The sequence below is a fragment of the Bacillus sp. FSL M8-0071 genome (genome assembly GCF_037975455.1).
Classification (GTDB): domain Bacteria; phylum Bacillota; class Bacilli; order Bacillales; family Bacillaceae; genus Bacillus; species Bacillus subtilis.
This window is the reverse complement of the sequence record NZ_CP150256.1, coordinates 3,635,806-3,691,956: the sequence shown is the minus strand read 5'-3', so window position 1 is coordinate 3,691,956 and position 56,151 is coordinate 3,635,806. Positions and strand designations below refer to the sequence as shown.

Here is a 56,151-nt window from a genome sequence, read left to right as displayed (position 1 = left end):
TGAATGAATATAAATTACTGAATAAAGAACGGACATCGTGAATGCTGATAACAGCACTGTATAATTGTATTTCATCTTAAACCTCCTAAAACACTATCGTACCATAAATAAGATTAACAGCTTGCTAGATTTTTTTCACCCTGCACGTTTATCCCAGGCTCTCCTTGTCCATAATAGGGCTAGAAACAAAGCACGGAGAGGAACGGTGGGGACCGATGAAAAAAACAGTAATCATTTGTATATATATCTTTCTTTTATTATCCGGAGTGCTCGTAGGGCTGGCAAAAGAAGAGACGGCACAAAAATCGGAAAATCAGCCGGTGGTCATACCTGATCAGGCGATTCGTTTGAGAATACTGGCAAACAGCGATAGTGATCAAGACCAGCAATTAAAACGTCATATAAGAGACGCGGTGAATAAAGAAATCACAACTTGGGTAAAGGATATTACTTCTATTGAAGAAGCGCGTCGCGTGATTCGTTCAAAGCTGCCTGAAATCAAAGCAATTGCAAAGGAAACAATGGAGAAAGAAGGAGCGAATCAGTCGATATCCGTTGATTTTGACAAAATCTCGTTTCCGACAAAGCTTTACGGCAACATGGTATATCCCGCTGGTGAGTATGAAGCGATTTTGATTACGCTTGGAAACGGAGACGGCGCCAACTGGTGGTGTGTGCTGTTCCCGCCCCTCTGCTTTCTTGATTTTTCTAACGGGGAAGCCGTCAAAGAACAAGAAGATAAAGAAGCCTCAAAAAAGCAGACTGAAAAAGTGCTTGAGGACGTAACCGCTAAAGCGGAAAAAGCCAAAAAAGAAGAGAACGAAGAAAAAGAAGACGGCACAGAAGTGAAATTCTTTTTAGTCGAATGGATTTCCGACCTTTTTTCCTAATCATCTGGTCTAAAAATAGATTTGCCTCATAGATTGGAAGAAAGAACGCAAAAACGGGGTGAACGGATGTTTTATCAACTGCGGGTGGCAAGGGAAAAAGACGGAGATGTGCTCGAGGCATTTTTAAAACAGGCGAAAACCAGCTATGAAGGCGTGAAAGAAGGCTTCACTCAATTTCTTATGCTGGAGGACAGTGAGAAAAACATTGCCGGATGCCTCGGTATTGAAAAAATAAGCTGTGACCAGGGGCTGCTGCGATCACTTGTCATATCGGACAAGCTTCACCAAGGCCATATCGTCACGCTTTTTCAAAGCATGGAGGTGCTGTGCGAAAAGCATCAGATCAAAACCGTGTACCTAGTAGCAAATCAGCATTCCTCTGCGGATTTTCTGACGGCCATGGGTTTTGAAAGAGCTGAGAGTGTACCGGAGGAGCTGTTTTCTTCTGATCACTTCTGTGAATCGCGGCAAACAGAAGGAGCCGTTTTGATGAAAAAAGCGTCTGGATAAGTGCAGTTTATACACATACTTATCCACTTCTTTATTAGCGTTGTCCACAATTTGTGGATAACGCTTGTTTTATTACAGGACATCTTTTATACTTTCAAAAGGATTACACGCGTAAAACAATCGTTTTATTGTTGTGAATAAGGAGTTTGGTCAGAAATGAAAACGAAAAGATGGTTTGTGGATGTAACTGACGAGTTATCCACAAATGATCCACAAATTGCACAAGCAGCCGCTTTGCTCCGAGAAAATGAGGTCGTTGCCTTTCCGACAGAAACAGTATATGGCCTAGGCGCAAACGCAAAAAATACGGATGCCGTCAAAAAAATATATGAGGCGAAAGGGCGGCCGAGCGATAATCCCCTGATTGTCCACATTGCGGATATCAGCCAGCTTGAGGATTTAACGGGCCCAGCGCCGGAAAAGGCGAAAACATTGATGAAACGGTTTTGGCCGGGAGCACTTACGCTCATTCTGCCTTGCAAACCTGATGCGCTTTCACCTCGTGTAACGGCAGGTCTTGAAACGGTTGCCATTAGAATGCCGGATCATCCGCTTGCCCTTGCATTGATTCGCGAATCGGGACTGCCGATTGCAGCACCGAGCGCCAATCTATCAGGCAAGCCAAGTCCCACAAAAGCGGAGCATGTGGCTCACGACTTGGATGGCCGCATAGCCGGTATTATGGATGGAGGCCCTACCGGAATCGGGGTCGAATCAACTGTGCTTTCATGTGCGGACGACATCCCTGTTCTCCTGCGTCCGGGCGGCATTACGAAGGAACAAATTGAGGCCGTGATCGGGCCGATCCATGTGGATAAAGGGCTCAGCGATCAAAACGAGAAGCCGATTTCTCCAGGGATGAAATATACACATTATGCGCCGACAGCGCCGCTTGCCATTTGCGAAGGCAGCCCAGAGCGCATTCAGCATCTCATTCAAGAATATCAACAGGGCGGAAGACGGGTCGGTGTCCTGACGACAGAAGAAAACGCGGGCGTTTATTCCGCTGATTATGTGAAGAGCTGCGGAAGACGGGCTCAGCTTGAGACTGTTGCGGCAGGGCTGTATGATGCTTTGCGCAGCTTTGATGAGAATAAGGTGGACTTTATTATTGCGGAATCCTTTCCGGACACAGGTGTCGGTCTCGCTATTATGAACAGGCTGATGAAAGCCGCCGGAGGAAGAGTGATTCGCTGAAAGCAGTCAGATGTTCTAACCCTTTTTGGACACGCATAGGCTAAAAAAGCGGGGCGTGTCCAAGGGGGTTATTTATGTATGTCGGATTTGTTTATAGGCGAACTGATTACATTAAGCATCATGGCGTTTGCTTTAGGGATGGATGCTTTTTCTGTCGGCCTTGGAATGGGCATGGTCAAACTTAGAAAGAAGCAGATATTCTATATTGGTTTCATCATCGGCCTCTTTCACGTCATCATGCCTCTCGCAGGGATGGCGGCCGGTAACATGCTGTCAGGGCTCCTCGGCGTGTTAGCGGTTTATATCGGTGGGGCGCTGCTTTTTGTTCTTGGGGTTCAAATGCTTATGGCCTCTTTTAAACAGTCAGAAGAACGATTCATGTCACCGGCAGGGCCGGGCTTATTGCTGTTTGCCATCGGCGTCAGCCTTGACAGCTTTTCCGTCGGCTTGAGCTTGGGGATATACGGCTCGCATCCGCTCCTCACAATTACCCTGTTCGGGCTGTTCAGCATGATGTTGACATGGCTGGGCCTGCTGGTCGGAAAACAAGTGCAGTCATGGCTTGGCACATACAGCGAAGCGCTCGGGGGCATCATATTAATCGTGTTTGGATTAAAGCTGCTTTTGCCAATTTAATATACCAATAAAAGAAACGAAGTCGCCGTTTCTTTTTTCTTCATATATAATAGAGAAAAATAAGGGGTGACTGACATGGATATTATTTTTGTCTGTACTGGAAATACGTGCCGCAGCCCAATGGCTGAGGCGCTTTTTAAATCAATTGCAGAAATGGAAGGGCTGAATGTCAATGTCCGCTCGGCAGGCGTGTTTGCTTCACCTAATGGGAAAGCGACGCCTCATGCAGTCGAAGCGCTGTTTGAAAAACACATTGCCCTTAATCATGTGTCTTCTCCATTAACTGAAGAACATATGGAGTCGGCTGATTTGGTTCTGGCTATGACCCATCAGCACAAACAGATCATTGCCAGCCAATTTGGACGTTATCGTGATAAAGTGTTTACGTTAAAAGAATATGTCACAGGCAGCCATGGTGATGTCATCGATCCGTTCGGCGGCTCAATTGACATCTATAAACAAACGCGAGATGAGCTTGAAGAGCTTCTTCGGCAGCTGGCAAAACAGCTGAAAAAAGACCGTAGATAAGTTGTCAGAAAATCTGCAAACAGGTCATTTGCAAATCCTGCGTGAAGGAGTAGAATATAGTGAAAAGCACATCATATGGTGTGAATCAAAGAGCGGACAGGCTGCGCGGTCAATAAAGCGGGCGGGCCGCATCACACACGCTGGGAGGAAAAGCAGATGAAAGTAGCCATTGCATCGGATCATGGCGGCGTTCACATTCGAAATGAAATCAAAGAGTTAATGGACGAATTGCAAATTGAATATATTGATATGGGCTGTGACTGCGGCAGCGGCTCTGTCGATTATCCGGATTATGCTTTTCCGGTGGCCGAAAAAGTGGTTAGCGGCGAAGTTGACAGAGGCATTTTAATTTGCGGGACAGGCATCGGCATGAGCATTTCCGCTAATAAAGTAAAAGGGATTCGCTGTGCGCTTGCGCACGATACCTTCAGCGCGAAGGCGACGAGGGAGCATAATGACACAAACATCCTTGCGATGGGTGAACGGGTGATCGGACCTGGTTTGGCTCGGGAAATCGCAAAAATCTGGCTGACTACTGAGTTTACCGGGGGAAGACACCAAACGCGTATTGGAAAAATCTCAGATTATGAAGAGAAAAACCTGTAGGGGTGCTGTTTAATGAATGAGTTGAAACAAACGTGGAAGACGATGCTGTCTGAGTTTCAGGACCAAGCGGAATTGAAACAAGATCAGCTCTTCGTCCTTGGATGCAGCACGAGCGAAGTGGCCGGCAGCCGGATCGGCACATCGGGCAGTGTAGATATCGCTGAAAGCATCTACAGCGGACTTGCCGAGCTTCGGGAAAAAACGGGAATCCATCTGGCGTTCCAATGCTGCGAGCATTTGAACAGAGCGCTTGTCGTCGAAGCAGAAACAGCCAAGCTGTTCAGGCTTCCAACCGTTTCTGCCGTGCCCGTTCCAAAAGCGGGCGGAGCGATGGCGTCTTATGCGTTTAAGCAGATGAAGTCTCCTGTTCTTGTTGAAACCATTCAGGCTGACGCCGGAATTGATATAGGCGATACGTTTATCGGCATGCATCTGAAGCCGGTGGCTGTCCCTGTGCGTGTCTCTCAAAACAGCCTCGGTTCAGCTCATGTGACATTGGCGCGTACACGGCCGAAACTAATCGGCGGAGTGCGGGCGGTTTATGAGTGCGAATGAAAGGACTGCATAGCCAGTCTTTTCTTTTATTTTAAGACAGTGAAATAAATTCCGAACTTTAAATTAAATTTAAGTTATTAATATTCGTTTTTACCAATAAAAATTTAGATTTTTTAAAAATAATCTTTTACATCGGCCTTAAAAACCATGTACAATAGTGATGGTAAAAACAAAGAACAGGATACGGATAGGAGAGGATCTCGCTGATGAAACATTTACCTGCGCAAGACGAACAAGTGTTTAACGCCATTAAAAATGAGCGTGAGCGCCAACAGACTAAGATCGAATTGATTGCTTCTGAGAACTTTGTAAGTGAAGCGGTTATGGAAGCACAAGGATCTGTTTTGACAAATAAGTACGCAGAAGGATATCCGGGCAAACGCTACTACGGCGGATGCGAGCACGTCGATGTCGTTGAAGATATCGCCCGTGACCGCGCGAAGGAAATCTTTGGAGCGGAGCATGTAAACGTTCAGCCTCATTCAGGCGCACAAGCAAACATGGCAGTGTACTTCACGATTTTGGAGCAAGGCGATACTGTACTTGGGATGAACCTCTCCCACGGCGGCCATTTAACACACGGAAGCCCAGTCAACTTCAGCGGTGTTCAATATAACTTTGTTGAGTACGGCGTAGATAAAGAAACTCAATATATTGATTACGATGACGTGCGTGAAAAAGCCCTCGCTCATAAACCGAAGCTTATCGTAGCAGGAGCAAGTGCGTATCCTCGTACAATCGACTTTAAGAAATTCCGTGAAATTGCTGATGAAGTCGGCGCTTACTTCATGGTGGATATGGCACATATCGCAGGACTTGTTGCGGCAGGCCTTCATCCAAACCCGGTTCCTTACGCTGATTTCGTTACAACAACAACACATAAAACACTTCGCGGTCCTCGAGGCGGTATGATCCTTTGCCGTGAAGAGTTTGGCAAGAAAATTGATAAATCGATCTTCCCTGGAATTCAAGGCGGCCCGCTGATGCACGTTATTGCCGCAAAAGCTGTTTCATTCGGTGAAGTATTGCAGGACGATTTCAAAACATATGCACAAAACGTCATTTCAAATGCGAAACGTCTGGCTGAAGCCTTAACGAAAGAGGGCATCCAGCTCGTTTCAGGCGGAACAGACAACCACCTTATCCTTGTTGATCTTCGTTCGCTCGGACTGACTGGTAAGGTTGCGGAGCATGTACTTGATGAAATCGGTATTACGTCTAACAAAAACGCGATTCCATATGATCCTGAAAAACCTTTCGTAACAAGCGGCATCCGTCTTGGGACAGCTGCTGTAACCAGCCGTGGTTTTGACGGAGACGCATTAGAAGAAGTCGGTGCTATCATTGCGCTTGCATTGAAAAACCACGAAGACGAAGGAAAACTTGAAGAAGCAAGACAGCGTGTAGCTGCTCTGACTGATAAATTTCCTTTATATAAAGAATTAGATTATTAAGATCCTAAAACCCGCTTGGGCTTATGCCCGGCGGGTTTTTTGACGATGTTCTTGAAACTCAATGTCTTTTTTTGTAGAATCAATAGAAGTGTGTAATTGTTGATGGGACAATAAAAAAGGAGCTGAAACACAGTATGGGAAAGGTTTATGTATTTGATCATCCTTTAATTCAGCACAAGCTGACATATATACGGAATGAAAATACAGGTACGAAGGATTTTAGAGAGTTAGTAGATGAAGTGGCTACACTCATGGCATTTGAAATTACCCGCGATCTTCCTCTGGAAGAAGTGGATATCAATACACCGGTTCAGGCTGCGAAATCGAAAGTCATCTCAGGGAAAAAACTCGGAGTGGTTCCTATCCTCAGAGCAGGATTGGGAATGGTTGACGGCATTTTAAAGCTGATTCCTGCGGCAAAAGTGGGACATGTCGGCCTTTACCGTGATCCAGAAACCTTAAAACCCGTGGAATACTATGTCAAGCTTCCTTCTGATGTGGAAGAGCGTGAATTCATCGTGGTTGACCCGATGCTCGCTACAGGCGGTTCCGCAGTTGAAGCCATTCACAGCCTTAAAAAACGCGGTGCGAAAAATATCCGTTTCATGTGTCTTGTAGCAGCGCCGGAGGGTGTGGAAGAATTACAGAAGCATCATTCGGACGTTGATATTTACATTGCGGCGCTAGATGAAAAATTAAATGAAAAAGGATATATTGTTCCAGGTCTCGGAGATGCGGGTGACCGCATGTTTGGAACAAAATAAAAAATGAAATCCCCAAAAGGGGGTTTCATTTTTTTATCCAGTTTTTTGCTATTCGGTGAATCTGTATACAATTATAGGTGAAAATGTGAACATTCTGTGGAGACGTAAAGTATAAAAAGTTTTTTAACTTTAAACAGATTGACACATGTTAGGGGCTATTGTATGCTAAACGAGGGTATTATGAGAAGGTTTTCATAGCTTTCATTATAGTCCTCATCCTCAATGTAAATCCTCTCAGCAAACCCGTATTATGAGGATTTATTTAAGCGAATGAAACAGCATCCCTGCAAGGCTTGCGGATGAATGATTTTTTCGAACAGGCCCGTTTTGCCGGTCAAAAAAGGTCTTCTACTAAGGGTTAACCGCTGATTTTTGCCGTATCCAAGCTATACATTATTTTTTCATCAGGAGACAGATAATTGATGGACGATCCCAAGCTTACATTTAGCAGACAACGCAAATATTTATTGTTCATTTTGGCAGTGTATGTACTGGGTTATGGTTTAACAGCGTATAAAACCGTTTTTTTAGGCCTTATTCTGGGAACTGTTTTCAGTTTGTTTAATTTTTTACTGCTCGTCAGAAGAATGAATGCTTTTGACAGAGCTGTTGAGAAAGGAAAGTCCATACGATCTCTCGGGAGCGCAGCGCGGTGGTGCAATGCGATTCTTGCTGTGGCTGTTGCCTATAAAAATCCCGAATACTTTCATATGGCAAGTACAGTTATTGGATTAATGACAATATACCCTGTCATTATGATAGATTCCTTTATCCAGCTTAAACGTTCATCAATGGAAGAGAGGTGAAAACCCTTTGAATCATGGTTACAGAACTATAGAATTTCTAGGTCTTACTTTTAATCTGACAAACATTCTGATGATTACTGTGGCGAGTGTGATTGTTTTATTGATTGCTATATTGACGACAAGAACGCTTTCGATCCGTCCCGGAAAAGCCCAGAACTTTATGGAATGGATTGTTGATTTCGTCCGCAATATTATTGGCAGTACAATGGATTTAAAAACAGGGGCTAACTTCTTGGCACTTGGTGTCACATTGCTGATGTACATATTTGTGTCGAATATGCTGGGGCTGCCGTTCTCTATTACAATCGGACATGAGCTCTGGTGGAAGTCTCCGACAGCCGATCCTGCCATTACATTAACGCTAGCCGTGATGGTTGTTGCTTTAACCCACTACTATGGTGTGAAGATGAAAGGGCTCAAGGAATATTCCAAAGACTATTTAAGACCTGTTCCATTCATGCTCCCGATGAAAATCATCGAAGAGTTTGCGAATACGCTGACTCTAGGTTTGCGGCTGTATGGTAACATCTTCGCCGGTGAGATTCTTCTCGGCCTGCTTGCGGGATTAGCAACAAGCCATTATTCGCAAAGCGTGGCTCTCGGTCTTGTCGGTACAATCGGTGCCATTCTGCCGATGCTGGCATGGCAAGCATTCAGTTTATTTATTGGTGCTATCCAGGCATTTATCTTTACAATGCTGACGATGGTGTACATGTCTCATAAAATCAGTCATGATCATTAAAACATTATATCCAAACGGATAACATTTTAAAGGAGGAACTTTTTCATGAATTTAATAGCAGCTGCGATTGCAATTGGTTTAGGCGCACTTGGTGCAGGTATTGGTAACGGTTTGATTGTTTCACGTACGGTAGAGGGGATTGCCCGTCAGCCGGAAGCAGGTAAAGAACTGAGAACTCTTATGTTCATGGGTATCGCATTAGTTGAAGCCCTTCCTATTATCGCTGTCGTTATCGCATTCTTAGCGTTCTTTGGCTAAGCATAAAAGCCTTATATGAACTAAAAATGGCGAAGATCATTCCAAGAGAACCTTCGCCATTGCTTTATGTCTGATAAGCATCCCGCCTTGCCGGCTGAAAAGAGACAAGTGCGGCTGCTGGATCAGCAAAGAAAAACCTGCAGAAGGGAGTTGCCGTAGTAGATGTCTCAATTACCACTTGAACTAGGATTGTCGTTTAACGGCGGAGATATCCTGTTCCAACTGTTAGCTATGTTAATCTTATTAGCGCTTCTGAAGAAATACGCTTTAGGGCCGCTATTAAACATAATGAAACAGCGTGAAGACCACATCGCTGGAGAAATTACGTCTGCTGAAGAAAAAAATAAAGAAGCGCAGCAGCTGATTGAAGAGCAGCGCGTTCTTTTAAAAGAAGCAAGACAAGAATCCCAAACTCTTATCGAAAACGCAAAGAAACTGGGAGAGAAGCAAAAAGAAGAGATTATTCAGGCTGCACGTGCAGAATCTGAACGTCTGAAAGAAGCAGCAAGAACTGAAATCGTGAAGGAAAAAGAACAGGCGGTTTCTGCTCTCCGTGAGCAAGTAGCGTCTCTTTCTGTCATGATTGCGTCGAAAGTGATCGAAAAAGAACTGGATGAACAAGCGCAAGAGAAATTGATCCAGGACTATCTTAAAGAGGTAGGAGAAAGCCGATGAGTGGATCAGCTGTCTCTAAACGATATGCATCAGCTCTTTTTGATATAGCCAATGAGTCCGCTCAGCTGAATCAAGTAGAAGAAGAGCTAATTGTTGTAAAACAAGTATTTCAAAATGAAAAAGCGCTTAATGATGTGTTGAACCATCCGAAGGTGCCGGCTGCGAAGAAAAAAGAGCTGATTCAAAATGCATTTGGCTCTTTGTCACAGTCCGTACTCAATACGATTTTTCTTTTGATTGACCGCCATCGTGCCGCGATTGTCCCTGAGCTCACAGATGAGTTTATCAAACTCGCAAATGTGGCCCGTCAAACAGAAGACGCAATCGTATATTCAGTGAAACCGCTGACGGATGCAGAAATGTTACCATTATCACAAGTGTTTGCAAAAAAAGCCGGAGTCGCTTCACTGAGAATCAGAAATGAAGTGCAGACGGATTTAATAGGCGGCATTAAAGTCCGCATTGGAAACCGGATTTATGACGGCAGCGTAAGCGGGAAGCTTCAGCGCATCGAACGTCAATTAGCCGGGGAAAATCGATAGAAGGGGTGAAACCTAAGTGAGCATCAAAGCTGAAGAGATTAGCACGCTGATAAAACAGCAAATACAAAATTATCAATCTGATATTGAAGTTCAAGACGTAGGTACAGTCATCCAAGTCGGTGACGGTATTGCACGTGTGCACGGCCTTGACAACTGTATGGCCGGTGAACTTGTCGAATTTTCAAACGGTGTTTTGGGTATGGCTCAAAACCTTGAAGAATCAAACGTAGGTATCGTCATCTTAGGACCTTTCAGTGAGATCCGTGAGGGAGACGAAGTAAAAAGAACAGGTCGCATCATGGAGGTTCCTGTTGGTGAAGAGTTAATCGGCCGTATTGTAAACCCGCTAGGCCAGCCGGTAGACGGACTTGGCCCGATCCTTACAAGCAAAACTCGTCCGATTGAAAGCCCTGCACCAGGCGTTATGGACCGTAAATCCGTTCATGAACCGCTTCAAACCGGTATCAAAGCGATCGATGCACTGATTCCAATCGGCCGCGGCCAGCGTGAGCTGATCATCGGTGACCGTCAAACAGGTAAAACATCTGTTGCGATCGATGCGATCCTGAACCAAAAAGACCAAGACATGATCTGCGTATATGTTGCGATCGGCCAAAAAGAATCAACAGTCCGCGGCGTAGTAGAAACATTGCGTAAACACGGCGCGCTTGATTATACAATTGTTGTAACGGCGTCTGCCTCACAGCCGGCACCGCTTCTGTACCTGGCACCGTATGCTGGGGTTACAATGGCAGAAGAATTTATGTACAGCGGCAAGCACGTTCTTGTTGTATACGATGATCTTTCTAAACAAGCGGCCGCTTACCGTGAGCTGTCCTTGCTTCTTCGCCGTCCGCCAGGCCGTGAAGCGTTCCCTGGGGATGTATTCTATCTTCATTCCCGTCTGCTTGAGCGTGCAGCAAAGCTTAGCGACGCGAAAGGCGCAGGATCAATTACAGCTCTGCCGTTCGTAGAAACACAAGCCGGAGATATCTCTGCTTATATTCCGACGAACGTCATTTCCATCACCGACGGACAGATCTTCCTGCAATCTGATTTGTTCTTCTCAGGCGTACGTCCAGCGATCAATGCCGGATTGTCTGTATCCCGCGTCGGCGGCTCAGCGCAAATCAAAGCGATGAAAAAAGTATCAGGTACTTTGCGTCTTGACCTTGCGTCATACCGTGAGCTGGAAGCATTCGCTCAATTCGGTTCTGACCTCGACCAAGCGACTCAGGCAAAACTGAACCGCGGTGCGCGTACAGTTGAAGTGCTGAAGCAGGATCTGAACAAGCCGCTTCCGGTTGAAAAGCAAGTAGCCATTCTTTATGCGCTGACAAAAGGATATCTCGATGATATTCCTGTGGCGGATATCAGACGTTTTGAAGAAGAGTACTACATGTACCTTGACCAAAACCATAAAGACCTGCTTGACGGAATTGCGAAAACAGGAAACCTTCCTGCTGATGAAGACTTCAATGCTGCAATCGAAGGCTTCAAACGCACATTTGCACCAAGCAACTAACTCGAATGCTGATGAGAGAAAAAGGTTCTCTTTTTCTCTCTTTTTACGCAGATGAAGAGAAAAGGTGGTGAAATCTTTGGCCTCATTACGCGATATTAAGTCAAGGATCACGTCAACGAAAAAAACAAGTCAGATTACAAAAGCCATGCAGATGGTATCTGCGGCTAAGCTGAATCGTGCTGAAAACAATGCAAAATCATTTGTGCCATATATGGATAAAATCCAAGAGGTTGTGTCAAACGTCGGAAGAGTTTCCGGCAACGTAAAGCATCCGATGCTTCTCAGCAGAGAAGTGAAAAAAACGGCATACCTTGTCATTACGTCTGACCGCGGTCTTGCCGGCGCTTTTAACAGTTCGGTTTTACGGAGTGCTTATCAGGCCATGCAAGAACGTCATCAGTCTAAGGATGAGTATGCGGTGATTGCCATCGGAAGAGTGGGCCGTGATTTCTTTAAGAAACGGGAGATTCCGATCATTTCCGAGTTAACAGGACTTGGGGATGAAGTAACGTTTACAGAAATTAAAGATCTTGCCCGTCAAACGATCCAAATGTTTATAGACGGTGCGTTTGATGAATTGCACCTTGTTTATAACCATTTTGTCAGCGCCATTACTCAAGAAGTAACGGAGAAAAAACTTCTGCCGTTATCTGATTTGGGCAGCGGCGGCGGAAAAAGAACGGCGTCTTATGAATTTGAACCATCTGAAGAGGAGGTTCTGGAGGTTTTGCTTCCTCAATATGCAGAAAGCTTAATCTTCGGTGCGCTTCTTGACAGTAAAGCAAGTGAGCACGCTGCAAGAATGACGGCGATGAAAAATGCGACAGACAACGCGAAGGAACTTATCGATTCACTTTCGCTTTCTTACAACCGCGCTCGCCAAGCAGCGATCACACAAGAAATTACGGAAATTGTCGGCGGAGCAGCCGCTTTAGAATAGAAAGATTTTGTCAGGAGGGATAGCGATGAAGAAAGGACGCGTTAGCCAGGTATTAGGACCGGTCGTCGACGTGCGTTTTGAAGACGGTCACTTGCCTGAAATTTATAATGCGATTAAAATTTCACAGCCAGCTGCAAGTGAAAACGAAGTAGGTATTGATTTAACGCTTGAGGTCGCTCTTCATTTAGGTGATGATACAGTCCGTACAATCGCAATGGCATCTACAGATGGTGTTCAGCGCGGTATGGAAGCTGTAGATACAGGAGCGCCAATCTCAGTACCGGTTGGTGATGTAACACTTGGACGTGTATTTAACGTTCTCGGAGAAAATATTGATTTGAATGAGCCGGTTCCTGCGGATGCGAAAAAGGATCCGATTCACAGACAGGCGCCTTCATTCGATCAGCTTTCAACAGAAGTTGAAATTCTTGAAACAGGTATTAAGGTTGTTGATTTGCTTGCTCCTTACATTAAGGGCGGTAAAATTGGATTGTTCGGTGGTGCCGGTGTAGGTAAAACCGTATTAATCCAGGAATTAATCAACAACATCGCGCAAGAGCACGGCGGTATCTCTGTATTCGCCGGCGTAGGAGAGCGTACTCGTGAAGGAAACGACCTTTTCTACGAAATGAGTGACTCTGGCGTTATCAACAAAACAGCCATGGTATTCGGACAAATGAACGAGCCGCCGGGCGCACGTATGCGTGTTGCTTTGACAGGCCTTACAATGGCTGAGCACTTCCGTGATGTACAAGGACAGGACGTACTGTTCTTCATCGATAACATTTTCCGTTTCACACAAGCGGGATCAGAGGTTTCAGCCCTTCTTGGCCGTATGCCTTCAGCGGTTGGTTATCAGCCGACGCTTGCAACTGAGATGGGTCAGCTCCAAGAGCGTATCACGTCTACGAACGTTGGATCAGTTACATCTATCCAGGCGATCTACGTGCCTGCCGATGACTACACTGACCCGGCGCCGGCGACAACGTTCGCTCACTTGGATGCGACAACAAACCTTGAGCGTAAATTAACTGAAATGGGTATTTACCCTGCGGTTGATCCGTTGGCATCTACATCACGCGCCCTTGCTCCTGAAATTGTTGGAGAAGAGCATTATGCGGTTGCGCGTGAAGTACAGTCAACGCTTCAGCGTTACAAAGAGCTTCAGGATATCATTGCGATCCTCGGTATGGATGAATTAGGCGAGGAAGACAAACTTGTCGTTCACCGCGCACGTCGTATCCAGTTCTTCCTTTCTCAGAACTTCCACGTGGCTGAACAGTTCACTGGACAAAAAGGTTCTTACGTGCCTGTAAAAGAGACGGTACAAGGCTTCAAAGAAATCTTAGCCGGTAAATACGACCATCTTCCAGAAGATGCGTTCCGTCTTGTAGGCCGTATTGAAGAAGTTGTTGAGAAAGCAAAAGAAATGGGTGTAGAAGTTTAATCTGGTCCTAGGAGGGTAAAAGCATGAAGACCGTTAAAGTCAATATCGTTACTCCCGACGGCCCAGTATACGATGCGGATATCGAAATGGTGAGTGTGAGAGCCGAAAGCGGCGATCTCGGTATTTTGCCAGGCCATATTCCAACCGTGGCTCCTCTTAAAATCGGCGCTGTCCGTCTGAAAAAAGACGGGCAGACTGAAATGGTTGCCGTCAGCGGCGGATTTGTCGAAGTCCGTCCTGATCAGGTCACCATCCTTGCCCAGGCTGCCGAGACAGCAGAAGGCATCGATAAAGAGCGCGCTGAAGCTGCACGCCAGCGGGCGCAGGAGCGTTTGAATACTCAATCAGATGATACTGACATTCGTCGGGCTGAGCTTGCATTACAGCGGGCTTTGAACAGATTGGATGTAGCAGGGAAATAAGAAAAAATCCTTCTCTTTATGAGAAGGATTTTTTTATGAACGAACAAGAGAATCAAACAGCGACAGCAGCGGGCGATCCTCTTTTTGGCGCAGGTATAAACCATCACAGGCATTCATTGTATGCCACGATTTGCGATGTCTTCTAAAGCCAAGTGTATAAGCGCCGTCTTTATAGGGATAAGGTTTTACAACCCATTCAGCATCTTCATGGCGGGCAATCACGCAATCTATAAGATAAACACTGATCATTTTCTCGAATTCTTCAATAGGAAGATTCCAATCAGCAAGCAAAAGTTCTTGTATACTTTGAAAATAGAGGTTTTCAAGCTCTTCAAGGCTTTCTCTCGTATAGGTAAGAGAAATGTTAAAAAACTGACACAATTCATTCAGTTCTTCAATCTGTGACTGTCTATAATCATAATAGAATGCAATTGCTTCCCATTCCTGATCAAAAATTGGCAGGTCCTCACCATATTGCTTTTCAGGCTGAAAAAAAGAATGATTCACATTTGCCAGCTCCTTTCCAATAAAGTATACCATGTAAAAGAATCGCACTTTAAGCGGGGATTAGCCCTAGATTTGGGTGATTATTCCGTTCTGTATAAAATGTATCATCTTTATCTGTGCTTCTTATATAATAAGAAAGGGTATGAACGCAGAGAAAGGAGTGTAATAGATGAGTGTATTGGGACAGCAGGCTGCAATCGGCATTGTCGTTCACCTGATTTTTATAGCAGTGACTTGGTGGGCGTTGCAAGCCGTCAATATAGATCCGTTAATAAAAAAAGGCAAAGTCGTGCAGGCAAGACTCCTGATGATTTTGCTGACAATCGCCATTGGAACGGCCGTTGCCAATTTCTTTTTAGATTACCTCAATTATTCACAGCAGCTTCCCTATCTATTTTAATAGGTTTTGAACATTATTATCATTAAATGGTTGGGAGAAGCGGGTTGAGGCGAATAGCTCGAGTTTTGACGAAGATTTTTACGTATGGCGCCTCTTGCCTCCGGTAAAACTGGGGATAAGGGGGAGAGATGAACATGAAGAAAAAACAAGTAAGCCACTCTATTATCATTTCCGTCATGTTAAGCTTCGTCATTGCTGTTTTCCATACCATTCATGCGAGTGAATTAACGCCGTTAGCACAGATGGCAGAGGGGATGGAACGCCAAGATGTGCTAATAGATAAGTGGACATTGCATGCAAAACAAAACATGTCACTGACCGAAAAAGAATTTTATCAAAAAGTGCAACGTTTAAAATCAGAGTATCGTCAATATGATTGGACGATTGCACAGGAAGATAAAGTCGTAAAGGCAATTGGCACATATACTGACAAAAAAAATCGCACTTCTTTTAGACTGCAGCTTGTCACAACCCTCAAAAAACACAATCCAACTTCGTATTTATTATATGAGCAAATGAGTCTAGAGACACCGGATAGCTGGAATGATACATATGAACAGTTTGAACGGGAGACACTTGGGATATTCCAAGAAAAAGTAGTTATTTTTACTTGTCTAAATGGTCACTTAGATGATAATATGAATATTGTTTTGCAAAAAAAAGCAAATCAGTTATTAAATGAATTTCAAGCAAGATCAGTAGAACATGTAGTTGAGCCAAATTTCGTTTCTATTTCTGCGTTTACAGATGAGTGGGAAGAGTACATTATGACCTCGAAACATAAAATGAATTTGCAAATTGCACTTAGAAGTGCAGGAATGGGCGGAAAACATACCGTTACGGTTGGCACACCAATCGTTACGACTGAATATTAATATAGAGAATTTAGGGACGCGGAGGGGAATACCTTGGAAAAAATCATCGTCCGCGGCGGTCAGAAGTTAAACGGCACAGTCAAAGTTGAAGGCGCTAAAAATGCCGTTTTACCTGTTATCGCTGCATCTTTATTAGCAAGTGAAGAAAAAAGCGTAATTTGTGATGTACCTACGCTCTCCGATGTATATACAATTAACGAAGTGTTGCGTCATTTAGGAGCAGATGTGCATTTTGAAAATAATGAAGTGACTGTAAATGCTTCATACGCTTTGCAAACTGAAGCACCTTTTGAATATGTTCGTAAAATGCGTGCGTCTGTGCTTGTCATGGGGCCGCTTCTTGCGCGTACAGGTCATGCAAGAGTTGCACTTCCGGGCGGATGCGCAATTGGTTCCAGACCGATTGATCAGCATTTAAAAGGTTTTGAAGCAATGGGCGCAGAAATCAAAGTCGGTAATGGCTTCATTGAAGCGGAAGTAAAAGGCCGACTGCAAGGCGCAAAAATTTATCTGGACTTCCCAAGTGTAGGAGCTACAGAGAACCTGATTATGGCAGCCGCTCTAGCTGAAGGAACAACAACGCTGGAAAACGTGGCAAAAGAACCCGAAATCGTTGATTTAGCAAACTATATCAACGGCATGGGCGGAAAAATCCGCGGAGCTGGCACCGGCACCATCAAAATTGAAGGAGTCGAAAAGCTTCACGGCGTAAAACACCATATTATTCCTGACCGTATTGAAGCGGGCACATTTATGGTTGCTGCTGCAATCACTGAAGGAAACGTATTAGTAAAAGGAGCGGTTCCTGAGCACCTCACCTCTTTAATTGCAAAAATGGAAGAGATGGGTGTAACAATTAAGGATGAAGGTGAAGGCCTGCGTGTCATCGGCCCGAAAGAACTTAAACCGATTGACATCAAAACAATGCCTCACCCAGGCTTCCCGACTGATATGCAGTCACAAATGATGGCGCTTCTGCTTCGTGCAAGCGGCACAAGCATGATTACAGAAACCGTTTTTGAAAACCGTTTTATGCATGCGGAAGAATTCCGCCGTATGAATGGTGATATCAAGATTGAAGGACGTTCTGTCATCATTAACGGTCCTGTACAGCTTCAGGGAGCTGAAGTTGCAGCGACTGATTTGCGTGCAGGTGCAGCGCTGATTCTTGCGGGGTTAGTGGCTGAAGGTCACACACGTGTTACTGAATTGAAGCACTTAGACCGCGGTTACGTTGATTTCCATCAGAAGCTTGCCGCTCTGGGCGCAGACATCGAACGTGTAAATGATGAGTCTGCTTCTGAGCAAGAGAATAAAGAAGTCGTTTCTGACTTAAATGCATAAACTTACTTGAAAATCAGTATGTCACTCTGGCATACTGGTTTTTTATTTTTTGTGTATTATCATCATTATGCGCAAAATAGCAAAAAAGAATACGTAAATGACAAATAAAGTTTCTGTCCAAAACGAGAGTCATATTAGCTTGTCCCTGCCCATAGACTAGACTAGAGTCGAATCCCGAGCAGGAGGCAGCTGAATATGAAACAATTCGCAATCACACTATCCGTACTATGTGCATTGATTCTCTTGGTTCCCACACTCTTGGTTATACCATTCCAGCATAATAAGGAAGCGGGGGCCAGCGTAGAATCAGAAAAGACAGCAGTCAGCACGAAACCAGCATCGAAAGGAGCAGAAACATTGAAAGCTTCACCTGTTTCTATTCCCGTCTATCGAACCGCAAATCAATCCGTAGAAGACATTCCGCTTGAAGAGTATGTGATTGGAGTCGTCGCCTCCGAAATGCCGGCAACCTTTGAATCTGAAGCACTGAAAGCCCAGGCCCTCGCCGCCAGAACATTTATTGTCAGACTGATGGTGTCAAATTCAGCGGTTGAGGCTCCTAAAGGCTCACTGGTGGATGATACACAGATGTTCCAGGTGTATAAAAACAAAGCGGAGCTGAAAAAACAGTGGGGCACAAGCTATGAGACAAAACTGAAGAAAATCACAGCTGCGGTAGCCAGTACGCAAGGCAAAATCTTAACGTACAACAACCAGCCGATTGAAGCCTCCTTTTTCTCCACAAGCAACGGCTACACAGAGAATGCAGAAGCATATTGGACAAGTGCTATCCCATATTTAAAAAGCGTCAAAAGCCCATGGGATAAAAAGTCTCCGAAATATAAGGCAACGAAAACCTTTACAGCGGCAGAATTTCAGCAAAAGCTTGGCGTCAAGCTGGATGGATCTAGCGCAGTAGGGAAGATTACCGGCGAGACACCGGGCCACCAGGTTGCAACTGCCGTCATTAACGGCAAGACGCTGAAAGGAAGAGACATACGTGAAAAGCTGGGTCTCAACTCCGCAGATTTTGAATGGAAGCGAAATGGAGACACAATTACAGTCACGACGAGAGGATTTGGCCACGGTGTGGGGATGAGCCAATACGGAGCGAATTTTATGGCGAAAGAAGGCAAAACGGTTGATGACATTGTAAAGTATTATTACCAAGGCACACAAATTTCTGAGGCAGATTCGTTTTTGAATAAATATATGGCGAAAAAGTAGAAAAAGACGCTCATTGGGCGTCTTTTCTGTTCCTGAATATCTTTTATCTAAGAGCAGCTGAAACGGTTTAGAGGAGCTTCTGATTGTCTTTAAGGATCAGTCCTTTTTTCCTGATTTCAGGCTTTGAGATTGTGGTAAAGTCATCCACATTTGTCGACAGACTTCGACAGACTCATATAACGAAAGCCGAAAGGCGGACAATCTTCTCTTTTCATAGGGGCGTTAGGTGGAAATCACTAATAAAAACATAGGTTTCTATGCAAAAGTAAACAACAGCAATGGGGAAGCCCGCCCTATTTATTTCTCGGTTTTTGTTGATTACGATAGATTATGTTCAGCGTTGAACATCTGCACGCAGAAACAAATTGGTAAAGGGGTACGAACATGAAGAAAAGATTTTCACTGATCATGATGACAGGATTGCTTTTTGGATTAACTTCACCTGCTTTTGCAGCTGAAAAGTCAGAAACGGAGGCTAAAGCGCCGGCGAACGTGGCGGTCTTGCTTGATGCCAGCGGAAGTATGGCGAAAAGAATAGATGGTGTATCTAAATTTAATTCAGCCAAAAAAGAAATTTCAAAGTTTGCGAGCTCATTGCCAGAAGGAACTCAGGTGAAAATGAGCGTGTTTGGCTCTGAAGGAAACAATAAAAATTCCGGAAAAGTTCAGTCATGCGAAGCCATTCGCAACGTATACGGCTTCCAAAGCTTTAACGAGCAAAGCTTCCTCAATTCTCTCAATACAATTGGGCCGACTGGCTGGACGCCAATTGCCAAAGCGCTGAACGAGGCGAAATCTTCTTTTGACCAGCTTGATGCAAAAGGGGAAAAAGTGGTGTATCTGTTGACAGACGGTGAGGAAACGTGCGGAGGAAACCCGATTAAAACAGCAAAGGAACTGCAAAAAGACAATATCACTGTTAATGTGATCGGCTTTGATTATAAAGAGGGATACAAAGGCCAGCTGAACGCAATTGCGAAAGTAGGCGGCGGTGAATACTTCCCGGCTTATACCCAAAAAGATGTTGAGAAAATTTTCACTCAGCAATCACTAATGTTATCTAAATAAGAAAAAAGAGGCTGGTGATGGTCAGCCTCTTTTTGTATGTAACAAAAACTTCAAAACTAATTAGCTGTCTGCCTGTAGCATAGTAGCAGATTTCCGTTTTTCTGTCATAATCAAGGCGAAAAAAGAATGAATGATCACACAAGCTGTTTATGCTTTCTGGGCGGAAATGGCTAAAAATGAACGGCATTTCAAGCGATTTTGGACAGATCGTGAAAGCAGCACAAAAGGCAGCATGTCCTATATCTTTTTGCATTTTCGTATTCTAGCATAAAGAAGAATCCAACATATAGTTGGAAAATATGAAAAAGAAAGGAAGTAATCATATGAAAAAATTGCTGGCTGCCGGTATCATTGGATTGTTGACTGTTTCCATTGCCTCCCCGTCTTTTGCCGCTGAGAAACAGGCTGATACAAATGTAGCTGTTTTGTTTGACGGAAGCGGAAGCATGGTTCAAAAAACAGGAGGAGAGCGCAAAATAGACATTGCCAAAAAATCAGTAAAATCTTTTGCCGAACTTCTTCCGAAGGATACAAATCTTATGCTTCGCGTTTTCGGGCATGCAGGGAACAATAAACTGTCCGGTAAAGCCCTTTCGTGCAGTACGACGGAAACCATTTACGGCCTTCATCCATATGAAGGGTCTCTGTTTGACAATTCATTGAGTGAGCTCAAGCCGACTGGATGGACACCGATTGCCAAAGCACTTGCAGACACAAGAAAAGAATTTGAAGCATTTGACGCAGACGGGAAAAACGTGGTGTATTTAATCACTGACGGTGAAGAAACGTGCGGCGGAGACCCTGCGGCAGAAATCGAAAAGCTCCGTGCATCAAATGTGGATACGATTGTAAACATCATTGGCTTCAACTTTGATGTCAAGGGTAATGAAGAGATGAAACAAGCAGCTGTCGCTGGCGGTGGAGAATATATTTCAGCGAACAGTGCGGATGAGTTCGAACAGGCTTGGGAAAAAGAAGCACAAAAATTTACTGAGTAAGGAACCTAAAGATCAGGCGCTCCCCCAGGCGCCTTTTTTTATTGGTTTAAAAACAGTTTGGGCGGGAATGATACCCTAAAAAGGGGTTGAACATATGAAATTATTCGGAATGATTTTTCTTATAGCCACCGTTGCATTCATATTGCTTGGTGTTCTTCTAAAACTGGCAGCCTTCTTTTTTGTCAGCATTCTCACCTTGATCGCAGCTATTGTGCTGTTTACGGTTCTGAAAAAGAATCAGCATAATCAAACATAGAGTCCTTTATATAGAGGGCTCTCAGCGTGTCGACAAACCCCGCGTTCGTTGTCAATGCACATTGGTAAAAGGAACGGCGGCTAAATGCTTAGGCGCCCTGCCTAAACACCGCCGTCATCACATCCTGTGAAAGCCCTTTATATAGAGGGCTCTTTTTGTGTCTCAGAATTCGACAAAATCCGAGGAGTGTGAAAAAATATAAAGGCAGGAACATTGCGGAGGGGAAGAGACATTGAACGATAAAGTAACTGCGGTCAGGGATGTATGGCGCTATGAACAAGGGGAAATAAGCAAAGTAGAAGACCGGATGGTGACGGAATTCCCTTTGACAGTGATACTGAATGGCAGTGAATTTGTGACGCTCGTTTGTACGCCTGAGCATATCGAAGAGCTTGTCATCGGATTTCTCGCATCAGAGGGTGTTATACGATTTCAAAAAGAAATTAAAAGGTTTACAATAGATGAAAGTCTCGGTTTTGTATATGTCGACCTCGTTCACCCTGAGACATTGGATCAAAAGGATTATACGAAACGGGTGATCGGCTCATGCTGCGGAAAGGGCCGTCATTTTTATTTTCAGCAGGATGTCAAAACAGCCAAGACGGCTGTCAGCCAAATCAAGATATCGCCTGAGGCATGTCTGGCGCTTATGAAAGACATGCAGCAAGGGAGCGGGACGTTTCAGGATACGGGAGGCGTCCATAATGCGGCGCTTTGCGACACAGAGAAGCTTCTGTTGATGCGCACCGATATCGGTCGGCACAACGCACTTGATAAACTATACGGACACTGCCTTCTAAACGGGATGTCCGTACGCGACAAACTGATTGTGTTCAGCGGCAGAATCTCATCAGAGGTCCTGTTAAAAGCGGCCAAAATCGGCGTGTCGATTGTCATTTCCAAATCGGCCCCGACGGAGCTTGCGATTCAAATGGCTGAAGAATTGAATATCACAGCGATTGGATTTGTCAGAAACGGATCATTTAATGTATATACACACCCTGAGAGAATCAGGGAGTAGGAAGGGGCTGTAGCTATGATTACAGAGTCGCGTCAGATGTTGGATAAAAGAAACAGACCGCTGAGAGACCTTCGCATTTCTGTTACAGACCGCTGCAACTTCCGATGCACGTACTGTATGCCCGCCGAATTATTCGGCCCGGATTATCCTTTTTTAAAGAAAGAGGAGCTGCTTTCATTTGAGGAGCTGGAACGGCTTGCGACATTGTTTGTCACAAGATTTGGCGTTGAAAAAATCCGCTTGACCGGCGGAGAGCCCCTCATGAGAAAGGATATGCCGGAATTAATCAAAAAACTGGCCCGCATACCGGGTATTCGTGACATCGCGATGACGACAAACGGATCACTGCTGCCTGTTTATGCTAAGAGGCTCAAGGAGGCTGGGCTGAAAAGGGTTACGATCAGCCTTGATTCTTTAGAAGACGAGCGTTTTAAGAAGATAAACGGGCGCGGTGTTTCTGTCAGCAAGGTGCTGGAAGGCATTGAAGCGGCGAAGCAAGCGGGGCTCGGTGTTAAAATCAATATGGTCGTTCAAAAAGGCGTCAATGAAAAAGATATACTGCCTATGGCCCGTTATTTTAAAGAAAAAGGGCATATCCTGAGATTCATTGAATTTATGGACGTAGGCAACACCAACCAATGGGAAAAGAAAGACGTCATGACAAAGGCGGAAATCATAGATTTGATCAATAAACACATGCCGGTTGAGCCGATAGCGCCTAATTATATAGGCGAAGTGGCTTCCAGATTCCGCTACTTGGACGGCTCCGGAGAAATTGGCGTCATATCATCTGTATCTGATGCATTCTGCGGATCTTGCAACAGAGCCCGTCTTTCTGCGAGAGGAGAGCTGTTTACCTGCTTATTCGCTTCAAGCGGATTTGACCTCAGAGCTCCGGTTCGCCAGGAATTAAGTGATGACGAACTATCAGAAATGATCGGGACAGTATGGAAAAATCGGATCGATCAGTATTCAGTCGATCGTACGCTATCAAAAGCATCTGGCAAAAAGAAAGTGGAAATGTCTTATATTGGCGGTTAATTTGAAGTCAAAAGCTTATCGGCACTGTCCGGTAAGCTTTTTTATTAGAATCCGAGTGCAAAAAATACGTAGAAAAACCGAAATATATAAGGATAGGCATAAAGAAGGAATCATTGTAAGAAAATTTAATTCCAAAGCCATACATTATGATAAAATATAACCAATTAGAAAATAGAAAGGGTTGGAGGGGCATGGCCGCGTACGAGATCCCGTCATCTCAAGTAGGAGTGAAAATCAATAAGTGGTATAAGCACATTTTAGCATTTCAAGTGGCTGATGCCGTAAAGCTGAAAGAAGAAATTGATCTAGATATCGAACAGATGGAAGAGGATCAGCTGCTTCTCCTGTATTATCAGCTGATCAGCTACCGGCACCAAATTATGCTGGATTATGTAAAGCCTGACCTGCACGAGGAATCTCAGCTTCAATATCGTGAATTGATCAAAACGCTGGAAAGCAATCAGGACAGCATCTCCGGATTATCTGAGTATTATTTTCACTTGTTTAGAGGAATGTACGAATTTGAACAGAACAATTACATCTCGGCTATATCCTTTTATCGGAAAGCTGAGAAGATGCTTGCGTTTGTAGAAGATGAAATTGAAAGAGCGGAATTTCATTTTAAAGTGGCGGAAGTCTTTTATATTATGAAGCAGACGCACTTTTCCATGAACCATGCTGTACAGGCGCTGGAGACGTATAAGGCTCACGATTTTTACAGAGTCAGAAGAATTCAATGCCATTTCGTCATATCAGGAAACTACATTGACTACAGAAATTATGAAAAAGCGCTTGAACATTTAGATGACGCGTATCGCCTTGCTTTATTGGAAGGACAGCCCCGTTTGATCGGATCAGCCCTTTATAATATTGGTAATTGCTATGATGACAAGGGGGAGCTGGATCAGGCCGCCGAATACTTTGAAAAAGCGCTTCCTGTCTTCGAGGATTATCAGCTGGAACAGCTTCCAAAAGCGCTCTTCAGCCTGACTCGCGTTCTTTTCAAAAAACAAGATAGCGAAGCCGCGATACGGTACTATGAAAAAGGGATTGCCATTGCCCAAAAACGAAACGACTTCTTCAGTCTGGCAAAATATAAATTTCTGCAGGCATTATATGTGGAATCTGTCAATTTGAATATGATTCAAGAAGTATTTGATTATATGGAAGAAAAGGGCCTGTATGTATATATTGAAGAATTTGCTTTAGATGCTGCCTCTTATTTCAGTCATCGCGAACAATATAAAGAAGCGGTGTATTTTTATGAAAAAGCGGTCAGCATGAGAGAGATGATTCAAAGGAACGATTGTTTATATGAAGTATGAGACAAAACCATCTGCTGGCAGATGGTTTTTTTTATGCAAAAAAAGGGGAGCATCGGAACGTTTATTTCCGGGGAGAACAGGAAAAATCGCTACAGCACTGTTTTTTGAACAAAAGCCGTTTTGGGATGCAGATATGCATGTGAGGGGGAATTCAATGTTTGGTTTTAATGATATGGTGAAGTTTCTGTGGTCTTTCCTCATTGTTCTGCCGCTTGTACAGATTATACATGTTTCAGGGCACAGCTTTATGGCTTTTATTTTTGGCGGAAAGGGATCGTTGGATATAGGCATGGGAAAAACGCTGCTTAAAATTGGACCCATACGGTTCAGAACGATTTATTTTATCGATTCTTTTTGCCGGTACGGGGAGTTGAAAATTGACAATCGATTCTCAAATGCACTCGTGTATGCAGGGGGCTGCTTGTTTAACCTCATCACGATTTTTGCAATCAATCTGCTGATTATACACAGTGTATTAAAGCCGAATGTGTTTTTCTATCAGTTTGTCTATTTTTCTACGTATTATGTGTTTTTTGCCCTGCTGCCGGTCCGATATTCGGAGAAAAAGTCATCAGACGGGCTGGCGATATACAAGGTGCTCCGTTACGGAGAGCGCTACGAAATCGATAAATAACATTAGAATGTTTATTGCCTCTCAGATCGGGAAGGTAACAAGTACACACATAATTGAGAGGGGAGAATTAACATGGGTAACGATAGTGTAAAAGACAAAATGAAGGGCGGCTTCAATAAAGCCAAAGGAGAAGTGAAGGATAAAGTCGGAGATATGGCTGACAAAACGGACATGCAGGCTGAAGGCAAAAAAGATAAGGCAAAAGGCGAAATCCAAAAGGATATCGGGAAAGCCAAGGATAAATTTTCAGATAAAGATTAATCGTACGGAAGAGGCAGGAAACGAAATGTTTCTTGTCTTTTTTTGTTCGCTTTTTCTGATGTGAATAAATATAACAAAAAAAGAAGCTGATTTGGTCAATGTAACTAAATTTTTTAAATATTCTTTGAATTAATAGGCCTCTTCTATATAATAATGACATAAGTTGTAAACTTTTATAACATCATTTGAAGAAATCAAACAAAGGGGTTTTGATGACGGAATGTACTGCACCGAAGAAAGTGTCGGAAGCAACGGGAGTGCGAAAAAACAGTTGATATCGACACAAGCGGGGATTCGTTCAATGAGGGCCGGATTTCTTCACTCGTTAAGAGGAACGGTGGCGATCAGCGAATTGACCGTCCATGATGCGGAGTTAATGGCAATAGTCGGGTTCTCGGTATCGTGGAGGACGGCGCCTCAGACTGGACTCCATGCCATGCTTCCGGTTGCGGAGCAAAACAACGGGCTGCCATCAGGAATATAACGTCTGGTTATGATCAATCGATGGTTTTGCACAGCCTTAGCTTCGCCCGGGGCAGATTGTCGCTGTATTAGGCCGAAATGGAGTCGGCCATCCACTCCATAGGCCTGCTTCCGGCTAAACAGGGGGGCTATTTATTTTAATCAAACGTTTGTTCAAAGCGAAAAGGCGGCCAACAGCAGCAGCTTGCAATCGCCAGAGCGCTGATGGTAAATCTGAAAAATATTTTACTTAATAAACAATTGGAAGGAATTCAGATTTTAATTGTCGAACTAGTCAGACAAGTTATTATAGAAATTTCCAGAAAAAAAGACATTTGTTATCTTAGTCGAGCGCAGTCTGGAAAACGCGTTAATCTGTGCTGACTATCTTTCTGTAATCGACAGGGGAACGGTTGTTGACCATGGCAAGGCTGATGAAGAAACGGCATGCCGCTTTGAAAGGCATCTTTCCGTATGACCCCCATTCTCGAAGAAAGGGAGGTGATGTCCCGCCTGACTGTTCCGCAAATTCGTAGTAGCCGCATCTGCTTTATATGACAAAAGAAGGAGGACTACAGATGAAACTGACACCGGTTGAACAAGAAAAATTGCTCATTTTTGCAGCGGGGGAATTAGCCAAACAGCGAAAGGCGCGGGGCGTTCTGCTGAACTATCCTGAGGCTGCTGCTTATATCACCTGCTTTATTATGGAAGGCGCACGTGATGGGAAGGGAGTAGCAGAGCTGATGGAAGCCGGCCGCCATGTATTAACGGAAAAAGATGTGATGGAGGGGGTGCCTGAGATGCTTGACAGCATTCAGGTGGAGGCCACATTTCCGGATGGAGTAAAGCTTGTTACGGTACATCAGCCAATTTCTGCGGAGGTGAAGTCATGAAGCCGGGAGCATTTCAAATTGTTGAGGGAACCATTACGATTAATGAAGGGCGTGAGATACGGGAGGTAACGGTAAAAAACACCGGATCACGCTCCATTCAAGTCGGTTCGCATTTTCATTTTGCGGAGGCCAACGGGGCTTTATTATTTGACCGTGAGCTGGCGATCGGCATGCGTCTTGATGTTCCATCAGGCACGTCGGTCCGTTTTGAGCCTGGAGAGCAGAAAACGGTCTCACTAGTGGAAATCAGAGGACGCAAGACAATTAGAGGGCTGAACGGAATGGCCGACACGTTTATCGATGAACGCGGCAAAGAAAAAACGTTGGCCAACTTAAAACAAGCCGGCTGGATGGAGGGTGTAATCCGATGAAAATGTCACGGGAGGAATATGCGGAACTGTTTGGCCCGACAACGGGCGATAAAATCAGATTGGGCGACACGGATTTATGGATCGAAGTCGAAAGGGATTTCACAGTATATGGTGAAGAAATGATCTTTGGCGGCGGAAAAACAATCCGCGACGGCATGGGCCAAAACGGCAGAATCACAGGGAAGGACGGCGCTTTGGATTTGGTTATCACCAACGTCGTGCTATTGGATTACACAGGCATTGTCAAAGCGGATGTCGGTGTGAAAGACGGCCGGATTGTCGGTGTCGGAAAAAGCGGAAATCCTGATATCATGGATGGAGTCGATCCACACATGGTCATCGGAGCGGGGACAGAGGTGATTTCCGGTGAAGGCAAAATTTTAACAGCCGGGGGAGTGGACACGCACATTCATTTTATTTGTCCTCAGCAGATGGAAGTTGCGCTTTCTTCAGGTGTGACGACCCTTTTGGGAGGCGGAACAGGACCCGCTACAGGAAGCAAAGCGACAACATGTACGTCCGGGGCGTGGTATATGGCGAGGATGCTGGAAGCGGCCGAGGAGTTTCCGATCAATGTCGGCTTCTTAGGAAAAGGGAATGCATCCGATAAAGCGCCGCTGATCGAGCAGGTGGAAGCAGGCGCCATCGGCCTTAAGCTCCATGAAGACTGGGGCACGACGCCAAGCGCCATTAAAACGTGTATGGAAGTCGTGGACGAGGCTGATATTCAAGTTGCCATCCATACCGATACGATTAACGAAGCGGGCTTTTTGGAAAACACGCTCGACGCGATCGGGGACCGGGTTATTCATACTTATCACATTGAAGGGGCAGGCGGCGGCCACGCTCCGGATATTATGAAGCTGGCCTCTTACGCGAACATTCTGCCGTCATCTACAACGCCAACCATTCCTTATACCGTTAATACGATGGATGAGCATCTTGACATGATGATGGTCTGCCACCATTTAGATGCGAAAGTGCCTGAAGATGTGGCATTCAGCCATTCCAGAATCAGGGCGGCGACGATTGCCGCGGAGGATATTCTCCATGATATAGGTGCGATCAGCATGACATCATCGGATTCCCAAGCGATGGGGCGGGTCGGTGAAGTGATCATCCGAACATGGCAGGTAGCCGATAAAATGAAAAAACAGCGCGGCGCTCTTGCCGGTGAAAACGGGAATGACAATGTGCGCGCAAAACGGTACATTGCCAAATACACGATTAATCCGGCAATTACGCACGGGCTCAGCCATGAGGTCGGCTCGGTGGAAAAAGGGAAGCTTGCTGATCTCGTTCTGTGGGACCCGGTATTTTTCGGCGTGAAACCGGAACTGGTCTTAAAGGGCGGCATGATTGCACGTGCGCAAATGGGAGATCCGAACGCGTCCATCCCGACTCCTGAACCGGTTTTCATGCGCCAAATGTATGCTTCTTACGGAAAAGCCAACCGCTCAACCTCGATTACATTTATGTCTCAGGCAAGCATAGAGCGTGGTGTGGCAGAAAGCTTAGGGCTGGAAAAAAGGATTTCTCCAGTCAAAAATATCAGAAAGCTGAGCAAGCTGGATATGAAGCTGAATTCGGCTTTGCCAAAGATTGAGATTGATCCAAAAACCTATCAGGTCTTTGCTGACGGGGAGGAATTGTCTTGCCAGCCTGTCGATTATGTCCCACTTGGACAAAGATATTTCTTATTTTGATAAGACGCGGCCGGAGTGCATCCGGCCGTTCTATTGACTAAAAACGGTGCACAAAACCCGTGTATTTAGTGTATATTAGATGTTGACAAACGAATCAAATGTAACTATTATAGTTACAACGGTGGTGAAAAAACATGATTAACAGCCGTCTTGCTGTTGCCATTCATATTTTATCCCTCATCTCGATGGATGAAAAAACATCTTCAGAAATCATTGCTGACAGTGTCAACACAAATCCGGTAGTTGTGCGAAGAATGATCAGCCTGCTGAAAAAAGCTGATATTCTCACATCACGCGCAGGGGTGCCGGGTGCAAGCCTCAAAAAAGATCCTGCTGATATTTCTCTTTTAGAAGTGTACCGGGCTGTCCAAAAGCAAGAAGAACTCTTTGCGGTTCATGAAAACCCGAATCCGAAATGTCCGGTAGGGAAAAAAATTCAGAACGCTCTGGATGAAACGTTTGAAAGTGTGCAAAGAGCGATGGAAAATGAACTGGCGAGCAAGTCATTAAAAGATGTTATGAATCATCTCTTTTAATCAAAAGGGATGACTTCTCACCGCTAACATGTAACTAAAATTGTTACAAATAAGGAGGAAAATGAAAAATGAAAATTGGTATTATAGGCGCAAGCGGGAAAGCGGGAAACGAGATTTTGAAAGAAGCGAAAACAAGAGGCCATGAAGTGACAGCCATCGTCAGAAACGCTTCAAAAGTGCAGGGGCAGGACGTAGCGGTTTTGGAAAAAGATGTGTTTGAACTGACTGCGGAAGACATCAAGCCTTTCGACGCAGTCGTAAACGCTTTTGGAGCAGCACCCGGCCAGGAACATCTTCATGTTGAAGCAGGAAGAGCACTCATCAACATCTTAAAGGACGCGAAGCGCACAAGATTGCTTGTTGTTGGAGGAGCGGGAAGCCTGTTTGTTGATGAAGCCAAAACAACCCGTTTAATGGATACGCCGGAATTTCCGAAAGAATATTTGCCAACTGCATCAAATCAAGGCGAGAACCTGAAAGATTTGCAGCAGACAGACTCCATTTCCTGGACGTTCCTCAGTCCTGCGGCATTTTTTGATCCGGCAGGAAAACGGACTGGCTCTTACCAAAAAGGAAAAGACAATGTCATCGTAAATGCAAAAGGCGACAGCTATATCAGCTATGCAGATTATGCCATTGCCGTGTTGGACGAGCTTGAACATCCCGAACACAAAAATGAACGCTTCACAGTGGTAAGCGAAGCGGAATAATAAAAAACCCGGAGCCAGCTCCGGGTTTTTCTCATTAATAAGTGCTGTACGTATCGCTGAAAAGGCCGTCAGCAATCCCAAGCATTAAAAAGATGAAGAAGGCGATAATCGCAAGAATGGATACAGCAATGCTTACGATCAAATAAATCCCTTGCATCTTTACGAATTTCGCGTAATTCTCCAGCATTAAGTCTTCAGACTGTCCGCTATTGTGTTCAGCCATTTGGCCTGCTTCCCTAGCTGACCTCATCAAAAAGATACCGGAAATAATTTGCAGTACGCCTGGCACGGCACCGATTAGAAAAATGAACGCGCCTGAAAGCGCGGTAATTGCGCCCATAATAATAAATAAAATGCCTGTAGCTTTTCCCCATTTCGAAATGCTGATGAGGGTTTTGTTCATTGTTTCAGGATTCATGTATACTGGCTCCCCTTTACAAAAAAATACTCACTTTTCTTTTATACACTATTTGTGAGAAGTTTTGTATATAGAAAATAACATTTTGGGGATTGACCCTAACGTTGCGTGATTGTTTACGATAAAAAAGAGGAGGTGTTATGTATGAAATATCAAGTTAAACAAGTGGCGGAGATATCAGGCGTTAGCATTCGGACGCTTCATCACTATGACAATATTGGGCTTCTGAATCCTTCAGCGCTTACTGATGCTGGGTATCGTTTGTACAGTGACGCAGACCTGGAAAGACTGCAGCAGATTTTATTTTTCAAGGAAATCGGGTTTCGTTTGGATGAAATTAAAGAGATGCTGGATCATCCGAATTTTGACCGGAAAGCGGCACTTCAGTCGCAAAAGGAGATATTGATGAAGAAAAAACAAAGAATGGATGAGATGATTCAAACAATTGACAGGACGCTTTTGTCCGTTGATGGAGGGGAAACGATGAATAAGAGAGATTTATTTGCCGGATTAAGCATGAAAGACATTGAAGAGCACCAGCAGACATACGCTGATGAAGTCAGAAAGCTGTATGGAAAGGAAATCGCAGAAGAAACAGAGAAAAGGACATCTGCATACTCGGCAGATGATTGGCGCTCGATCATGGCTGAATTTGATTCGATTTACAGACGAATTGCGGCGCGAATGAAGCATGGGCCCGATGATGCAGAGGTTCAGGCCGCAGTGGGGGCATTTCGCGATCATATTTGCCAATATCATTACGATTGCACACTCGACATTTTCAGAGGACTCGGGGAAGTGTATATCACTGACGAGCGATTTACCGATTCAATCAATCAATATGGAGAAGGTCTTGCCGCTTTTTTGCGGGAGGCGATCATCATTTACTGTGACCATCAGGAAAACCCCCGGCCGTAAAGGCCGGGGGTTTGCACATCTTATAAGATCGGCGACAACAGCCGCGAGACGGATTCTTTTATTCGAATCCACAACGGGCGCTGCAGATACTCCTCATAGGTGAATTTTCTGGATACTAGCAAATCTTCTTTAAAAGTTGAAACCAGTTTTTTAGCAATGGTGATATCGTAAATAAATGCATTAACCTCAAAATTCAGCCTGAAGCTTCGGACATCAATGTTCGCTGTGCCGACTGAAGCGATTTCGTCATCCACCACGATGGTTTTCGCGTGAATAAAGCCGTTATCGTAAATATAGACAGTGGCTCCGGCTTTCAGCAGATCGCCGATATACGAAAGTGTTGCCCAGTATACAAAGGCGTGATCAGGCTTGTTCGGAATCATAATGTTAACGTCAATGCCCGAAAGGCAAGCGATCCTTAAAGCATCCAGCAGGCTTGCATCTGGGATAAAATAAGGTGTTTGTATCAAAATGGAACGCTTGGCGTTCGAAATCATTTTGATGTAGCCATTTTTAATTTGTTCCCATTCCGAATCAGGGCCGCTTGTGACAATCTGCATCCCGACGTTGCCTTTTGGGCCGTAATCAGGAAAGTGATTTGGAATATATGTCAGCGTATGGTGATGAGAAGCTTGGTTCCAGTCAAGGATGAACCGTGTTTGGATGGCGTGTACGGCCGTTCCTTGCAGCCGGATATGCGTATCCCGCCAATAACCGAATTTCGGATTAAGCCCTAGATACTCATCTCCGACGTTAAAGCCTCCGACATAACCGGTCATACCGTCTATGATCACAAGCTTTCGATGGTTCCGGTAATTCAGCCGCAGGTTAATCGGCCTGAGCTTTGACGGGAAAAAGACCTCCACATGCCCGCCAGCCTCGCGAAGCTCTTTAAAAAACTTTTTTCTCAGCGTTCTGGACCCGAGTTCATCATAAAGCACTCTGACCTGAACACCTTCTTTTGCCTTTTGGATGAGAGCGTCCCGCAATTTTTTGCCTAATTCATCGCCTTTATAAATATAATACTGTAAATGGATATGATCCTTAGCCTTTGAAATGTCACTCAGCAGCCGCTGAAATTTATCCCGTCCATCTGTAATGACGTCAACTGAATTATCCTCTGTAAACACAGCATGGTTATTCATAATCAGCATATAAATTAAATCTTTGTTATCAAAGGTTGCCCGGTTGTTAAACTGAAATTGCTTGGTTTCTAAATCTTCAAGCTGATGCTTCAGCAGCCTTTCAATTCCAATCTTTTTCCGGTCTTCCCATTGAAACAAATGCTTGCGTCTGAGATTATGGCCGAATAATAAGTATAAAATAAAGCCTAAAACGGGAATAAAGAAAAGAACAAGCAGCCACGCCCAAGATGCACTGGCATCGCGCCGTTCTTTGAAGATGACAATGATGGCCAAAAGAATATTTAAAATGAAAAAAAGTGATAAAAGGATGGAAGAAATACTCACTTTGTAACCCCGCTCATTCATATTTATCAAGAAGATTGCCATTAGTATTCCATGAATAACAGTGATCTGATTCCCATTACAAATTATAACACTCACATTTTAAAAGAATAAAGAGCGGCGATCCAGATTCTTCGTGAAAAATACGGGCAGATTTCTTTAAAACCAGCTTGCACCTGCGTTAAAATAAACACATATGATAACGTTCGTGAAGCTTGAAACATCAAATAAAGGGGGAGGATTATATGAACTTTTACAGAGTCGAACAAATGCCGGGGTTCATCAAAACAGAAATGCAAAAAATTCAAAAGGCCGTACAGCCTTTCATGAAAAAAACCGTCATTTACCGTTTTCTTGCTATTCCGCTTGCTGCATTCTCTCTCTTTAATTTAGCTGCTTTTCTATTTCATGCTTCAGCTGACAGGGAGTCCCTGATCAGCGCAGGCATATTCGCCCTTTTGGCGGCGCTCGGGCTCGCATTTTTTAAAGAGGCAGGCTATCAGCATAAACAAATCCAAAAAACGGTTCACATCTATATGCTGAACAGGATCAAAAAGAGCGAAATCCTTTCAGAAGAGCGGAAAAGCTCCTATGCACGACAAATAAAGGAAGAGCCTTTTGCGATGCGGAGTTTTGTTGAATTTTTGACTGAGGAAGACAGACGCAAAAAAATGTATTAAAGAAGAGCTGCACCCGGATTGTTGAGTTTTTCCAGACGATCCAGGTGTGTTTTTTTGCATGCAGACACCCGAAATAAAAAGTGCGGTTTCGGATTGATTCCGACTTCATCCGTTTTTTTGATATTCATTTCTGGGTAACAGCGTTGCTTTGTTGATTTCCTCTACTAGAGATGTCTATTGTATGCTTGCTTCAGGATTTGGTGTTTACGCCGGCCTGCTTTGAATAGTCAAATAAAATAGGCATGGTTCCGTTTATATGGAACTCATGCCCTGTCCTGTCTCATCATTATTCAAACACCGGATCATCCTCATAATAATAAGAATCCGGATCATCATACGAAGGCGTGTTCTCAAAAGCAGCAATGCCGATTACCACCAGCACGAAAATGGCTACAATGATCCCGATCAGGACAGTAACGATACTAGATGCTGCATAAAACAGCTGCATTTTTATAAATGTCCCGTAATTTTCAAGCATGCTTTCGCCAGCGCTGCCGGCTAGATTTCCTTCGGTTTCCGCGGCTGCTTTTGCTGAGCGCATCAAAAATACGCCTGATATAATGAGCAGTACGCCCGGGATGGCGCCAATCACTGTCATCAAAGCAGACAGAGTGACAAGCGATCCCATAATGATTAACAAGATGCCAGAAATTTTGCCCCACTTGGCAATGTCGGATAGCGACTTGACAGCGGAGGCGCTCAGCTGGCGGGTCTCCTGTTCAACAAGGCTATTTTCTTCATTATGATGTTCAATTTCGTTTTCATCTTTATCCAGACTAATCATGAAAGCTCTCTCCCTAAAATTTTTAAATCGTATCTTTTCCCGTCCATTTCGGCGATGCCGGGGAATAGTCCCCATTCTGCAAACCCGTGCTTTTCAAACAGCTTCAGGCTTGGTTTATTATGCCCGAAAATGAAGGCCATAAGTGAGCGGATGCCAAGATTCGGGGCAATGCGGAGCGCTTCTTGAAGCAAATATGATCCAACACCTTTGCCGCGGCATGCTTCGTCAATGTATATGCTGACCTCCGCTGTTTTATTATAGGCTGGCCTTCCATAAAATGTTTCAAAGCTGATCCAGGCAGCGACGTTTCCGTTTTCGTCCTCGGCCACATAGAGCGGGCGTGACTCTGTATGTCCCAAAAACCATTCCATCCGGTCTTCAGGAGTTACCGGTTCGGTATCGGCTGTTACCATTCGAGAAGCAATCGTTGAATTATAAATCGCTACAACAGCCTCCAAGTCTTTATGTTCAGCAAGACGCAATGTCATGTTCATACGTTTTTGGCACTCCTCTCAAAAAAAATACATATTTTCGTTCAGTCTGTGCAAACTACATCTAAAAAAGTTTTTTTGGATAGGTTGTATATATTTTCAGAAAAGTGTTCAGAATGTTGCTGAGGTGATGAAACAATGAGAGAGGAAGAAAAGAAAACTTCTCAAGTCAAAAAACTTCAGCAGTTTTTTCGTAAACGCTGGGTGTTCCCTGCAATTTACTTAGTCAGTGCGGCCGTCATTTTAACAGCTGTCCTTTGGTATCAATCAGTATCAAATGATGAGGTAAAGGATCAGTTGGCTGATAACGGCGGAAACTCCGCATATGACAACAACGACGATGCAGTTGAAGTAGGAAAGTCAATGGAAAATGTCGCAATGCCAGTTGTTGATTCTGAAAACGTTTCTGTTGTGAAAAAGTTCTATGAAACCGATGCCGCAAAAGAAGAGAAAGAAGCAGCACTCGTTACCTATAATAACACGTACAGCCTAAGCAAAGGAATTGACTTAGCTGAGAAAGACGGAAAAGATTTCGATGTCTCTGCTTCTCTGAGCGGTACGGTTGTTAAAGCTGAAAAAGATCCAGTGCTGGGATATGTTGTGGAAGTAGAACATGCCGACGGTTTATCGACTGTGTATCAATCTCTTTCCGAAGTAAGCGTTGAGCAAGGTGACAAAGTAAAACAAAATCAAGTGATCGGAAAATCTGGCAAGAACCTTTACAGTGAAGACAGCGGAAACCACGTGCACTTTGAAATCCGTAAAGATGGGGTCGCAATGAATCCGTTAAACTTTATGGACAAACCAGTTTCTTCTATTGAAAAAGCAGCAGCAGCTGAAGAAAAAGCTGCCACCCAAGAAACAGAGGAATCCATTCAGCAATCTTCCGAGAAAAAGGACGGATCAACTGAAAAAGGAACAGAAGAAAAATCCGGTGAGAAAAAGGATGATTCAACTGACAAATCTGGTTCCAAAGAAAGCAGCACAACAGAAGACACTGAACAGTCTTAATGAAGAAAACGTCTATCCTTGTGATGGGCGTTTTTTTCTGTTACTTTTTGCTTTGTTTTACCGTCTATGTAGTTACATGTAGGCACGTACGTTATAAAGGAGGTTATGGCATGAACCGCCTATTGCTCGCGGGGAAGGACTTTTTACGAAGAAGAAGGAAATGGTTCCTGATATTCTAGAGATGACAATCAATTAAAGCTATTTGATGATATTAATGAATTTATAGCTCTAAAAGATAAAAAAACAAAGGTTTGTATTATGGTCGAATTGTAATTTTAGCTAGGAAATAAAAGCAAAGTTTTATTATAACAAGACATTTATAACGTGTATCATTATGGCACACTGTTAGCAATATGATGTCAATATATTATCCCTAAATTACAATCAAGAGTTCTAAACAGTCTTTTTGATTTTAGGTGAGTTAAATGATTTATCAGAAGAAAACCCAGCCATAATAGGAAATTATATAGTTTTCAATTCAAAGATGAGGAAATTTATTATAAATACTTTGAAAGACGGCCTTTTTTCTAATAGAGTTAAATAATTATTAAAGATTTTTTTCAATTCCCGTTATTGAAAAAGACTTCCGAAAGGAAGCCTGTAATTAATTATTTAAAAACTTACTCATAGCAATTACATTTCACTTAAAGAGTCTTTGCTGGTTCGGGTTTTTTAGCATTACCATCCGTCCCTTTTGGAATAATAGGTGCTAGTTCACAAAGATCATCGTGTTCTATTGGAATTATTTCTAAATAACCTTTATCGACATCCACATTTTTCCATAAGTTAAAGTAAGGAAGTAACTCATCATAGTTACCAATACGATCTGTAAGGTAAGGATACATTTTTCTAGTTGGAACTATAAGTATTCCAGCAGAAATATGTCCGTTTAAAAGTAGAAGTGCCATTTTATTAAGTGCACGATGACTTGAAGAAATATTGCCAGTTTCCCATTCAACAACAAATAGTTTATCACCAGCTTTTTTACAAGCATCTAGTGCCCCAGGTTTAGCAGTAGTCATTGAGACAATTTTGTTTTTTAGTTCATCGTCTTTTAAGGGCGATTCAAAATCGTAATAAAGGAGTTTTTCTTGTTTATTGCCTTTGCGATCAGTATATATTATTTTTTCATTATCTCTATCTATTGCGACAACCCTACCATAAATAAGATTACCGCTTTTTCCAAAGTTTTTTAGTACCTTAATTTTAAACACGCGTTCCTCAGAAGAAAACGCCGGAAATTCTTTTTTCCATCCATAAAGGTTTTTTAAATTTTCAATAAAGGGTTCTTTAATTGGTTTTACTCCATTTCCACCAACTTTTTTACCGTCTTTAGTGTATGTTCTGCTTTTAGGATGAAAATAAAATCCGTCTGCGTCATCGGGCCATCTAAGTTTTAAAATGGAATCAATAACTTGTTCTCTTAGAGGATCAATAAATTCTTTTTTTTCTTTTGCATCTACTTTGTCAATAAGAATTATTCCCTGTTTTATTTTCAATTTAATTCCAGTCTCCCTTGTGATTTAACTTTGTCGCATCTCATTGATTGTAGTAAAATCAAATAAGTCCTTTGGCTGAACCTGAAGTGCTTTAGCAATTTTCTCGATATTGTCTAAAGAAACGTTTCTTGTTCCTCGTTCTATGTCAGAGATATAGGTTCTATGGAGGTCACAGTCGAAAGCTAATTTTTCCTGTGACATATTGATTTTGGACAATCGTATTTGACGAACTCTTTGACCAAATAAGGATCTAATATTAGCCATATTGCCTCCTATACATTTGACGATTGTTTCATGGAAATGATAGAATCATGTAGACTATAGGTCTACAGACTATAAGTTACACGAGGTGTGTGAGATTGCGATTTTTTACTGTTTTTGACATCGTTAAAAATAAAGCTGATCAGTTAGGCCATTCAGAAAATGAAATGTATGCTAATTTAAAGAAAGAAAAAATAAATAAAAAAGATTTACTTGCTTATAAAGACAGTGGGATTATTCCTACAGATGAAAAAGTACTAAGTGGAATACTGAATTATCTGGATATGTCTAGAGTGGAATTAGAATTGAAATTAGGAAGAATACCCACTGGTTTTGAAGAAGTATTCTCAAATAGTACAAAAGAAATAGCTAAAATGCTTGAGGAGAAAAATATTGTAAATCAACAACAAAAAGAAATTTCTATCTCCTCAGTTCAACCATACTACTCATCAGATTTAGGTAAGTTATACAATGGGGATTGTATAGAACTGTTTAAGCAAGTTCCTAATGAAAGTGTGGACACTATTTTTGCTGATCCCCCATTTAACCTTGATAAAGAATATGATGAGGGTGTAACTGATAAAAATTCCTTTAGTGGGTATTTAGATTGGTACTATAAGTGGATTGAAGAATGTATTAGAGTTTTAAAACCGGGTGGTTCTTTATTCATTTATAATATCCCAAAATGGAACACTTATCTCTCTGAGTTCCTAAATGGAAGAATGAATTTTAGGAACTGGATAACAGTTGATATGAAGTTTGGGCTTCCTATTCAAGGTAGGCTCTATCCAGCTAATTACAGCCTTTTATATTATGTAAAAGGTGATAAACCTAAGACTTTTAATGTACAAAGAATACCGTTACAGACGTGTCCTCATTGTGGTAGGGAGATAAAAGATTATGGTGGTTACAAAAATAAAATGAACCCTAAGGGTGTAACTCTATCTGACGTTTGGTCAGATATTTATCCTGTCAGACATAACAGTTCAAAGAACAGAAAGTTTAACGAACTATCCATTAAATTACTTGACCGCATAATCAGTCTGAGTACAAATGAAGGCGATGTTGTTTTAGATCCATTCGGTGGAAGTGGCACAACATTTGCTGTCAGTGAATTGTTAGGTCGTAAATGGATAGGCTTTGAGTTAGGAAATTGTGAGATAATTAAAGAACGCCTTGTGAATAAAGAAAAAGATAAAAAACTGTTTGATAAGGTTTATGAAGAAAAGAATAAACTGTTCCCTGATAGGATTAAGGAGTTACGTAAGAAAAATGGGTTATGGATCGATGATGATTTTAGACGGGGTAGTGATAATAAATCTACAAGTGATAAGAGCATAAACGAAGAAAATAATATCAAAAATTATGATCAAATTTCATTAAGTCTAAAATAAACAACCTAGAAAAATATGCTTTTGATAAGTGCTTTAAAGAATTTATATACTGATGCAGGATTGAGAAAATATATAAACACATATACAGTGAAGGGACTTCTTTTTTAAGAAGTCCTTTTTTAGCTAATTCCTTATAAAATTTAAGATGATGTAGATAAACATAAGTCGTTGAATTTGATAAATGAAAGTAAGTTAACTTATATGTAAAGAAAAAACAACTAAATAGAGAGTACTAACATCAAAGGGAATTAGTAGAAATCAATAACAATTTATATAAGCATTTTCAATGGACCATAGCAAAGATATTTTGGATTTTAGCACTTCTGACCAAAGAGCTGAATAAACTTTACCTGGGGCGCTAATTCAAAAAATCGGACATGCGTTTTCCTTCTTTGTGCTGACATATTTGCTGTGGAAACAGCGGGGCAGTATAAGATCAGCTTCAGCCGGCTCATTCGCGTTTGCTTTTTTTACAGAAGTTCTTCAGCTCTTCTTCAGCAGGAATGGTTGTATCCGGGATGTGCTCATCGATGCTGTTGGAATTGGATTGTTTTATGGTTTATATGTGTTGGCGAAGCGAAGAAAACAAGAGATGTATGAGAAATATTAAAGCCGGCTGTCTTAATTTCAGACGCCGGCTTTTGTCTTTCTTAGAAATTTTGATCGGTTGGTTTTTTCGTCAGTTTATTGATAATGGTTTCATAAATCCTCACGACCAAATCGACGAACGGGCGAAGCAGATCTGAAAATCTAAAGAAAAGGAACCCGATAATGATGGCGACAACGAGGCTGCCCAATACATCTACCGGATAGTGATGTCCCACCCAAATTCTCGAAAAGCCTGTCAAAAGCCCAAAAATGACAAGCGGCCAGCCGATTTTGCGGTTTCTGAAAAGCATCGCAATAGAAATCGCTAATGCACCTGTCGTGTGGTCACTTGGAAATGAAGCATCCGCAGCATGCGGAATCAGTGTATGCACTGTATGCGCAACGAACGGGCGCGGTTCGAAATAAACAAGCGTAATCAAATAGTTGATCACAAGGCCTGCAATTCCTGTGATGCCTGCGTATAGCACATGTTTTCTGCTTTGTGTGTTCCCAAACAGCCAGATTGCCAATAGGATAAGGGCATAGGCGACAATGGCATATTCCGTGATGAAGACCATAATGGAATCGAGAACTGAATTGTGATGAGATAGTCCATGGATTGCTTTAAAAATTTCGTAGTTCAAATAATCACCTTTTACATTTTTATATTTAGTAGACTAATCTTACTCATGAAAAGTTTCAAATAAAAATAGAGATTGTCTGAAATAACGGCGCTTGAAGAGAATTCGAAGAGGAATCGCGGTTTCTGGGGGGGATTCTGTGCACAAAAAAAGAGATCCGGAGTGTCCGAATCTCGTACCGATATTAAAGTGCTTCAGGTCCTTCTTCGCCTGTGCGGATGTTGATCGTATTGCTGATTTCATAGACAAATATTTTACCGTCACCCGGTGATCCCGTTTTCAGCACCCTTTTAGCGGTCTCAGTCACTTGATCAACAGGAACCTTGCTGACCACAATTTCTATTTTTAAACGCTCGTATACATTGCTTTCTATTTTTACCCCTCGATAGAGCTCCGTATGTGCTTTTTGAAGGCCGCAGCCGTGTACATTGGAGAAAGTCAGAGAGGTCACTCCGATTTTTCCGAGTTCCTGCTTCAGCTTTTCAAAATTTGCCGGACGCGTTACAATTTCTACCTTGAACATTTGACCGCTCATAGCGTCACTCCTCACATAGAATCTTGATATGCTTTTTCCCCATGCATCGTTAAGTCAAGCCCAAGTGACTCTTCTTCTTCAGTTGCGCGAAGGGGAAGGAAGAGGCTTACAAATTTAATAATAACGAAAGTGACAATAAATACAAAAACATAAGTGGCGGCGATGGCGACGATTTGTTTCCAGATTAAGCTTGCATCACCGTAAAATAACCCATCTGCGCCCGCTGAGTTAACAGAGGTTGTTGCGAATAATCCTGTTGCGATTCCGCCCCATGTGCCGCCGATCCCGTGCAGGCCAAAGGCGTCAAGCGCGTCGTCGTATCCGAATTTCTTTTTAAGCGAGAATACTCCCCAGAAACAAACAGCTCCGCCGATGATGCCGATAATAATGGAAGCGAACGGTGTGACAAATCCGGCAGCCGGCGTAATGGCGACAAGCCCGGCGATTGCGCCAGATACCGCTCCGAGCATTGTCGGTTTTTTGTTAATGATCCATTCTACTAAGATCCAGCCGGCGATCCCGGCTGCAGCTGCGGTGTTTGTGTTGATGAACGCGTACATGGCTACACCATCTAAAGTCAAAGCGCTGCCGACGTTAAAGCCGAACCAGCCGAACCAAATCAAAGCTCCTCCTAAGAAGGTGTAAATGAGGTTATGCGGAGAAGACGCTGTACCGTCTTTCCGTTTGCCGAGCACAATGGCAAGAACAAGTCCTGCCACACCGGAGGAAATATGAACAACATTGCCGCCAGCAAAATCGAGCGCTCCAAGCTGGCCGATCCAGCCGCCGCCCCATACCCAGTGCGCTACGGGTGTGTAAACCAAAGAGGCCCATAAAACCGAGAATAAAAGAAAAGCGCCGAATCGCATCCGCTCTGCGAAGGCCCCGGAAATAATCGCTGTAGTCAGAACGGCAAACGTCATTTGGAACATCATAAATAACGAGTGGGGAATGGTATCGCTGTAATCTCCCGGATCAAATCCGACCCCTTTGAGGCCTGCCCACTCCAGCCCGCCGATGATTGAATTGCCTGGTGCGAAGGCAAGTGTATATCCGAACAGCACCCAAACGATGGAAACGATGGCAATGGAAGAGAAACTGTGCATGGCAGTGCTCAGCACATTTTTGCTCTTTACCATTCCTCCATAAAATAACGCTAATCCCGGGGTCATCAGCCACACGAGTAAAGCGCAAAAGAACATAAAAACTGTATCGCCCATTTGCATGTCTCATTCCTCCGTATCTTTCAGAATTAAATTGCAATTATTATATTTCTTCATTATAGAGAAAAAAGAATGATAAAACATTTTCATGTAAGATTTCCTGACATGGTTTTTAAGGAATGTTATCGAGGGACGGAAAGAAAGGAGAGCGGCATTTTTCACTATATAAGACTTTATATCTATAAAAGAAGCTATTCATATGAGCAGAAAAGGGAATTGACATTAATTAGAATACTCTATACTGTATTAAGTGTACTACATCAAATAATACACTGAGGGGGATGTATGATGAATAAAGGCGGCAGGCTGAGGAGATCATTACGCAAGTCGATTCCCGCGACGTTCCGATTGTTTTTAGCCTTTAATTTTTTCGTGTACGGTCTGGCGAAAGTGGTAATTGGCCAGTTTGGCGAGGTGACGCCTGAAATCGAGGCGGCTGCCGGGAAGGGGTTTACGATCGCGTGGACATTTTTCGGTTATTCTCATGTCTATGAACTGTTTATAGGTTTTGGTGAAATCCTGGCAGCTGTTTTATTACTGATTCCGCGAACGGCTGCATTAGGGGCGGTTATTTTTATGCCCATTATTGTGAACATCGTCTTGATTAACTATTGTTTTGATATTGGCGTGCAGGATCTTAGCACGATATTAATGGTTATGTGTCTCATCCTGCTTTGGATGGACCGCCGCAAATTCATAGGCGTTTTCAGGCAGGAACCGATAGACAGCAGGCAGGTGATGAAGCGATGACGCCCCTTATGATTACAGTGCTTGCCGGTTTGTTCGTATGCACAACCTGTTACTACTACATAAAAGAAAAATCATGAGACAACGCTCCTTCTGAGAATTTCACAAGCATCATAAAAGAACTTAGGCAGTGTGAAGAGTAAAATATGCAATGTGAGAAACACTAACAGTATCAGGAGGAGACGTATGATGAATACACTCAACATTGATTTTCAAAAAACAGCATTGGTTATCATTGATTTACAAAAGGGGATTGTGCCGATTGATCAAAGCGGCCAGGTTGTCCCGAACGCGAGAAAGCTCGTAGATGAATTTCGGAAACATAACGGGTTCATCAGCTTTGTAAATGTAGCCTTTCATGATGGAGCGGACGCCCTGAAGCCGCAAACGGATGAGCCTGCGCAGGGAGGTTCAGGGGAAATGCCGGCGGACTGGGCCGAATTTGTTCCGGAAATCGGTGTGCAGGATGGCGATTATACTGTGACAAAACGGCAATGGGGTGCTTTTTTTGGCACAGATTTAGACTTGCAGCTGAGACGTCGCGGCATTGATACGATTGTATTGTGCGGCATCGCAACGAATATCGGGGTGGAAAGCACAGCACGGGAGGCATTTCAGCTTGGCTATCAGCAGATTTTTATTACAGATGCCATGTCCACATTTAGCGATGAAGAGCATGAAGCCACACTGCGCTTTATTTTCCCGAGAATCGGTAAATCGCGGACAACGGAAGAGTTTCTGGAACAAGTGAAATGATGTTATCGAAAAAAAGCCGGGCTGTTTTTTTAACAGCGGTGGCTTCGGGAACAATGCTGAATCCGCTGAACTCGTCTATGATCTCTCTTGCGCTCCATAGCATCCAGAATGAGTTTCACCTCTCGTTTACAACGGTTTCCTGGCTGATTTCCTCGTTTTACTTGGCGAGTGCCGTAGCGCAGCCCGTAACGGGGAAGCTCGGTGATTTGATTGGGCGGAAACGCTTGTTTTTATTCGGGCTTATTCTTGTTGCGGTTTCTGCCATCGGGGCGCCGTTTGCGCCGACGTTTATGACATTATTGGTCATGCGGCTGTTTCAATCGGTGGGGAGCAGCGCGATTTATCCGTCAGGTGTCGGCTTGATTCGGAATCATATTCATGAGCGCCAAGCTTCAGCCTTGGCTGTACTCTCTATTTTTGCGTCCGCCATGACGGCGCTGGGGCCGACAGTCGGCGGTTTTTTGATTGTATGGGGAGGCTGGCCGGCGATCTTTATCGTTAATTTGCCGTTTATTATCCTCAGCTTCTTATTGGGCCTGTATATGTTCCCGAAAGATCAGAAAAAAGGGGCAGGAATCAAAACCATTATTCAGCAGCTCGACATTCTTGGAATTGTTTTATTTGCCGGGGGAATCATTTTCCTTCTATCCTTTTTGCTGTCGTTCAGCACGTCGCCGCATGCGGTTGAAGGTGTGCTTGGCTTGCTTCTGCTCTGTGCGTTTGTCTGGCGCGAGCTGAAAACGGATAAGCCGTTTATTGATGTCCGTCTGTTTAAAACACAGCGAAACCTGTCAGCCGTGTATGTTCAGTTTATTTTATTGAATGTTTTCTTCTATTGTTTATTTTTTGGTCTGCCAAGTTACTTTCAGGATGAAATGCATCTTTCTGTTCAAACGAGCGGCCTGTTTATGCTGTTTATGTCTGGAATGAGCATCGTTGTGTCACCTTTAACCGGCAAATGGATCGACCGATCTGGTGTCGTCAAGCCGATCTTTGCGGGAGCGCTTTTGATGACGGCTGGAGCCGTGCTCTTAACCATCTTTTTTATCAATGTCGAGACCATTGGGAAAGGCCTCATTCTATCGCTCTTGGGTATAGGCTACGGACTGGGAAATGTCGCGCTTCAGGCAGCGATGCTGAAAACGAGTCCTTCCAACATGGTAGGAACGACTTCAGGCCTGTTTCAAACCTGCCGTTACCTAGGATCGATTTTGTCTTCGGTGATCCTTGGCATTCTTTTTGGTAAAGAAATCACGGCAGCCCATTTTGATATGATGGGAATCATTATGATCATAGCGGGCGGAGCAAGCCTGTTAATGGCTGTGAGATTTGCTGCATTAATGAAAACTGCATCTTGAGAAAGAGACGGGCTCTGAGGTCTGTCTCTTTTTCTTGTTTAAGCTGTTCAAATACAAACGGGAAAATTGTATATCATAGCCAGTGTTATTGTCTGACTCTTCAGTTATATTAAGTGACATCTAATGTCAAAAAACATAACGTGATGACATATAGACAATATGGAAAGGGGAGCCGGCTATGAAATTAAAAGAGAGTCAGCAGCAATCCAACAGGCTGAGCAATGAAGATCTGGTGCCTTTGGGACAGGAAAAACGGACGTGGAAAGCAATGAACTTTGCCTCCATTTGGATGGGATGTATACATAACATACCGACCTACGCGACGGTGGGAGGATTAATTGCAATCGGCCTTTCGCCTTGGCAGGTGCTGGCGATCATTATTACGGCATCACTTATCCTATTTGGCGCTCTTGCCTTAAACGGCCATGCGGGGACAAAATATGGGCTGCCGTTTCCCGTGATCATTCGGGCTTCTTACGGGATATACGGCGCGAATATCCCCGCGCTTCAAAGGGCGTTTACAGCTATCATGTGGCTTGGCATCCAGACATTTGCGGGCAGCACGGCACTGAACATTTTGCTTTTGAATATGTGGCCAGGCTGGGGAGAAATTGGCGGCGAGTGGAACATTCTCGGCATTCACTTGTCCGGTTTGCTTTCCTTTGTATTCTTTTGGGCAATTCATTTACTTGTATTGCATCACGGCATGGAGTCGATTAAACGTTTTGAGGTGTGGGCAGGGCCTTTAGTGTATCTGGTATTTGGCGGCATGGTATGGTGGGCCGTTGATATTGCTGGAGGATTGGGCCCGATATACTCTCAACCAGGAAAGTTTCATACGTTTTCAGAAACATTCTGGCCGTTTGCTGCCGGAGTTACTGGCATCATCGGCATCTGGGCGACATTGATCTTAAATATACCTGATTTTACACGGTTTGCTGAAACACAAAAAGAGCAAATCAAAGGACAATTTTACGGCTTGCCGGGAACGTTTGCGCTGTTCGCATTCGCCAGTATTACGGTGACCTCCGGCTCGCAGGTCGCGTTCGGAGAGCCGATTTGGGATGTTGTCGATATTTTGGCGCGGTTTGATAACCCTTATGTCATCGTCTTGTCCGTGATCACGCTCTGCATCGCCACGATCTCTGTAAATGTCGCGGCGAACATCGTATCGCCCGCTTATGATATAGCGAATGCCCTGCCGAAATATATCAATTTCAAACGTGGCAGCTTTATCACAGCGTTGCTCGCTTTATTTACGGTTCCATGGAAGCTGATGGAGAGCGCGACAAGCGTGTATGCGTTTCTTGGCTTAATAGGCGGCATGCTTGGACCGGTGGCAGGCGTGATGATGGCCGACTATTTTATCATTCGCAAACGTGAGCTCTCGGTAGATGACCTGTATTCCGAAACAGGACGGTATGTGTATTGGAAGGGCTACAATTACCGTGCGTTTGCAGCCACAATGTTAGGAGCGCTGATTTCGCTGATTGGCATGTATGTTCCTGTATTGAAGAGCTTATACGATATTTCTTGGTTTGTAGGTGTGCTGATTTCCTTTCTTTTCTACATTGTTCTGATGCGTGTTCACCCGCCTGCATCATTGGCAATTGAAACAGTTGAACATGCGCAGGTCCGCCAGGCTGAATAAGATCTATTTAGACGGTATATTTTCATATTTTTGAAATGGTTTTCCATAAATAGAACATTTATAATGGTTTTAGAAATCTATTCTAAAACGAAATGGGAATCGAAAATGAGAAAATGGTATTTTATTCTTTTGGCGGGTGTTTTAACGTCTGTCATCCTCGCTTTCGTTTATGATAAGACAAAAGCGAATGAGGAAGGATCTGGGGATTATCTGTATGTTTCGCCAAATGGCAGTGATCAAAATGAAGGAACAAAAGAAAAGCCGTTTCGTACATTGGCACACGCATCTGAGAAGGCTGCTGCCGGCACAACTGTCATGATTCGGGAGGGCACGTATCATGAGACCCTTGATGTAAAGCACAGCGGTACGGACGGAAAGCCTATCACATTCCGAAACTATGAAAATGAAAACGTCGTGATTAGCGGTGAATCCGTTGCGAACGCTGAATATGAAACACCGCTTATTCGTATTCACGATAAACATGACATTGCCATCAGCGGTTTAACAATTCAAGATCTTTCTGTTTCATCTGAGGAAGCAACTGCTATAGGGATTTATGTATCAGGGTCCAGCAGTCATATCGCCATTAAGGATAATCACATCCGGGGGATTAAGACAACAGCGGATGAAGGAAATGCTCACGGAATCGCAGTTTATGGGACTGGCAGCATGAAAGACATCCGAATCGAGGACAATACAGTTGAGAAACTGACGCTTGGAGCGAGTGAAGCAGTTGTGCTGAACGGTAATATCGACGGCTTCACAGTTGCAGGCAATGTGGTCCGCAACAATAATAACATCGGGATTGATCTAATTGGTTATGAGGGAACCGCGGATAAAAACGATTACGTGCGAAACGGAGTCGTAGAAAACAATACAGTTTATCAAAACTCGACTTACGGCAATCCTGCTTATGGAGATGAATACTCAGCGGGCGGGATTTATGTCGATGGAGGACACGATATCGACATTAAGAACAACACAGTTTACGATAACGATATTGGGATTGAAGCAACGTCTGAACACAAAGGAAAGTATGCAAATGCCATTCAGATCACAGACAACAAAGTGTACAACAATGCGTACACCGGTATTTCAATCGGAGGATATGACAAAAAGCGGGGCGGCACCAGCAATTCTCTGATTGCCCGCAATATTATGTACCGGAATGACACAAAGGGACTGTACGGCGGACAGCTGCTGCTGCAGTACGATACGAAAAACAACACAATTGAAAAGAATATATTGACGGCCGGTGATTCCAGATTATTTATCGGAAACGATTTTACAGAAAATGAAGGAAATACGGTCAATCATAACGTGTACCACAAGGAAGCGGATCAAGACGGCATATGGATGTGGAAAAAGAAAGAATATGATTCATTTTCGTCGTATCGAAAAGCAACAAAAAACGATCAGCAATCCATATATGCCGATCCGATGTTTCGTGATGAAGCGTCCTATGATTTTTCGTTAGATCCTGATTCACCTGCGCGGCCTGTCATTGAATAATTGCTATAAGCGGCGTTCTCTAAGAGGACGCCGTTTTTTATATGCAAAAAAGACTGCCGGGATTTCCCGGCAGTCTGACAAGTTATTCTGCAATAGACACTTTTCCTTCAGCCTCTGCAGGTTTTTTCTGGCTCCACGTGTAGAGAAGCAGAGCAATTAAAACGAACAGCCCCGCTGTTAAATAAATGGCAGAGAAGCCGGCAGATGCTACAAACAATCCGAATACATAAGATCCTACAGCAATTCCGCTGTCAAAGAAGGTAAAGAACGTTGCCGTTGCAAAACCGGAGCGGTGAGCCGGAGATTTCTGAATCGCCAATGTTTGCATGCAAGGAACGATTGATCCGTAGCCAAGACCGATAACCGCCCCTGAAAGCAGAAGCATTAAGCCGCTATGTGTGAAGGACAGCATGCAGAGTCCAACAGAGAAAATCAGGATTGATGGGTAAATGACAATGCCCGGTCCGACTTTGTCGAACAATTTCCCTGTGAACGGGCGTGCAATCATCATTGTCACCGCAAAGCAAACAAAGAAATATCCGCTGATATCCGAAAGGTCAACTGATTTGGCGAATACAGACAGATATGATGTGACTGTTGAATAACAGAAAGAAATAAACAAACCGACCGTCGCAATTTTGAGTGCGCCCTTTTCAAACATATCCGAGAACGCAAAACGGAATACAGTCGTGCCGCTGTCCTTACTTTGCGGCACTTTTATCAAGAACGAAACAAGTAAGCCCGCAACCATAAACAGCGCAAAGGCTGTAAAGAATACAGGAAAGCTTACCACTCTCATCAAATTCAGACCAAGGAAAGGTCCGATCGCCATAGCGAGGTTCATAGACATGGCAAAGTATCCAAGCCCTTCACCGCGCCGTTTGGCTGGAATAATATCAGCGGCAATTGCACCTGTAACAGTCGTTAAAATGCTGAACCAAATTCCTTGGAAGAACCGCAATCCGAGCAGCAGGGAAAAGTTATGAATCGGCATATACAGAAAAGATGATAGGGCGAAGAGCGCCATTGATACAATCGCCATTCTTTTCTTCCCGAAACGCTCAACGATGGCTCCGGAGAAAGGCCGTGTAATGATCGCAGACAGAAGGAACAGGCTGATTAAAAGCCCGCCTTGTGATTCTGTGCCGCCAAGCTCTTCCAGCGTATAGATCGGCAATACAGTTAAAAATGTATAAAAGAACACAAACACAAATAAATTGACAAGCAGGACCATAATAAAATCCTTGGTCCATATCGCATCCGCTTTTTTCAAATGTATGTCACTTCCTTATTTTCATTGTTGTAAAAACATGCGGAATAAATGAGAAAAAGCTTCTTTATCTTCATCCCGGAAATCAGCAAGCAGCTCTTCCTCGAATTTCAGCATTTTCACATTGATTTCTTCGTATTTTTTCTCGGCTTCTTTTGTGAGGACAACAAGTTTTTCCCGTTTGTCTTCACCTTGCCGTCTCTGAACCCAGCCGTTCTCCTCCAGGCGTTTGATCGTCCGAGTCACAGTCGGCGCTTCCACATTTAAATAGGACCAAATCTCTTTTTGAGTCATTGGTCCGATCGTACGCAAACAATATAAAACTGACCATTGAGATGAATAAAGGCCGAATGGCTCTAGCTGTTCATTGGCTTTCTTGGCAATCAGGCGGGCGCTTTGGTTGATTTGATGAATGAGGTGTCTGTTGACGTAGGACATGTCGGTCTCCTTCTAAAAAACTTACCTAAGTAACTAATTGCTTATTTCATTTTACAGGAGCGATCAATAGTTGTAAAGATGAAAATTTAGTGACGCGAAATAGTTTGCTGAATCTGAAAAAGTTCGTTTCACCCCTTGTCCTTATTGAGTTTTTAGCATATTCCCAAAAGAATGCTAATACACTGTTACAAACCTAACAAAGAGAGTGTTTGAGGTGAGGGATCGTGGGCATATTTCACAAACTTACTTTTAAAACCATACAACGAAGAAGCGGCATAATGAACGACTCTTTACAGAATACGGATCTCATTTCACACTTCTCACATCCATTTTAGGGAGGTCGAGTGGTGTGCACGATTACATCAAAGAGCGAACAATCAAGATAGGGAAGTACATCGTGGAGACAAAGAAAACCGTTCGTGTCATTGCGAAGGAATTTGGTGTTTCCAAAAGTACAGTACACAAGGATTTAACAGAGCGTCTGCCTGAAATTAACCCCGACTTGGCAAACGAAGTGAAAGAAATACTCGATTATCATAAATCCATCAGGCATTTAAGAGGAGGAGAAGCGACAAAGCTCAAATATAAAAAAGATGAAATTCTCGAAGGAGAGCCTGTTCAGCAATCGTAATCACCTGGCATTGCCTTCTTGAAATCGTTCATAAAACATCCGCAAAAATTTGTAAAGAACTTATTGTGCTTCCAACTTTTTTTCTATATTTTATGATAATATATATAATTAGGGCACAATGTGGATATTTACTGTGAAACAGATTTTCAAGGAGGATATAAATAGATGTTTGCAAGGGATATTGGTATTGACCTCGGTACTGCAAATGTACTGATCCATGTTAAAGGTAAAGGAATTGTTCTGAATGAACCTTCCGTTGTTGCACTTGATAAAAACAGCGGCAAAGTGCTGGCGGTTGGCGAAGAGGCAAGACGAATGGTTGGACGTACACCTGGGAATATTGTTGCGATTCGCCCGCTGAAAGACGGAGTTATTGCTGACTTTGAAGTAACAGAAGCAATGCTGAAACATTTTATTAACAAGCTGAATGTAAAAGGCCTGTTCTCAAAGCCGCGCATGCTCATTTGCTGCCCGACGAATATTACATCCGTTGAGCAAAAAGCAATCAAAGAAGCTGCAGAAAAAAGCGGCGGGAAACATGTGTACCTTGAAGAAGAACCTAAAGTTGCCGCTATCGGCGCGGGTATGGAAATATTCCAGCCAAGCGGTAACATGGTTGTAGACATCGGAGGCGGGACGACGGATATCGCGGTTATTTCAATGGGCGATATTGTCACCTCCTCTTCTATTAAAATGGCTGGGGACAAGTTTGACATGGAAATCTTAAATTATATCAAACGCGAGTACAAGCTGCTGATCGGCGAACGTACTGCGGAGGATATTAAGATTAAAGTCGCAACTGTTTTCCCAGACGCACGTCACGAGGAAATTTCCATTCGCGGACGGGACATGGTTTCCGGTCTTCCAAGAACAATTACAGTAAACAGTAAAGAAGTTGAAGAAGCCCTTCGTGAATCTGTCGCTGTTATTGTTCAGGCTGCGAAACAAGTGCTCGAAAGAACACCGCCTGAACTTTCTGCTGATATTATTGACCGCGGCGTTATTATTACCGGCGGAGGCGCGCTCTTAAACGGCCTTGACCAGCTGCTTGCTGAAGAGCTGAAGGTACCGGTCCTCGTTGCTGAAAATCCTATGGATTGCGTAGCCATCGGCACAGGTGTCATGCTTGATAATATGGACAAGCTTCCTAAACGCAAACTAAGCTGATTTCACAAACCTCATTCTGCAAAAAGAATGAGGTTTTTTTATGAAAAAGCCTTCACGAAAAGATGTTAAATGACGATAATAGGATAAAATACTGAGTTTTTATTATAGAACGAACGTTCCTATATGACAACTGGAAAAAATGCCATTTTTAGAGGTGGGAAATTTGTTAAAAGGATTATATACAGCAACATCCGCAATGATTGCCCAGCAGCGAAGAACGGAAATGCTTTCAAATAATATTGCTAACGCAAATACATCAGGATATAAAGCTGATCAAGGCTCTATGCGCGCGTTCCCTGAGATGCTGCTCAGCAGAATAGAATCAAAATCTCCGGCCGGGACATCAAGGGCGAAAATCGGTTCCGTGAATACCGGAGTATATATGCAGGAGCTCAAGCCTCTCTTTACACAGGGAAGCCTGAAGTCCACAGACCAGCCTACAGACATTGCATTGATCGAAAATCAAGTTCCGATGAATGCGGAAACCAATGAAAAAGCTGCTCTGTTTTATCCGGTTCAAACAGCGGATGGAATCCGTTATTCAAAAAGCAGCACATTTTCACTAAATGAGAACAATCAGCTGACGATCAACGGACGCCCTATTTTATCGACGGATCGCCAGCCAATCACTGTTGATAATGAGAATTTCACTGTGTCTGAAAACGGTACTGTGACAACGAACGGACGCACAGCCGGCCAGATTGATGTCAGAATGGCGGAAGATGTCCGCAATCTCAAACGGGACGGAAATGATTTGTACAGCACGGCGGACGGTAATGATCTGCCAAGCGCAGCCGGAAATAATCAGGTATCCTATTCATTAAAACAAGGCGTCTCAGAGCTTTCAAACGTGGATGTGACAAGCGCCTATACAGAAATGACTGAAGCGTACAGATCGTTTGAGGCGAATCAGAAGGTTATTCAGGCTTACGATAAAAGTATGGATAAAGCAGCAAATGAAATTGGAAAAATTTAAGATAACGGAAGAAAAAACGGGGGACATCAACTATGCTCAGGTCAATGCTAACGGCATCAACAACCTTAAACCAGCTGCAGCAGCAGATTGACACAATCAGCAGCAACCTTTCAAACAGCAACACAACCGGCTATAAGGCAAAAGATACGAATTTTTCTGAGCTTGTCAGACAGCAATTCGATCAGGTTGATGAAAAAAACGAGGAAGTGGCAAAAGCCCGAAAAACGCCGCCCGGCTTGCGCCTTGGCGTCGGAGCGATGATGAATTCACGCCTAGTCTCTGATCAAGGAAGCATTCAGAAGACCGATCGCGATCTGGATATCGCATTTACGTCTCCATACCAGTATCTTCAGGTAAATGTAAATGGAAACCGCCAGTATACGAGAGACGGAGCATTATATTTAACGCCTTCAGCCAATAATGCCAACCAGCTGCAGCTCGTCACTGGAAATGGGTATCCCGTACTTGATGAGAACGGCAATACAGTGAACATCGACAGCTCAATGAAGAATATCACCATCAATAAGAACGGCACCTTAACCGCAACTGATGGAAACGCGGTTCAGCGGTTTAATCTTGGCGTTGTCCAAGTGAATAACCCTCAAGAGCTGAAATCCGAAGGGAATAACCTTTTCTCTATTGATAATGCGGCAGCTTTTGAAGAGCTGAACGGCGCTAATAGACAAAACATCGGCATGCAGCAGGGCTCACTTGAGATGTCCAATGTCGATATTTCAGAACAAATGACAGATTTGATTACGTCCCAGCGTTCATATCAGCTGAACAGCAGAACGATCACAATGGGAGATCAAATGCTCGGTTTAATCAATTCAGTCAGATAATAAGAAAATGGGCGTTTTTCAATCAGCCGCGCATGATAAAAAAAGCGGCTTTTTCGAAATCGTCCTTTTTTTTGTAGTATTCCGTAATATCTTCTAACAGCACTTCTAAATCCACCCACGCCTCGATTTTTTCTAATTCAAGCACATATTCGAGCAGCTGCTCATAGGGATCTTCCACTGAGGTGTAGAGGGCTTCAAGCGTTTTTAATTTTAAATAAATGGTTTGAATGTCTACCTTTTCAGATAATTCTTTTCCTTTTTGAAGGACGGCTTTAGCTTCTGTGATGTTTCCTGTTTTAAAAAGCGCTCTGACAGACTCGTACACACAATGAAGATATGAGACTGGTGAATTCATTTCAAATTCTTGATTCTTTAATACTTTCCTAAAGTAAAGAAGCGCTTCCTGGTCTTTTTTCTCGGTCGCTTTTAAAAAGCCAAGGTTATAATAAGCATGGCATAGCAGGTTTTCGTCATGTAGTTGCTGGGTTTTCTTAATGATTTCTTTGAAAAGCTGTTCAGCTTTTTCATAGCGTTCTTGATCAATATAATTCACGGCGAGCAAAAGTTTACAGGTGATTACCTTTTTGATATAGCCGAATTGGTGCAAATAGATGTGTAATGCTTTTTTGACGTATTGGACGGAAAGCGGCGGTGATTTCATCAAGTAATAGGCGCCGGCGGTTTGATAATATAAATCAGCGGCTTCAAACGTATTGTGAATGGCGGCCAGGTACTGTTCAGCTTTTTTAAAATGATGTACTGCATGTTTCGGAGCTGTTTTTACCATCTCATATAACCCAGAGAAAAAATACAGATAATATTTCAATTCATCATCCATTTTGTCTTCCAGGCCATATAGGTCATCGAACAATGAATCGAGTCCGTTCTGGTTTTCAAAAAGCAGCTGATGGCGGGCCTGAAACAATTGATAACGCATCCAAAGTTTTGTGTTCTTTTTGATCTTCGGAAGGTGCTGGTCAATTTTCTCTTTCAGTGTGCAAACGTGATTCATTTTGCGTTTGCTCATTGCGGAATACCACTCGTCTAACATGTTTAGCATTCTTTTTTCAATAAACTTCGAAATCATTTTCCTACCTCTTTGCTATTGGTAAAATCTATAATTATCATATCATAACTTTTGACGGCTCTCATTGACAGTTGGTTACATTTTAGCGCGGTTGAAAAAGAGATTAATTCATAATATACTTTTCAAATGTACAGATTGGATCTTTGATGATTGCTATACATACTAATGCAGATGAAGGAGATGTCAAGACAATGCTTGATACTCAGCAAATTAAAGAAATTATTCCTCACCGTTATCCGTTTTTGCTTGTGGATCGGATTACGGAAGTTGAAGAGGGCAAACGGGCAAAAGGCTATAAAAATGTAACCGCTAATGAAGAGTTCTTTAACGGACATTTTCCTCAGTACCCGGTTATGCCCGGCGTATTAATCGTAGAAGCACTCGCTCAAGTCGGAGCTGTTGCGATGTTGATTAAAGAAGAAAACCGCGGCAGACTGGCTTTTTTTGCAGGCATTGATAACTGCCGCTTTAAAAAACAAGTCAAGCCTGGTGACCAGCTTCACCTTGAGGTTGAAATCATTCGTGCCCGCGGCACAATCGGGCGCGGAAAAGGCGTTGCCACAGTTGATGGCGAAGTCGTTTGCGAAGTAGAACTGACTTTTGCCCTCGGAGAATAATTGAAAAAAGGCAGATGGCCAGCGGCACATTTGTCTTTTTTTCTTTACAAATATAGAAAAGCAGGTGATTGTATGTGGAATGAATTTAAAGCCTTTGCCATGCGGGGGAATATCGTAGACCTTGCGATTGGTGTTGTGATAGGCGGCGCTTTCGGAAAGATCGTCACATCTCTAGTAAATGATATCATTATGCCTTTGGTCGGTTTGCTGCTGGGAGGGCTTGACTTTTCAGGCCTGTCGTTTACGTTTGGCGATGCTGTAGTGAAATATGGCAGCTTTATACAGACGATTGTGAACTTCTTAATTATATCGTTTTCCATTTTTATCGTCATTCGGACTTTGAATGGGTTAAGGCGCAAAAAAGAAGCAGCAGAAGAAGAGGCTGCGGAGGAAGCGGTGGATGCGCAGGAGGAGCTGCTGAAAGAAATCAGAGACCTGCTGAAGCAGCAAGCAAAGTCGCCGGAATAAAAAAGATGCCGTTAGAAACGGCGTCTTTTTTTATCTCAATTTTCGTTTAGGTTCGTTCTGTGTCCTTCAGTTCTTTAGGGCTTCCTGTTGTTTCAGCGAGATGAATGAGCATTGAGACAGAGGTGCCTGCATCCGGAATGCTGCTGATCATCAACTCGCTTCCGCAAAAATGTTTCAGCCGCTGATTGATATTTTTCAATCCGACGCTGCGATCGAAATCCGCAGATAAGAGGTCCTTTTGTTTTTCAGGAGTCATCCCGGCACCGTTATCCTCTACATTGATGTAATACTCATTTTTGCTTTGTTTTTTAGCTGTCAGTTTGATCCATCCTCCGCCTCTTTTCTTGCTGACACCGTGAAGAACGGCATTTTCCACCAAGGGCTGAATCATTAAAGGCGGAAGGATAAAGTCAATGTCTTCATCTATATCGAAAAGAACCTCAAGCCGATTACCGAATCGCGTCTTTTCTATAGAAAGATAGGAATTGATAATCGAAAGCTCATGTCTGAAGGAACTGATGGCTGATGTATTTTGAAAGTCAAAACTCATTCTTAAATAGTTGGTAAATTCCTCTGTTACCTCCCGG

At 43.4% G+C, this 56,151-nt stretch carries 70 protein-coding genes and 1 pseudogene (2 of these 71 cut by a window edge); 55 read left to right on the top strand and 16 right to left on the bottom strand.

Annotated features, from left to right (window positions below):
* Positions 1-75: the 5' portion of a UPF0715 family protein gene (locus MKX71_RS19080; protein ID WP_014478265.1), read on the bottom strand. 288 nt of this gene lie to the left of the window's left edge; the window shows 75 of its 363 coding nt (coding positions 1-75); the start codon lies at positions 73-75; the stop codon falls past the left edge of the window.
* Positions 76-215: 140 nt separating this feature from the next.
* Between MKX71_RS19080 and spoIIR the strand changes: the two genes are divergently transcribed.
* From spoIIR to MKX71_RS18990, 18 genes are all read left to right on the top strand, one after another.
* Entirely contained in the window at positions 216-890 is a 675-nt protein-coding gene (spoIIR, locus tag MKX71_RS19075; protein ID WP_339231492.1) for a stage II sporulation protein R, read from the top strand.
* Positions 891-956: 66 nt separating this feature from the next.
* Positions 957-1,400: a hypothetical protein gene (locus MKX71_RS19070; RefSeq protein ID WP_003244265.1), complete on the top strand. Its 444-nt coding sequence runs from the start codon at positions 957-959 to the stop codon at positions 1,398-1,400.
* Positions 1,401-1,556: 156 nt separating this feature from the next.
* The gene (locus MKX71_RS19065; RefSeq protein ID WP_019712588.1) at positions 1,557-2,597 is read left to right on the top strand and encodes an L-threonylcarbamoyladenylate synthase; all 1,041 of its coding nucleotides are present in this window, start codon (positions 1,557-1,559) and stop codon (positions 2,595-2,597) included.
* 78 nt (positions 2,598-2,675) lie between these two features.
* Positions 2,676-3,233, top strand: coding sequence for a manganese efflux pump MntP family protein (locus tag MKX71_RS19060; protein ID WP_003227661.1), 558 nt, complete (start codon positions 2,676-2,678; stop codon positions 3,231-3,233).
* Between the two features lie 75 nt (positions 3,234-3,308).
* A complete protein-coding gene (prpB, locus tag MKX71_RS19055; protein ID WP_015384897.1) occupies positions 3,309-3,761 on the top strand; it encodes a protein arginine phosphatase PrpB in 453 nt (150 codons plus the stop codon).
* 156 nt (positions 3,762-3,917) lie between these two features.
* A complete protein-coding gene (rpiB, locus tag MKX71_RS19050) occupies positions 3,918-4,367 on the top strand; it encodes a ribose 5-phosphate isomerase B (RefSeq protein WP_003221910.1) in 450 nt (149 codons plus the stop codon).
* A gap of 12 nt (positions 4,368-4,379) precedes the next feature.
* On the top strand, positions 4,380-4,922 hold the full coding sequence (locus MKX71_RS19045; protein WP_003227667.1) for a TIGR01440 family protein: 543 nt from the start codon (positions 4,380-4,382) through the stop codon (positions 4,920-4,922).
* Positions 4,923-5,128: 206 nt separating this feature from the next.
* Positions 5,129-6,376: a serine hydroxymethyltransferase gene (gene glyA, locus MKX71_RS19040; protein WP_003227669.1), complete on the top strand. Its 1,248-nt coding sequence runs from the start codon at positions 5,129-5,131 to the stop codon at positions 6,374-6,376.
* A gap of 134 nt (positions 6,377-6,510) precedes the next feature.
* A complete protein-coding gene (gene upp, locus MKX71_RS19035; protein WP_003227670.1) occupies positions 6,511-7,140 on the top strand; it encodes a uracil phosphoribosyltransferase in 630 nt (209 codons plus the stop codon).
* Positions 7,141-7,562: 422 nt separating this feature from the next.
* A complete protein-coding gene (gene atpI / locus MKX71_RS19030) occupies positions 7,563-7,946 on the top strand; it encodes an ATP synthase subunit I (protein ID WP_003243159.1) in 384 nt (127 codons plus the stop codon).
* A 7-nt stretch (positions 7,947-7,953) separates the two neighbouring features.
* Positions 7,954-8,688: a F0F1 ATP synthase subunit A gene (gene atpB, locus MKX71_RS19025; protein ID WP_003242621.1), complete on the top strand. Its 735-nt coding sequence runs from the start codon at positions 7,954-7,956 to the stop codon at positions 8,686-8,688.
* A gap of 45 nt (positions 8,689-8,733) precedes the next feature.
* The gene (gene atpE, locus MKX71_RS19020; RefSeq protein ID WP_003151167.1) at positions 8,734-8,946 is read left to right on the top strand and encodes a F0F1 ATP synthase subunit C; all 213 of its coding nucleotides are present in this window, start codon (positions 8,734-8,736) and stop codon (positions 8,944-8,946) included.
* A 162-nt stretch (positions 8,947-9,108) separates the two neighbouring features.
* Positions 9,109-9,621, top strand: a complete 513-nt coding sequence (atpF, locus tag MKX71_RS19015; RefSeq protein WP_003244051.1) for a F0F1 ATP synthase subunit B — start codon at positions 9,109-9,111, stop codon at positions 9,619-9,621.
* Entirely contained in the window at positions 9,618-10,163 is a 546-nt protein-coding gene (locus MKX71_RS19010; RefSeq protein ID WP_003243176.1) for a F0F1 ATP synthase subunit delta, read from the top strand. Before atpF ends, MKX71_RS19010 begins: the two co-directional genes overlap by 4 nt.
* Before the next feature lie 16 nt (positions 10,164-10,179).
* Positions 10,180-11,688 (top strand): F0F1 ATP synthase subunit alpha, encoded by a 1,509-nt coding sequence (gene atpA / locus MKX71_RS19005; RefSeq protein ID WP_014481186.1) that lies wholly within the window; start codon positions 10,180-10,182, stop codon positions 11,686-11,688.
* A gap of 76 nt (positions 11,689-11,764) precedes the next feature.
* Complete coding sequence (gene atpG / locus MKX71_RS19000; protein ID WP_003244388.1) at positions 11,765-12,628, top strand: ATP synthase F1 subunit gamma; 864 nt, start codon at positions 11,765-11,767, stop codon at positions 12,626-12,628.
* Between the two features lie 25 nt (positions 12,629-12,653).
* Positions 12,654-14,075: a F0F1 ATP synthase subunit beta gene (gene atpD / locus MKX71_RS18995; protein WP_003227686.1), complete on the top strand. Its 1,422-nt coding sequence runs from the start codon at positions 12,654-12,656 to the stop codon at positions 14,073-14,075.
* Between the two features lie 23 nt (positions 14,076-14,098).
* Entirely contained in the window at positions 14,099-14,497 is a 399-nt protein-coding gene (locus MKX71_RS18990) for a F0F1 ATP synthase subunit epsilon (RefSeq protein ID WP_021480810.1), read from the top strand.
* Positions 14,498-14,530: 33 nt separating this feature from the next.
* On the opposite strand, the gene MKX71_RS18985 is transcribed toward MKX71_RS18990, so the two are convergent.
* Complete coding sequence (locus MKX71_RS18985; RefSeq protein WP_043940215.1) at positions 14,531-15,004, bottom strand: hypothetical protein; 474 nt, start codon at positions 15,002-15,004, stop codon at positions 14,531-14,533.
* A 169-nt stretch (positions 15,005-15,173) separates the two neighbouring features.
* On the opposite strand from MKX71_RS18985, the gene MKX71_RS18980 reads away from it, so the two are divergent.
* The 20 genes from MKX71_RS18980 to MKX71_RS18885 all read left to right on the top strand — a co-directional run bounded on the left by MKX71_RS18980 (position 15,174) and on the right by MKX71_RS18885 (position 30,135).
* Positions 15,174-15,404 (top strand): DUF1146 family protein, encoded by a 231-nt coding sequence (locus MKX71_RS18980; protein WP_003227691.1) that lies wholly within the window; start codon positions 15,174-15,176, stop codon positions 15,402-15,404.
* A gap of 134 nt (positions 15,405-15,538) precedes the next feature.
* Positions 15,539-16,279 (top strand): YwmB family TATA-box binding protein, encoded by a 741-nt coding sequence (locus MKX71_RS18975; protein WP_015251017.1) that lies wholly within the window; start codon positions 15,539-15,541, stop codon positions 16,277-16,279.
* A 33-nt stretch (positions 16,280-16,312) separates the two neighbouring features.
* Positions 16,313-17,623 (top strand): UDP-N-acetylglucosamine 1-carboxyvinyltransferase, encoded by a 1,311-nt coding sequence (gene murA / locus MKX71_RS18970; RefSeq protein WP_003227695.1) that lies wholly within the window; start codon positions 16,313-16,315, stop codon positions 17,621-17,623.
* A gap of 195 nt (positions 17,624-17,818) precedes the next feature.
* Entirely contained in the window at positions 17,819-18,850 is a 1,032-nt protein-coding gene (gene spoIID / locus MKX71_RS18965; protein ID WP_029318715.1) for a stage II sporulation protein D, read from the top strand.
* Positions 18,851-19,234: 384 nt separating this feature from the next.
* Positions 19,235-19,918 (top strand): VWA domain-containing protein, encoded by a 684-nt coding sequence (locus MKX71_RS18960; RefSeq protein WP_014478248.1) that lies wholly within the window; start codon positions 19,235-19,237, stop codon positions 19,916-19,918.
* A 130-nt stretch (positions 19,919-20,048) separates the two neighbouring features.
* On the top strand, positions 20,049-20,189 hold the full coding sequence (locus tag MKX71_RS18955; RefSeq protein WP_003227702.1) for a hypothetical protein: 141 nt from the start codon (positions 20,049-20,051) through the stop codon (positions 20,187-20,189).
* A gap of 52 nt (positions 20,190-20,241) precedes the next feature.
* On the top strand, positions 20,242-20,916 hold the full coding sequence (locus MKX71_RS18950; RefSeq protein ID WP_003243553.1) for a VWA domain-containing protein: 675 nt from the start codon (positions 20,242-20,244) through the stop codon (positions 20,914-20,916).
* 94 nt (positions 20,917-21,010) lie between these two features.
* A complete protein-coding gene (locus tag MKX71_RS18945; protein WP_003227706.1) occupies positions 21,011-21,172 on the top strand; it encodes a hypothetical protein in 162 nt (53 codons plus the stop codon).
* 232 nt (positions 21,173-21,404) lie between these two features.
* Positions 21,405-22,193, top strand: coding sequence for a formate dehydrogenase accessory sulfurtransferase FdhD (fdhD, locus tag MKX71_RS18940; RefSeq protein WP_003227709.1), 789 nt, complete (start codon positions 21,405-21,407; stop codon positions 22,191-22,193).
* 15 nt (positions 22,194-22,208) lie between these two features.
* A complete protein-coding gene (gene moaA, locus MKX71_RS18935; RefSeq protein WP_003243488.1) occupies positions 22,209-23,234 on the top strand; it encodes a GTP 3',8-cyclase MoaA in 1,026 nt (341 codons plus the stop codon).
* Positions 23,235-23,425: 191 nt separating this feature from the next.
* On the top strand, positions 23,426-24,559 hold the full coding sequence (gene rapB, locus MKX71_RS18930; RefSeq protein ID WP_003227715.1) for a response regulator aspartate phosphatase RapB: 1,134 nt from the start codon (positions 23,426-23,428) through the stop codon (positions 24,557-24,559).
* 154 nt (positions 24,560-24,713) lie between these two features.
* Positions 24,714-25,193: a hypothetical protein gene (locus MKX71_RS18925; protein ID WP_003244390.1), complete on the top strand. Its 480-nt coding sequence runs from the start codon at positions 24,714-24,716 to the stop codon at positions 25,191-25,193.
* A 72-nt stretch (positions 25,194-25,265) separates the two neighbouring features.
* Entirely contained in the window at positions 25,266-25,454 is a 189-nt protein-coding gene (gene csbD / locus MKX71_RS18920) for a stress response protein CsbD (RefSeq protein WP_015251021.1), read from the top strand.
* Positions 25,455-25,674: 220 nt separating this feature from the next.
* A complete protein-coding gene (locus MKX71_RS18915) occupies positions 25,675-25,938 on the top strand; it encodes an ABC transporter (protein ID WP_231573524.1) in 264 nt (87 codons plus the stop codon).
* A gap of 203 nt (positions 25,939-26,141) precedes the next feature.
* On the top strand, positions 26,142-26,300 hold the full coding sequence (locus tag MKX71_RS18910) for a hypothetical protein (RefSeq protein ID WP_120363539.1): 159 nt from the start codon (positions 26,142-26,144) through the stop codon (positions 26,298-26,300).
* A 194-nt stretch (positions 26,301-26,494) separates the two neighbouring features.
* Complete coding sequence (gene ureA, locus MKX71_RS18905) at positions 26,495-26,812, top strand: urease subunit gamma (RefSeq protein ID WP_003227724.1); 318 nt, start codon at positions 26,495-26,497, stop codon at positions 26,810-26,812.
* Positions 26,809-27,183, top strand: a complete 375-nt coding sequence (gene ureB / locus MKX71_RS18900; protein WP_041850426.1) for an urease subunit beta — start codon at positions 26,809-26,811, stop codon at positions 27,181-27,183. The genes ureA and ureB overlap by 4 nt, the downstream gene beginning before the upstream one ends.
* Complete coding sequence (ureC, locus tag MKX71_RS18895) at positions 27,180-28,889, top strand: urease subunit alpha (protein WP_049140963.1); 1,710 nt, start codon at positions 27,180-27,182, stop codon at positions 28,887-28,889. Before ureB ends, ureC begins: the two co-directional genes overlap by 4 nt.
* A gap of 134 nt (positions 28,890-29,023) precedes the next feature.
* Positions 29,024-29,425 (top strand): Rrf2 family transcriptional regulator, encoded by a 402-nt coding sequence (locus tag MKX71_RS18890; protein ID WP_003227734.1) that lies wholly within the window; start codon positions 29,024-29,026, stop codon positions 29,423-29,425.
* 68 nt (positions 29,426-29,493) lie between these two features.
* Complete coding sequence (locus MKX71_RS18885) at positions 29,494-30,135, top strand: NAD(P)-dependent oxidoreductase (RefSeq protein ID WP_029318720.1); 642 nt, start codon at positions 29,494-29,496, stop codon at positions 30,133-30,135.
* Between the two features lie 34 nt (positions 30,136-30,169).
* Here MKX71_RS18885 and MKX71_RS18880 read toward each other — a convergent pair whose 3' ends face one another.
* Entirely contained in the window at positions 30,170-30,553 is a 384-nt protein-coding gene (locus MKX71_RS18880; protein ID WP_014478231.1) for a DUF5362 family protein, read from the bottom strand.
* Positions 30,554-30,697: 144 nt separating this feature from the next.
* On the opposite strand from MKX71_RS18880, the gene mta reads away from it, so the two are divergent.
* Positions 30,698-31,471: a transcriptional activator Mta gene (gene mta / locus MKX71_RS18875; protein ID WP_029726051.1), complete on the top strand. Its 774-nt coding sequence runs from the start codon at positions 30,698-30,700 to the stop codon at positions 31,469-31,471.
* 20 nt (positions 31,472-31,491) lie between these two features.
* Here mta and cls read toward each other — a convergent pair whose 3' ends face one another.
* Positions 31,492-32,940 carry a cardiolipin synthase gene (gene cls / locus MKX71_RS18870; RefSeq protein WP_003243311.1) on the bottom strand — a complete coding sequence of 483 codons (1,449 nt, stop codon included), beginning with the start codon at positions 32,938-32,940 and terminating at the stop codon, positions 31,492-31,494.
* A 242-nt stretch (positions 32,941-33,182) separates the two neighbouring features.
* Between cls and MKX71_RS18865 the strand changes: the two genes are divergently transcribed.
* A complete protein-coding gene (locus MKX71_RS18865; RefSeq protein ID WP_003244359.1) occupies positions 33,183-33,617 on the top strand; it encodes a DUF5392 family protein in 435 nt (144 codons plus the stop codon).
* Here the strand turns inward: MKX71_RS18865 and MKX71_RS18860 are convergent.
* From MKX71_RS18860 to MKX71_RS18850, 3 genes are all read right to left on the bottom strand, one after another.
* Positions 33,614-33,745 (bottom strand): hypothetical protein, encoded by a 132-nt coding sequence (locus MKX71_RS18860; RefSeq protein WP_032729201.1) that lies wholly within the window; start codon positions 33,743-33,745, stop codon positions 33,614-33,616. The two genes, MKX71_RS18865 and MKX71_RS18860, sit on opposite strands and share 4 nt — an antisense overlap.
* Before the next feature lie 158 nt (positions 33,746-33,903).
* Positions 33,904-34,401: a DUF5362 family protein gene (locus MKX71_RS18855; protein WP_339231491.1), complete on the bottom strand. Its 498-nt coding sequence runs from the start codon at positions 34,399-34,401 to the stop codon at positions 33,904-33,906.
* The gene (locus tag MKX71_RS18850; RefSeq protein ID WP_072692832.1) at positions 34,398-34,889 is read right to left on the bottom strand and encodes a GNAT family N-acetyltransferase; all 492 of its coding nucleotides are present in this window, start codon (positions 34,887-34,889) and stop codon (positions 34,398-34,400) included. The genes MKX71_RS18855 and MKX71_RS18850 overlap by 4 nt, the downstream gene beginning before the upstream one ends.
* A 141-nt stretch (positions 34,890-35,030) precedes the next feature.
* On the opposite strand from MKX71_RS18850, the gene spoIIQ reads away from it, so the two are divergent.
* Positions 35,031-35,903 (top strand): stage II sporulation protein spoIIQ, encoded by an 873-nt coding sequence (gene spoIIQ / locus MKX71_RS18845; RefSeq protein ID WP_014481160.1) that lies wholly within the window; start codon positions 35,031-35,033, stop codon positions 35,901-35,903.
* 644 nt (positions 35,904-36,547) lie between these two features.
* Here the strand turns inward: spoIIQ and MKX71_RS18840 are convergent.
* Together MKX71_RS18840 and MKX71_RS18835 are read right to left on the bottom strand one after the other, a co-directional pair.
* Complete coding sequence (locus tag MKX71_RS18840) at positions 36,548-37,402, bottom strand: Putative BamHI-like type II restriction endonuclease (RefSeq protein WP_015251028.1); 855 nt, start codon at positions 37,400-37,402, stop codon at positions 36,548-36,550.
* A gap of 24 nt (positions 37,403-37,426) precedes the next feature.
* Positions 37,427-37,666, bottom strand: coding sequence for a helix-turn-helix transcriptional regulator (locus tag MKX71_RS18835; protein ID WP_044052435.1), 240 nt, complete (start codon positions 37,664-37,666; stop codon positions 37,427-37,429).
* A 95-nt stretch (positions 37,667-37,761) separates the two neighbouring features.
* On the opposite strand from MKX71_RS18835, the gene MKX71_RS18830 reads away from it, so the two are divergent.
* Both MKX71_RS18830 and MKX71_RS18825 read left to right on the top strand, forming a co-directional pair.
* The gene (locus MKX71_RS18830) at positions 37,762-39,057 is read left to right on the top strand and encodes a site-specific DNA-methyltransferase (RefSeq protein ID WP_044052436.1); all 1,296 of its coding nucleotides are present in this window, start codon (positions 37,762-37,764) and stop codon (positions 39,055-39,057) included.
* Positions 39,058-39,400: 343 nt separating this feature from the next.
* Positions 39,401-39,667 (top strand): annotated as a pseudogene (locus MKX71_RS18825) (VanZ family protein); the annotation flags it as partial.
* A 40-nt stretch (positions 39,668-39,707) separates the two neighbouring features.
* Here MKX71_RS18825 and bcrC read toward each other — a convergent pair.
* The 3 genes from bcrC to amtB all read right to left on the bottom strand — a co-directional run bounded on the left by bcrC (position 39,708) and on the right by amtB (position 42,047).
* Positions 39,708-40,289: an undecaprenyl-diphosphate phosphatase BcrC gene (gene bcrC, locus MKX71_RS18820; RefSeq protein ID WP_024573494.1), complete on the bottom strand. Its 582-nt coding sequence runs from the start codon at positions 40,287-40,289 to the stop codon at positions 39,708-39,710.
* Positions 40,290-40,470: 181 nt separating this feature from the next.
* Positions 40,471-40,821 carry a P-II family nitrogen regulator gene (locus MKX71_RS18815; RefSeq protein WP_003221829.1) on the bottom strand — a complete coding sequence of 117 codons (351 nt, stop codon included), beginning with the start codon at positions 40,819-40,821 and terminating at the stop codon, positions 40,471-40,473.
* Between the two features lie 11 nt (positions 40,822-40,832).
* Entirely contained in the window at positions 40,833-42,047 is a 1,215-nt protein-coding gene (gene amtB / locus MKX71_RS18810; RefSeq protein WP_015251031.1) for an ammonium transporter AmtB, read from the bottom strand.
* Positions 42,048-42,329: 282 nt separating this feature from the next.
* Here amtB and MKX71_RS18805 point away from each other — a divergent pair, with 282 nt between their 5' ends.
* From MKX71_RS18805 to MKX71_RS18785, 5 genes are all read left to right on the top strand, one after another.
* Positions 42,330-42,794 (top strand): hypothetical protein, encoded by a 465-nt coding sequence (locus tag MKX71_RS18805; RefSeq protein WP_339231489.1) that lies wholly within the window; start codon positions 42,330-42,332, stop codon positions 42,792-42,794.
* 183 nt (positions 42,795-42,977) lie between these two features.
* Positions 42,978-43,547 carry a hydrolase gene (locus MKX71_RS18800; RefSeq protein ID WP_192858064.1) on the top strand — a complete coding sequence of 190 codons (570 nt, stop codon included), beginning with the start codon at positions 42,978-42,980 and terminating at the stop codon, positions 43,545-43,547.
* Positions 43,547-44,905, top strand: coding sequence for an MFS transporter (locus MKX71_RS18795; protein ID WP_227058423.1), 1,359 nt, complete (start codon positions 43,547-43,549; stop codon positions 44,903-44,905). Before MKX71_RS18800 ends, MKX71_RS18795 begins: the two co-directional genes overlap by 1 nt.
* 178 nt (positions 44,906-45,083) lie before the next feature.
* Positions 45,084-46,556, top strand: a complete 1,473-nt coding sequence (gene pucI, locus MKX71_RS18790; protein WP_339231488.1) for an allantoin permease — start codon at positions 45,084-45,086, stop codon at positions 46,554-46,556.
* A 105-nt stretch (positions 46,557-46,661) separates the two neighbouring features.
* Positions 46,662-48,068: a right-handed parallel beta-helix repeat-containing protein gene (locus tag MKX71_RS18785; RefSeq protein ID WP_046381385.1), complete on the top strand. Its 1,407-nt coding sequence runs from the start codon at positions 46,662-46,664 to the stop codon at positions 48,066-48,068.
* A gap of 82 nt (positions 48,069-48,150) precedes the next feature.
* Here the strand turns inward: MKX71_RS18785 and MKX71_RS18780 are convergent, their stop codons facing one another.
* Together MKX71_RS18780 and MKX71_RS18775 are read right to left on the bottom strand one after the other, a co-directional pair.
* Complete coding sequence (locus tag MKX71_RS18780) at positions 48,151-49,341, bottom strand: MFS transporter (protein ID WP_339231485.1); 1,191 nt, start codon at positions 49,339-49,341, stop codon at positions 48,151-48,153.
* Between the two features lie 21 nt (positions 49,342-49,362).
* A complete protein-coding gene (locus tag MKX71_RS18775) occupies positions 49,363-49,776 on the bottom strand; it encodes a MarR family transcriptional regulator (protein ID WP_003227771.1) in 414 nt (137 codons plus the stop codon).
* Positions 49,777-50,000: 224 nt separating this feature from the next.
* On the opposite strand from MKX71_RS18775, the gene MKX71_RS18770 reads away from it, so the two are divergent.
* From MKX71_RS18770 to flhP, 5 genes are all read left to right on the top strand, one after another.
* Positions 50,001-50,111: a protein usd gene (locus MKX71_RS18770; RefSeq protein ID WP_010886628.1), complete on the top strand. Its 111-nt coding sequence runs from the start codon at positions 50,001-50,003 to the stop codon at positions 50,109-50,111.
* A gap of 14 nt (positions 50,112-50,125) precedes the next feature.
* Positions 50,126-50,407, top strand: coding sequence for a sporulation transcriptional regulator SpoIIID (gene spoIIID / locus MKX71_RS18765; protein ID WP_003221804.1), 282 nt, complete (start codon positions 50,126-50,128; stop codon positions 50,405-50,407).
* A gap of 165 nt (positions 50,408-50,572) precedes the next feature.
* Positions 50,573-51,574, top strand: a complete 1,002-nt coding sequence (gene mbl, locus MKX71_RS18760) for a cell shape-determining protein Mbl (RefSeq protein ID WP_003227776.1) — start codon at positions 50,573-50,575, stop codon at positions 51,572-51,574.
* A 163-nt stretch (positions 51,575-51,737) separates the two neighbouring features.
* Positions 51,738-52,550, top strand: a complete 813-nt coding sequence (flhO, locus tag MKX71_RS18755) for a flagellar hook-basal body complex protein FlhO (protein WP_339231484.1) — start codon at positions 51,738-51,740, stop codon at positions 52,548-52,550.
* 32 nt (positions 52,551-52,582) lie between these two features.
* Entirely contained in the window at positions 52,583-53,392 is an 810-nt protein-coding gene (flhP, locus tag MKX71_RS18750; RefSeq protein ID WP_015251037.1) for a flagellar hook-basal body complex protein FlhP, read from the top strand.
* A gap of 22 nt (positions 53,393-53,414) precedes the next feature.
* On the opposite strand, the gene rapD is transcribed toward flhP, so the two are convergent.
* On the bottom strand, positions 53,415-54,479 hold the full coding sequence (gene rapD / locus MKX71_RS18745; RefSeq protein ID WP_015251038.1) for an aspartate phosphatase RapD: 1,065 nt from the start codon (positions 54,477-54,479) through the stop codon (positions 53,415-53,417).
* A 191-nt stretch (positions 54,480-54,670) separates the two neighbouring features.
* Here rapD and fabZ point away from each other — a divergent pair, with 191 nt between their 5' ends.
* Both fabZ and mscL read left to right on the top strand, forming a co-directional pair.
* Entirely contained in the window at positions 54,671-55,096 is a 426-nt protein-coding gene (gene fabZ, locus MKX71_RS18740) for a 3-hydroxyacyl-ACP dehydratase FabZ (RefSeq protein WP_003221796.1), read from the top strand.
* A 72-nt stretch (positions 55,097-55,168) separates the two neighbouring features.
* A complete protein-coding gene (gene mscL, locus MKX71_RS18735) occupies positions 55,169-55,564 on the top strand; it encodes a large conductance mechanosensitive channel protein MscL (protein WP_021445844.1) in 396 nt (131 codons plus the stop codon).
* Between the two features lie 46 nt (positions 55,565-55,610).
* On the opposite strand, the gene MKX71_RS18730 is transcribed toward mscL, so the two are convergent.
* A protein-coding gene (locus tag MKX71_RS18730) for a histidine kinase (RefSeq protein WP_250622429.1) crosses the window boundary here: on the bottom strand, positions 55,611-56,151 show its 3' portion. 431 nt of this gene lie beyond the right edge of the window; only the last 541 of its 972 coding nucleotides appear in the window; the start codon falls outside the window, past its right edge; its stop codon occupies positions 55,611-55,613.

Coding starts and splice junctions, on each gene's coding strand:
- spoIIR (WP_339231492.1), top strand. CDS start 216: ATGAAAAAAACAGTAATCATTTGTATATATATCTTTCTTTTATTATCC.
- MKX71_RS19070 (WP_003244265.1), top strand. CDS start 957: ATGTTTTATCAACTGCGGGTGGCAAGGGAAAAAGACGGAGATGTGCTC.
- MKX71_RS19065 (WP_019712588.1), top strand. CDS start 1,557: ATGAAAACGAAAAGATGGTTTGTGGATGTAACTGACGAGTTATCCACA.
- MKX71_RS19060 (WP_003227661.1), top strand. CDS start 2,676: ATGTCGGATTTGTTTATAGGCGAACTGATTACATTAAGCATCATGGCG.
- prpB (WP_015384897.1), top strand. CDS start 3,309: ATGGATATTATTTTTGTCTGTACTGGAAATACGTGCCGCAGCCCAATG.
- rpiB (WP_003221910.1), top strand. CDS start 3,918: ATGAAAGTAGCCATTGCATCGGATCATGGCGGCGTTCACATTCGAAAT.
- MKX71_RS19045 (WP_003227667.1), top strand. CDS start 4,380: ATGAATGAGTTGAAACAAACGTGGAAGACGATGCTGTCTGAGTTTCAG.
- glyA (WP_003227669.1), top strand. CDS start 5,129: ATGAAACATTTACCTGCGCAAGACGAACAAGTGTTTAACGCCATTAAA.
- upp (WP_003227670.1), top strand. CDS start 6,511: ATGGGAAAGGTTTATGTATTTGATCATCCTTTAATTCAGCACAAGCTG.
- atpI (WP_003243159.1), top strand. CDS start 7,563: ATGGACGATCCCAAGCTTACATTTAGCAGACAACGCAAATATTTATTG.
- atpE (WP_003151167.1), top strand. CDS start 8,734: ATGAATTTAATAGCAGCTGCGATTGCAATTGGTTTAGGCGCACTTGGT.
- atpF (WP_003244051.1), top strand. CDS start 9,109: ATGTCTCAATTACCACTTGAACTAGGATTGTCGTTTAACGGCGGAGAT.
- MKX71_RS19010 (WP_003243176.1), top strand. CDS start 9,618: ATGAGTGGATCAGCTGTCTCTAAACGATATGCATCAGCTCTTTTTGAT.
- atpD (WP_003227686.1), top strand. CDS start 12,654: ATGAAGAAAGGACGCGTTAGCCAGGTATTAGGACCGGTCGTCGACGTG.
- MKX71_RS18990 (WP_021480810.1), top strand. CDS start 14,099: ATGAAGACCGTTAAAGTCAATATCGTTACTCCCGACGGCCCAGTATAC.
- MKX71_RS18980 (WP_003227691.1), top strand. CDS start 15,174: ATGAGTGTATTGGGACAGCAGGCTGCAATCGGCATTGTCGTTCACCTG.
- MKX71_RS18975 (WP_015251017.1), top strand. CDS start 15,539: ATGAAGAAAAAACAAGTAAGCCACTCTATTATCATTTCCGTCATGTTA.
- spoIID (WP_029318715.1), top strand. CDS start 17,819: ATGAAACAATTCGCAATCACACTATCCGTACTATGTGCATTGATTCTC.
- MKX71_RS18960 (WP_014478248.1), top strand. CDS start 19,235: ATGAAGAAAAGATTTTCACTGATCATGATGACAGGATTGCTTTTTGGA.
- MKX71_RS18955 (WP_003227702.1), top strand. CDS start 20,049: ATGATCACACAAGCTGTTTATGCTTTCTGGGCGGAAATGGCTAAAAAT.
- MKX71_RS18950 (WP_003243553.1), top strand. CDS start 20,242: ATGAAAAAATTGCTGGCTGCCGGTATCATTGGATTGTTGACTGTTTCC.
- MKX71_RS18945 (WP_003227706.1), top strand. CDS start 21,011: ATGAAATTATTCGGAATGATTTTTCTTATAGCCACCGTTGCATTCATA.
- moaA (WP_003243488.1), top strand. CDS start 22,209: ATGATTACAGAGTCGCGTCAGATGTTGGATAAAAGAAACAGACCGCTG.
- rapB (WP_003227715.1), top strand. CDS start 23,426: ATGGCCGCGTACGAGATCCCGTCATCTCAAGTAGGAGTGAAAATCAAT.
- MKX71_RS18925 (WP_003244390.1), top strand. CDS start 24,714: ATGTTTGGTTTTAATGATATGGTGAAGTTTCTGTGGTCTTTCCTCATT.
- csbD (WP_015251021.1), top strand. CDS start 25,266: ATGGGTAACGATAGTGTAAAAGACAAAATGAAGGGCGGCTTCAATAAA.
- MKX71_RS18915 (WP_231573524.1), top strand. CDS start 25,675: ATGTACTGCACCGAAGAAAGTGTCGGAAGCAACGGGAGTGCGAAAAAA.
- MKX71_RS18910 (WP_120363539.1), top strand. CDS start 26,142: ATGGTAAATCTGAAAAATATTTTACTTAATAAACAATTGGAAGGAATT.
- ureA (WP_003227724.1), top strand. CDS start 26,495: ATGAAACTGACACCGGTTGAACAAGAAAAATTGCTCATTTTTGCAGCG.
- ureB (WP_041850426.1), top strand. CDS start 26,809: ATGAAGCCGGGAGCATTTCAAATTGTTGAGGGAACCATTACGATTAAT.
- ureC (WP_049140963.1), top strand. CDS start 27,180: ATGAAAATGTCACGGGAGGAATATGCGGAACTGTTTGGCCCGACAACG.
- MKX71_RS18890 (WP_003227734.1), top strand. CDS start 29,024: ATGATTAACAGCCGTCTTGCTGTTGCCATTCATATTTTATCCCTCATC.
- MKX71_RS18885 (WP_029318720.1), top strand. CDS start 29,494: ATGAAAATTGGTATTATAGGCGCAAGCGGGAAAGCGGGAAACGAGATT.
- MKX71_RS18880 (WP_014478231.1), bottom strand. CDS start 30,553: ATGAATCCTGAAACAATGAACAAAACCCTCATCAGCATTTCGAAATGG.
- mta (WP_029726051.1), top strand. CDS start 30,698: ATGAAATATCAAGTTAAACAAGTGGCGGAGATATCAGGCGTTAGCATT.
- MKX71_RS18865 (WP_003244359.1), top strand. CDS start 33,183: ATGAACTTTTACAGAGTCGAACAAATGCCGGGGTTCATCAAAACAGAA.
- MKX71_RS18860 (WP_032729201.1), bottom strand. CDS start 33,745: ATGAATATCAAAAAAACGGATGAAGTCGGAATCAATCCGAAACCGCAC.
- MKX71_RS18855 (WP_339231491.1), bottom strand. CDS start 34,401: ATGATTAGTCTGGATAAAGATGAAAACGAAATTGAACATCATAATGAA.
- MKX71_RS18850 (WP_072692832.1), bottom strand. CDS start 34,889: ATGACATTGCGTCTTGCTGAACATAAAGACTTGGAGGCTGTTGTAGCG.
- spoIIQ (WP_014481160.1), top strand. CDS start 35,031: ATGAGAGAGGAAGAAAAGAAAACTTCTCAAGTCAAAAAACTTCAGCAG.
- MKX71_RS18835 (WP_044052435.1), bottom strand. CDS start 37,666: ATGGCTAATATTAGATCCTTATTTGGTCAAAGAGTTCGTCAAATACGA.
- MKX71_RS18815 (WP_003221829.1), bottom strand. CDS start 40,821: ATGAGCGGTCAAATGTTCAAGGTAGAAATTGTAACGCGTCCGGCAAAT.
- amtB (WP_015251031.1), bottom strand. CDS start 42,047: ATGCAAATGGGCGATACAGTTTTTATGTTCTTTTGCGCTTTACTCGTG.
- MKX71_RS18805 (WP_339231489.1), top strand. CDS start 42,330: ATGATGAATAAAGGCGGCAGGCTGAGGAGATCATTACGCAAGTCGATT.
- MKX71_RS18800 (WP_192858064.1), top strand. CDS start 42,978: ATGATGAATACACTCAACATTGATTTTCAAAAAACAGCATTGGTTATC.
- MKX71_RS18795 (WP_227058423.1), top strand. CDS start 43,547: ATGTTATCGAAAAAAAGCCGGGCTGTTTTTTTAACAGCGGTGGCTTCG.
- pucI (WP_339231488.1), top strand. CDS start 45,084: ATGAAATTAAAAGAGAGTCAGCAGCAATCCAACAGGCTGAGCAATGAA.
- MKX71_RS18785 (WP_046381385.1), top strand. CDS start 46,662: ATGAGAAAATGGTATTTTATTCTTTTGGCGGGTGTTTTAACGTCTGTC.
- MKX71_RS18775 (WP_003227771.1), bottom strand. CDS start 49,776: ATGTCCTACGTCAACAGACACCTCATTCATCAAATCAACCAAAGCGCC.
- mbl (WP_003227776.1), top strand. CDS start 50,573: ATGTTTGCAAGGGATATTGGTATTGACCTCGGTACTGCAAATGTACTG.
- flhP (WP_015251037.1), top strand. CDS start 52,583: ATGCTCAGGTCAATGCTAACGGCATCAACAACCTTAAACCAGCTGCAG.
- rapD (WP_015251038.1), bottom strand. CDS start 54,479: ATGATTTCGAAGTTTATTGAAAAAAGAATGCTAAACATGTTAGACGAG.
- fabZ (WP_003221796.1), top strand. CDS start 54,671: ATGCTTGATACTCAGCAAATTAAAGAAATTATTCCTCACCGTTATCCG.
- mscL (WP_021445844.1), top strand. CDS start 55,169: ATGTGGAATGAATTTAAAGCCTTTGCCATGCGGGGGAATATCGTAGAC.